At 68.8% G+C, this 57,366-nt stretch carries 53 protein-coding genes and 2 pseudogenes (2 of these 55 running past the window's edge); 40 read left to right on the top strand and 15 right to left on the bottom strand.

Annotated features, from left to right (window positions below; all coding sequences use genetic code 11):
* Nucleotides 1–404 carry the 3' end of a 3-dehydroquinate synthase gene (aroB, locus tag K9U37_RS15095; RefSeq protein WP_243072373.1) on the top strand. 685 nt of this gene lie to the left of the window's left edge, so 404 of the gene's 1,089 nt are visible here — the last part of the coding sequence; its start codon lies beyond the left edge, outside the window; it ends in the stop codon at nt 402–404.
* Nucleotides 401–850 carry a type II 3-dehydroquinate dehydratase gene (aroQ, locus tag K9U37_RS15090; RefSeq protein WP_243072372.1) on the top strand — a complete coding sequence of 150 codons (450 nt, stop codon included), beginning with the start codon at nt 401–403 and terminating at the stop codon, nt 848–850. The genes aroB and aroQ overlap by 4 nt, the downstream gene beginning before the upstream one ends.
* Nucleotides 851–896: 46 nt before the next feature.
* Here aroQ and K9U37_RS15085 read toward each other — a convergent pair whose 3' ends face one another.
* The gene (locus tag K9U37_RS15085) at nt 897–1,466 is read right to left on the bottom strand and encodes a B-4DMT family transporter (RefSeq protein ID WP_243072371.1); all 570 of its coding nucleotides are present in this window, start codon (nt 1,464–1,466) and stop codon (nt 897–899) included.
* 33 nt (nt 1,467–1,499) lie between these two features.
* Here K9U37_RS15085 and K9U37_RS15080 point away from each other — a divergent pair, with 33 nt between their 5' ends.
* Genes K9U37_RS15080 through nusB form a run of 3 tightly spaced genes read left to right on the top strand, consistent with a single transcriptional unit; the run spans nt 1,500 to nt 3,645 of the window.
* Nucleotides 1,500–2,588, top strand: a complete 1,089-nt coding sequence (locus K9U37_RS15080; RefSeq protein WP_243072370.1) for a M24 family metallopeptidase — start codon at nt 1,500–1,502, stop codon at nt 2,586–2,588.
* Nucleotides 2,589–2,609: 21 nt separating this feature from the next.
* On the top strand, nt 2,610–3,173 hold the full coding sequence (gene efp / locus K9U37_RS15075; RefSeq protein ID WP_243072369.1) for an elongation factor P: 564 nt from the start codon (nt 2,610–2,612) through the stop codon (nt 3,171–3,173).
* Between the two features lies 1 nt (nt 3,174).
* On the top strand, nt 3,175–3,645 hold the full coding sequence (nusB, locus tag K9U37_RS15070; protein WP_243072368.1) for a transcription antitermination factor NusB: 471 nt from the start codon (nt 3,175–3,177) through the stop codon (nt 3,643–3,645).
* A 1-nt stretch (nt 3,646) separates the two neighbouring features.
* Here nusB and K9U37_RS15065 read toward each other — a convergent pair whose 3' ends face one another.
* Both K9U37_RS15065 and K9U37_RS15060 read right to left on the bottom strand, forming a co-directional pair.
* On the bottom strand, nt 3,647–4,609 hold the full coding sequence (locus K9U37_RS15065) for an ERCC4 domain-containing protein (protein WP_243072367.1): 963 nt from the start codon (nt 4,607–4,609) through the stop codon (nt 3,647–3,649).
* 108 nt (nt 4,610–4,717) lie between these two features.
* Nucleotides 4,718–5,926 (bottom strand): serine hydrolase domain-containing protein, encoded by a 1,209-nt coding sequence (locus K9U37_RS15060; protein WP_243072366.1) that lies wholly within the window; start codon nt 5,924–5,926, stop codon nt 4,718–4,720.
* A 233-nt stretch (nt 5,927–6,159) separates the two neighbouring features.
* Here K9U37_RS15060 and pyrR point away from each other — a divergent pair, with 233 nt between their 5' ends.
* The 7 genes from pyrR to pyrF are packed head-to-tail and all read left to right on the top strand — an operon-like array spanning nt 6,160 to nt 14,807.
* Nucleotides 6,160–6,732: a bifunctional pyr operon transcriptional regulator/uracil phosphoribosyltransferase PyrR gene (gene pyrR / locus K9U37_RS15055; RefSeq protein WP_308197387.1), complete on the top strand. Its 573-nt coding sequence runs from the start codon at nt 6,160–6,162 to the stop codon at nt 6,730–6,732.
* Complete coding sequence (locus tag K9U37_RS15050; RefSeq protein ID WP_243072365.1) at nt 6,729–7,682, top strand: aspartate carbamoyltransferase catalytic subunit; 954 nt, start codon at nt 6,729–6,731, stop codon at nt 7,680–7,682. Before pyrR ends, K9U37_RS15050 begins: the two co-directional genes overlap by 4 nt.
* Nucleotides 7,679–8,977 carry a dihydroorotase gene (locus K9U37_RS15045; RefSeq protein ID WP_243072364.1) on the top strand — a complete coding sequence of 433 codons (1,299 nt, stop codon included), beginning with the start codon at nt 7,679–7,681 and terminating at the stop codon, nt 8,975–8,977. Before K9U37_RS15050 ends, K9U37_RS15045 begins: the two co-directional genes overlap by 4 nt.
* Before the next feature lie 31 nt (nt 8,978–9,008).
* Nucleotides 9,009–9,527, top strand: coding sequence for a PH-like domain-containing protein (locus K9U37_RS15040; RefSeq protein ID WP_243072363.1), 519 nt, complete (start codon nt 9,009–9,011; stop codon nt 9,525–9,527).
* Nucleotides 9,524–10,648, top strand: coding sequence for a glutamine-hydrolyzing carbamoyl-phosphate synthase small subunit (gene carA, locus K9U37_RS15035; RefSeq protein WP_243072362.1), 1,125 nt, complete (start codon nt 9,524–9,526; stop codon nt 10,646–10,648). The genes K9U37_RS15040 and carA overlap by 4 nt, the downstream gene beginning before the upstream one ends.
* On the top strand, nt 10,649–13,990 hold the full coding sequence (gene carB / locus K9U37_RS15030) for a carbamoyl-phosphate synthase large subunit (protein ID WP_243072361.1): 3,342 nt from the start codon (nt 10,649–10,651) through the stop codon (nt 13,988–13,990).
* Complete coding sequence (gene pyrF, locus K9U37_RS15025; protein WP_243072360.1) at nt 13,983–14,807, top strand: orotidine-5'-phosphate decarboxylase; 825 nt, start codon at nt 13,983–13,985, stop codon at nt 14,805–14,807. Before carB ends, pyrF begins: the two co-directional genes overlap by 8 nt.
* A gap of 7 nt (nt 14,808–14,814) precedes the next feature.
* Here the strand turns inward: pyrF and ctaD are convergent, their stop codons facing one another.
* Nucleotides 14,815–16,551, bottom strand: a complete 1,737-nt coding sequence (ctaD, locus tag K9U37_RS15020) for an aa3-type cytochrome oxidase subunit I (RefSeq protein WP_252394009.1) — start codon at nt 16,549–16,551, stop codon at nt 14,815–14,817.
* Nucleotides 16,552–17,050: 499 nt separating this feature from the next.
* On the opposite strand from ctaD, the gene mihF reads away from it, so the two are divergent.
* The 5 genes from mihF to metK all read left to right on the top strand — a co-directional run bounded on the left by mihF (nt 17,051) and on the right by metK (nt 20,974).
* Complete coding sequence (gene mihF, locus K9U37_RS15015) at nt 17,051–17,368, top strand: integration host factor, actinobacterial type (RefSeq protein WP_003932123.1); 318 nt, start codon at nt 17,051–17,053, stop codon at nt 17,366–17,368.
* An 8-nt stretch (nt 17,369–17,376) separates the two neighbouring features.
* Entirely contained in the window at nt 17,377–18,003 is a 627-nt protein-coding gene (gmk, locus tag K9U37_RS15010; RefSeq protein ID WP_243072358.1) for a guanylate kinase, read from the top strand.
* Nucleotides 18,004–18,070: 67 nt separating this feature from the next.
* On the top strand, nt 18,071–18,373 hold the full coding sequence (gene rpoZ / locus K9U37_RS15005; protein ID WP_059019942.1) for a DNA-directed RNA polymerase subunit omega: 303 nt from the start codon (nt 18,071–18,073) through the stop codon (nt 18,371–18,373).
* A gap of 23 nt (nt 18,374–18,396) precedes the next feature.
* Nucleotides 18,397–19,644, top strand: coding sequence for a bifunctional phosphopantothenoylcysteine decarboxylase/phosphopantothenate--cysteine ligase CoaBC (gene coaBC / locus K9U37_RS15000; RefSeq protein WP_243072357.1), 1,248 nt, complete (start codon nt 18,397–18,399; stop codon nt 19,642–19,644).
* Nucleotides 19,645–19,762: 118 nt separating this feature from the next.
* On the top strand, nt 19,763–20,974 hold the full coding sequence (gene metK, locus K9U37_RS14995) for a methionine adenosyltransferase (RefSeq protein ID WP_243072356.1): 1,212 nt from the start codon (nt 19,763–19,765) through the stop codon (nt 20,972–20,974).
* A 179-nt stretch (nt 20,975–21,153) separates the two neighbouring features.
* Here the strand turns inward: metK and K9U37_RS14990 are convergent, their stop codons facing one another.
* Both K9U37_RS14990 and K9U37_RS14985 read right to left on the bottom strand, forming a co-directional pair.
* A complete protein-coding gene (locus K9U37_RS14990; protein ID WP_243072355.1) occupies nt 21,154–21,549 on the bottom strand; it encodes a hemophore-related protein in 396 nt (131 codons plus the stop codon).
* 74 nt (nt 21,550–21,623) lie between these two features.
* Nucleotides 21,624–21,773: pseudogene (locus K9U37_RS14985) on the bottom strand (alpha/beta hydrolase); the annotation flags it as partial.
* Here K9U37_RS14985 and K9U37_RS14980 point away from each other — a divergent pair.
* The 9 genes and pseudogenes from K9U37_RS14980 to ribD all read left to right on the top strand — a co-directional run.
* Nucleotides 21,771–22,004: pseudogene (locus tag K9U37_RS14980) on the top strand (lysoplasmalogenase family protein); the annotation flags it as partial. The pseudogenes K9U37_RS14985 and K9U37_RS14980 overlap by 3 nt on opposite strands.
* A 57-nt stretch (nt 22,005–22,061) precedes the next feature.
* Complete coding sequence (locus K9U37_RS14975) at nt 22,062–22,709, top strand: vWA domain-containing protein (protein ID WP_243072354.1); 648 nt, start codon at nt 22,062–22,064, stop codon at nt 22,707–22,709.
* Between the two features lie 75 nt (nt 22,710–22,784).
* A complete protein-coding gene (locus K9U37_RS14970) occupies nt 22,785–24,731 on the top strand; it encodes a primosomal protein N' (RefSeq protein WP_243073395.1) in 1,947 nt (648 codons plus the stop codon).
* 28 nt (nt 24,732–24,759) lie between these two features.
* Nucleotides 24,760–26,565 carry a DUF2207 domain-containing protein gene (locus tag K9U37_RS14965; protein ID WP_243072353.1) on the top strand — a complete coding sequence of 602 codons (1,806 nt, stop codon included), beginning with the start codon at nt 24,760–24,762 and terminating at the stop codon, nt 26,563–26,565.
* Nucleotides 26,559–27,095 (top strand): LemA family protein, encoded by a 537-nt coding sequence (locus K9U37_RS14960; RefSeq protein ID WP_243072352.1) that lies wholly within the window; start codon nt 26,559–26,561, stop codon nt 27,093–27,095. Before K9U37_RS14965 ends, K9U37_RS14960 begins: the two co-directional genes overlap by 7 nt.
* A gap of 2 nt (nt 27,096–27,097) precedes the next feature.
* Nucleotides 27,098–28,027, top strand: coding sequence for a methionyl-tRNA formyltransferase (gene fmt, locus K9U37_RS14955; RefSeq protein ID WP_243072351.1), 930 nt, complete (start codon nt 27,098–27,100; stop codon nt 28,025–28,027).
* Complete coding sequence (locus tag K9U37_RS14950) at nt 28,024–29,499, top strand: RsmB/NOP family class I SAM-dependent RNA methyltransferase (protein ID WP_243072350.1); 1,476 nt, start codon at nt 28,024–28,026, stop codon at nt 29,497–29,499. Before fmt ends, K9U37_RS14950 begins: the two co-directional genes overlap by 4 nt.
* 183 nt (nt 29,500–29,682) lie before the next feature.
* Nucleotides 29,683–30,369 (top strand): ribulose-phosphate 3-epimerase, encoded by a 687-nt coding sequence (rpe, locus tag K9U37_RS14945; protein ID WP_243072349.1) that lies wholly within the window; start codon nt 29,683–29,685, stop codon nt 30,367–30,369.
* Entirely contained in the window at nt 30,366–31,379 is a 1,014-nt protein-coding gene (gene ribD / locus K9U37_RS14940; RefSeq protein ID WP_243072348.1) for a bifunctional diaminohydroxyphosphoribosylaminopyrimidine deaminase/5-amino-6-(5-phosphoribosylamino)uracil reductase RibD, read from the top strand. Before rpe ends, ribD begins: the two co-directional genes overlap by 4 nt.
* On the opposite strand, the gene K9U37_RS14935 is transcribed toward ribD, so the two are convergent.
* Nucleotides 31,376–33,007 carry an MFS transporter gene (locus K9U37_RS14935; protein ID WP_243072347.1) on the bottom strand — a complete coding sequence of 544 codons (1,632 nt, stop codon included), beginning with the start codon at nt 33,005–33,007 and terminating at the stop codon, nt 31,376–31,378. The two genes, ribD and K9U37_RS14935, sit on opposite strands and share 4 nt — an antisense overlap.
* A gap of 16 nt (nt 33,008–33,023) precedes the next feature.
* Nucleotides 33,024–33,722, bottom strand: a complete 699-nt coding sequence (locus K9U37_RS14930; RefSeq protein ID WP_243072346.1) for an LppX_LprAFG lipoprotein — start codon at nt 33,720–33,722, stop codon at nt 33,024–33,026.
* 269 nt (nt 33,723–33,991) lie between these two features.
* Between K9U37_RS14930 and K9U37_RS14925 the strand changes: the two genes are divergently transcribed.
* Genes K9U37_RS14925 through K9U37_RS14910 form a run of 4 tightly spaced genes read left to right on the top strand, consistent with a single transcriptional unit; the run spans nt 33,992 to nt 36,901 of the window.
* Entirely contained in the window at nt 33,992–34,591 is a 600-nt protein-coding gene (locus K9U37_RS14925; protein WP_243073394.1) for a riboflavin synthase, read from the top strand.
* A gap of 60 nt (nt 34,592–34,651) precedes the next feature.
* Nucleotides 34,652–35,929, top strand: a complete 1,278-nt coding sequence (locus K9U37_RS14920; protein WP_243072345.1) for a bifunctional 3,4-dihydroxy-2-butanone-4-phosphate synthase/GTP cyclohydrolase II — start codon at nt 34,652–34,654, stop codon at nt 35,927–35,929.
* A 34-nt stretch (nt 35,930–35,963) separates the two neighbouring features.
* Complete coding sequence (gene ribH, locus K9U37_RS14915; RefSeq protein WP_243072344.1) at nt 35,964–36,440, top strand: 6,7-dimethyl-8-ribityllumazine synthase; 477 nt, start codon at nt 35,964–35,966, stop codon at nt 36,438–36,440.
* Nucleotides 36,437–36,901, top strand: a complete 465-nt coding sequence (locus tag K9U37_RS14910; protein WP_243072343.1) for a PH domain-containing protein — start codon at nt 36,437–36,439, stop codon at nt 36,899–36,901. The genes ribH and K9U37_RS14910 overlap by 4 nt, the downstream gene beginning before the upstream one ends.
* On the opposite strand, the gene K9U37_RS14905 is transcribed toward K9U37_RS14910, so the two are convergent.
* Nucleotides 36,888–37,430, bottom strand: coding sequence for a GNAT family N-acetyltransferase (locus K9U37_RS14905; protein WP_243072342.1), 543 nt, complete (start codon nt 37,428–37,430; stop codon nt 36,888–36,890). The genes K9U37_RS14910 and K9U37_RS14905 overlap by 14 nt on opposite strands.
* Nucleotides 37,431–37,489: 59 nt before the next feature.
* On the opposite strand from K9U37_RS14905, the gene uvrC reads away from it, so the two are divergent.
* The 8 genes from uvrC to secG all read left to right on the top strand — a co-directional run bounded on the left by uvrC (nt 37,490) and on the right by secG (nt 46,033).
* Entirely contained in the window at nt 37,490–39,487 is a 1,998-nt protein-coding gene (gene uvrC / locus K9U37_RS14900) for an excinuclease ABC subunit UvrC (RefSeq protein ID WP_243072341.1), read from the top strand.
* Complete coding sequence (rapZ, locus tag K9U37_RS14895; protein WP_243072340.1) at nt 39,484–40,404, top strand: RNase adapter RapZ; 921 nt, start codon at nt 39,484–39,486, stop codon at nt 40,402–40,404. The genes uvrC and rapZ overlap by 4 nt, the downstream gene beginning before the upstream one ends.
* A 14-nt stretch (nt 40,405–40,418) precedes the next feature.
* Nucleotides 40,419–41,477 (top strand): uridine diphosphate-N-acetylglucosamine-binding protein YvcK, encoded by a 1,059-nt coding sequence (yvcK, locus tag K9U37_RS14890; protein ID WP_243073393.1) that lies wholly within the window; start codon nt 40,419–40,421, stop codon nt 41,475–41,477.
* Nucleotides 41,474–42,451, top strand: coding sequence for a DNA-binding protein WhiA (whiA, locus tag K9U37_RS14885; protein WP_243073392.1), 978 nt, complete (start codon nt 41,474–41,476; stop codon nt 42,449–42,451). Before yvcK ends, whiA begins: the two co-directional genes overlap by 4 nt.
* 282 nt (nt 42,452–42,733) lie before the next feature.
* Nucleotides 42,734–43,756 (top strand): type I glyceraldehyde-3-phosphate dehydrogenase, encoded by a 1,023-nt coding sequence (gap, locus tag K9U37_RS14880; protein ID WP_243072339.1) that lies wholly within the window; start codon nt 42,734–42,736, stop codon nt 43,754–43,756.
* A gap of 5 nt (nt 43,757–43,761) precedes the next feature.
* Complete coding sequence (locus tag K9U37_RS14875; protein WP_243072338.1) at nt 43,762–44,976, top strand: phosphoglycerate kinase; 1,215 nt, start codon at nt 43,762–43,764, stop codon at nt 44,974–44,976.
* Nucleotides 44,977–44,983: 7 nt separating this feature from the next.
* Nucleotides 44,984–45,769, top strand: a complete 786-nt coding sequence (gene tpiA, locus K9U37_RS14870) for a triose-phosphate isomerase (protein ID WP_243072337.1) — start codon at nt 44,984–44,986, stop codon at nt 45,767–45,769.
* Between the two features lie 30 nt (nt 45,770–45,799).
* Nucleotides 45,800–46,033 (top strand): preprotein translocase subunit SecG, encoded by a 234-nt coding sequence (gene secG / locus K9U37_RS14865; protein WP_243072336.1) that lies wholly within the window; start codon nt 45,800–45,802, stop codon nt 46,031–46,033.
* Between the two features lie 81 nt (nt 46,034–46,114).
* On the opposite strand, the gene K9U37_RS14860 is transcribed toward secG, so the two are convergent.
* Nucleotides 46,115–47,497, bottom strand: a complete 1,383-nt coding sequence (locus tag K9U37_RS14860; protein WP_243072335.1) for an HNH endonuclease signature motif containing protein — start codon at nt 47,495–47,497, stop codon at nt 46,115–46,117.
* Between the two features lie 304 nt (nt 47,498–47,801).
* On the opposite strand from K9U37_RS14860, the gene ppc reads away from it, so the two are divergent.
* Together ppc and K9U37_RS20080 are read left to right on the top strand one after the other, a co-directional pair.
* Nucleotides 47,802–50,597 carry a phosphoenolpyruvate carboxylase gene (gene ppc, locus K9U37_RS14855; RefSeq protein WP_243072334.1) on the top strand — a complete coding sequence of 932 codons (2,796 nt, stop codon included), beginning with the start codon at nt 47,802–47,804 and terminating at the stop codon, nt 50,595–50,597.
* A 37-nt stretch (nt 50,598–50,634) separates the two neighbouring features.
* Nucleotides 50,635–50,760: a hypothetical protein gene (locus tag K9U37_RS20080; protein ID WP_272888046.1), complete on the top strand. Its 126-nt coding sequence runs from the start codon at nt 50,635–50,637 to the stop codon at nt 50,758–50,760.
* 85 nt (nt 50,761–50,845) lie between these two features.
* Here K9U37_RS20080 and pgl read toward each other — a convergent pair whose 3' ends face one another.
* The 5 genes from pgl to tkt form a co-directional block, all read right to left on the bottom strand.
* On the bottom strand, nt 50,846–51,589 hold the full coding sequence (gene pgl, locus K9U37_RS14850) for a 6-phosphogluconolactonase (protein WP_243072333.1): 744 nt from the start codon (nt 51,587–51,589) through the stop codon (nt 50,846–50,848).
* A gap of 19 nt (nt 51,590–51,608) precedes the next feature.
* On the bottom strand, nt 51,609–52,520 hold the full coding sequence (opcA, locus tag K9U37_RS14845; protein ID WP_243072332.1) for a glucose-6-phosphate dehydrogenase assembly protein OpcA: 912 nt from the start codon (nt 52,518–52,520) through the stop codon (nt 51,609–51,611).
* Between the two features lie 214 nt (nt 52,521–52,734).
* The gene (gene zwf / locus K9U37_RS14840; protein ID WP_243072331.1) at nt 52,735–54,306 is read right to left on the bottom strand and encodes a glucose-6-phosphate dehydrogenase; all 1,572 of its coding nucleotides are present in this window, start codon (nt 54,304–54,306) and stop codon (nt 52,735–52,737) included.
* Nucleotides 54,294–55,421, bottom strand: a complete 1,128-nt coding sequence (gene tal / locus K9U37_RS14835) for a transaldolase (RefSeq protein ID WP_243072330.1) — start codon at nt 55,419–55,421, stop codon at nt 54,294–54,296. The genes zwf and tal overlap by 13 nt, the downstream gene beginning before the upstream one ends.
* Before the next feature lie 19 nt (nt 55,422–55,440).
* Nucleotides 55,441–57,366, bottom strand: partial view of a transketolase gene (gene tkt / locus K9U37_RS14830; RefSeq protein ID WP_243072329.1) — the 3' portion only. Its footprint extends 168 nt past the window's final position; only the last 1,926 of its 2,094 coding nucleotides appear in the window; its start codon lies beyond the right edge, outside the window — the gene reads right to left on this strand; its stop codon occupies nt 55,441–55,443.

Genomic DNA, 57,366 nt, shown 5'->3' with positions numbered 1-57,366 from the left:
AGGTCGTCGCCGCCGACGAGAAGGAGTCGGCGCTGCGCGAAATCCTCAACTACGGACACACCCTGGCGCACGCCATCGAACGCCGCGAGCAGTACCGCTGGCGGCACGGCGCGGCGGTGTCGGTGGGGCTGGTGTTCGCCGCGGAACTCGGCCGGCTGGCCGGCCGGCTCGACGACGCCACCGCCGACCGGCACCGCTCGGTGCTGACCGCACTGGGGTTGCCGGTCAGCTATGATGCCGACGCGCTGCCGCAGCTCGTCGAGATCATGGCCGGTGACAAGAAGACCCGGTCGGGCGTGCTGCGCTTCGTGGTGCTCGACGGCCTGGCCAAGCCCGGCCGGCTGGAGGGTCCGGACCCGTCGCTGCTGGCGGCGGCCTACGCGGAGGTGGCGAACAACCGATGACCACAGTCCTGGTCCTCAACGGGCCCAACCTGGATCGGCTCGGACGTCGTGAGCCCGAGGTGTACGGCAGCACCACCTACGACGACCTGGTCGCCATGATCGAGGCCGAAGCCGTCGAGCTCGGCTTGAATGCCGTTGTGCGGCAAAGCAACAGCGAGGCCCAACTGCTGGACTGGCTGCACGCCGCCGCCGACGCCGGCGACCCGGTGATCATCAACGCCGGTGCGCTCACCCACACCTCGATCGCGCTGCGCGACGCCTGCGTCGAACTGCGCGCGCCACTCATCGAGGTGCACATCTCCAATGTTCATGCGCGCGAAGAGTTTCGGCACCACTCGTATCTGAGTGCGGTGGCGACCGGGGTGATCGTCGGCCTGGGTGTGCAGGGCTACCTGCTGGCCCTGCGGTACCTGGCCAAGGCCACGCCGCCCGTCGCCGCGGAGTGACCCCGTCACGACGTGGTGCTGGCCACCGAGTTGCAGATCGCCGTCGTCACGACGCCCGGGGGGCGATGGCCGACGTCTGCTCCTCGGGATCGGCACCACCGGCACCCAGCCCGCTGATCGGGCCGGTCCGGTCGTCCTCCTGCGCGGCGTCGAACACGTCGCGCGCTTCACCGAAGCGGCGGCGCGGCTCGTCAGGCCGGCCGCGGTCGACCATCCAGCGGCCGATGGCCACCGCGGCGATTGCCGGGGTGAAGACCACCAGCGCGGTGAAGGCCGCGAACGTGGTCACCTCGCTGATCAGCCCCTCGACGTAGACGTTCTGGTAGAACAGCGAGATCGCCCACGCGACGGCGCCGGCCACCACACCGGCGACCAGACCCGCCAGCAACCATCTCATCGCCAGGTCGCGGCGACGGTCCGGGTCGGGGTTGGCGTTGGCGTCGGCGCGGCCGTCGAGCAGACCCCACACGAAGGCCGCGATGCCGAACAGCACCACCAGGACGAGACTGATCATTCCGGCCTTGGTCGGGTACTGGTTGATCAGCGTTCCCTGCACCAGTCGGACGATGACCATCCCGGCCGCGAACGCCAGTCCGCGCAACAACCGGGTGCTCATGGGGTATCAGCGTAGCGAGTACCGTCGGCGACCGTGACGCATTCCCAACGCCGGGACCGGCTCGCGGCCCGGCTGGCCGCCGACGGTGTGGACGCCATGCTCGTCAGTGACCTGGTCAACGTCCGATACCTGTCCGGCTTCACCGGGTCGAACGCGGCGCTGCTGGTGTTCGCCGGCGACACGCCGGCGGTGCTGGCCACCGATTCCCGCTACCGCACCCAGGCCGCCCGCCAGGCACCCGATCTGCAGACGGTGATCGAGCGCGCTTGCGGGCGGCATCTGGTGGCGCGCGCGGTGGCCGACGGCGCGCGGCGCATCGGATTCGAAAGTCATGTGGTCAGCGTCGACGGGTTCGACGCGCTGGCCAAGGAACTCGGTGAGGCACCCGCCGAACTGGTGCGGGCCGCCGGTGTGATCGAGGCGCTGCGCGAGGTCAAGGACGCCGGTGAGGTCGCGCTGCTGCGGCTAGCCTGCGAGGCCGCCGACGCCGCCCTGGCGCAGCTGGTGGCCGAGGGCGGGCTGCGTCCGGGGCGCACCGAACGCGCGGTGGGCCGCGACCTCGAGGCGCTGATGCTCGAGCACGGCGCCGATGGACCCTCCTTCGAGACCATCGTGGCCTCAGGGGCCAACTCGGCGGTACCGCATCATCGGCCCACCGATGCGGTGCTGGCGGAGGGCGATTTCATCACGATCGACTTCGGCGCGCTGGTTGGCGGCTACCACTCCGACGTGACCCGGACGTTCGTGCTGGGCAAGGCGGCGGCCTGGCAGCGCGAGATCTACCAGCTGGTGTCCGACGCCCAGCGCGCCGGCCGCGAGGCACTCGAGGTCGGCGCCAGCCTCAGCGATGTCGACGGGGCCGCCCGGACGGTCATCGCCGACGCTGGTTACGCCGAGCAGTTCGGGCATGGGCTGGGCCACGGCGTCGGACTGCAGATCCACGAAGCGCCGGCAATCAACTCCGCAGCCGCCGGTACACTGCTTGCTGGCTCCGTGGTGACCGTGGAACCGGGTGTCTACCTGCCTGACCGTGGTGGTGTACGCATCGAGGACACCCTGGTCGTGGGCGAACGGGGCCCAGAGCTGCTCACCCGGTTCCCCAAGGAACTGGCCATCATTTAGAAGCTAGGAGAACGACCGACCGTGGCAACCACTGCCGATTTCAAAAACGGCCTCGTGCTGAACATCGACGGCCAGCTCTGGCAGATCACCGAGTTCCAGCACGTCAAGCCCGGTAAAGGACCGGCGTTCGTGCGGACCAAGCTCAAGAACGTGCTGTCGGGCAAGGTCGTCGACAAGACCTACAACGCCGGGGTGAAGGTGGAAACCGCCACTGTCGACCGCCGCGACGCCACCTATCTGTACCGCGACGGCTCGGACTTCGTGTTCATGGACGCCGAGGACTACGAGCAGCACCCGCTGCCGGAGGCTCTGGTCGGCCGCGCCGCGGGCTTCCTGCTCGAGGGCATGCCGGTGCAGATCGCCTTCCATGACGGCGCGCCGCTGTACCTGGAGCTGCCGGTGACGGTCGAGCTCGAGGTCAGCCACACCGAGCCGGGCCTGCAGGGTGATCGCTCCAGCGCGGGCACCAAGCCCGCGACGCTGGAGACCGGCGCCGAGATCCAGGTGCCGCTGTTCATCAACCCCGGCGACAAGCTCAAGGTCGATTCCCGCGACGGCAGCTATCTGGGGCGCGTGAACACCTGATATGGCCGACCGCAAGGCCGACAAGGGTCGGCATCAGGCGCGCAAGCGCGCGGTCGACTTGCTCTTCGAAGCCGAGGCACGGGGACTGACACCGGCCGAGGTGGCCGAGAGCCGCACCGCGCTGGCCGAGGCCAACCCGGACGTGTCGGTGCTCAACCCGTACACGGTGACGGTGGCGCGCGGGGTCAGCGAGAACTCCGCCCACATCGACGAGCTGATCACCTCGCACCTGCAGGGCTGGACGCTGGAGCGGCTGCCCGCCGTCGACCGCGCGATCCTGCGGGTGGCGGTGTGGGAACTGCTGCACGCCGAGGACGTTCCCGAGCCGGTCGCCGTCGACGAGGCCGTCGAGCTGGCCAAGGAGCTGTCCACCGACGAGTCGCCCGGCTTCGTCAACGGCGTGCTGGGCCAGGTCATGCTGGTCACCCCGCAGATCCGGGCCGCGGCCGCCGCCGTTCGCGACACCAGGTAGCTCAGCGGTGCGCCTCGTGCCAGGCCGCGAGAATCGCGGGTTTGAGCCGTCCGCGGTCGGAGACTGGCAAGCCGACGTCCAAGGCCCAGGCGCGCACCTCTGCGGTCGAGGGTTGCGGCGAGGGCGGCGCGACGCCCGTCTCGGCGGTGACGCCGAACGCGCCCGCTGAAATATCGGCGTCGGCAGCCCACTGCCGTGCTGCGGCCAGGTAGCGGTAGGTGTACTCCTGCGCCAGCTTACGGGTCTGGCAGAACACGATCGGCACCGACGGAAACATCACCTGCGTCTCGGCGAGGCTGTCGGCAACGACGGCCGGGCGCACATGGGTGAGTGCGAAGACCTCGGAGAACCGATCCTCCACGACGACGGCCGCGCGCGGCAGCGAGGCCAGTTCGGCGAGTTGATATTTCAGCCTGCCACCGAGCAGGCTGCTGGTCAGATCAGCGAGCGCCTTGCGTTCCACCGCGGCGACCAGCTTGTCGCCGACTACCAGCCCGTAATCACCGCACGGCAGTGCACGTCGGGTGACGACGACAGGCTTGCCGGCGAAGTCGTAGGCGTAGCGCTCATGTGAGTCGACGATGACGCTCAGGTTCTCGATGCCCGAGGCTCGGGCGGTTGGTGTGCTGACGCCGGGTCGGGATTGTTTGACGGTGCGCGGGCTCTGCCAGAACACCACGTCGCGGCCGCGCGCGGTGGTGAAGACAAGCTGTGAGCGACCCTCCCGGGAGCGCTCGGCAACGATGTCGATGGCCGCGCCGCGGCGGTTGCAGGCCCGCAGACCGATGCGTTCGAGCGGTTCGGCGTCCGCGGGCCACGCGTCGGCGTCCATGGGATGGCAGTACAGCGCCTTCGTCCGCGGCCAGGTGTCCGATGTCGCGAACACAAGCCCGTCCAGCGGTAGCCGGATCAGGTACCGCAATCGGGAAGCGGTGTTCGGGTTAGCGGCGATCAGCAGCTCCACGGGTTGTGAGCGTAATGTCCGACACCATGGCACCGGAGCGGCACCTCGCGGACCCTGGGGTTCTACATCCTGCGCGCGATGCCGATCTCGCCGATCGCGATGGTCTGACTACTCCTCCAGTGCGGCGTAGGTGCGCCGCACGAACCGCGGTTGCACCGACTGCAGCTCGGCCAGCGAGGTGTTGCCCGCCACCGCCACCGCCGCCGCGGCCGCCGTGAGGTTCGGATAGTTCTGGATGAGGTAGATCAGGATGGACTCGTTCGATGGGTCGGCCTGCCACCACGTCCCGTAAGCGCCTGGCCAGCTGAACGTGCCAAGGCTGCCGGGTCCGAACAGCTGCGTGGACTTGGGCGCATCGGTGACCACCGAGAGGTTCAGCCCGAATCCGCGGCCGATCCAGTACGGCATGCCCAGGAACCGGTGACGCTTCTGCCCCTCGGTCAACTGGTCGCTGCGCATCAGTTGCACCGACTTGTCGGACAACACGCGGACGCCGTCGATTTCGCCGCCGCCCAACAACATTCGCACGAATCGCAGATAGTCGTCGGCGGTGGAGAGCAGCCCGGCCCCGCCCTGGCAGAACCTCGGTTCGGTGACCGGGATGGGACCCATGGCGTCGTGCTGAAGGCCCTTCAGTTCGTCGAGCCGGTACATCGTCGCCGTGCGCCCCCGCTTGTCCGGTGAGATGAAGAACCCGGTGTCAGTCATACCGAGGGGCTCGAAGATCCGCTCGGAGAGCACCCTGTGCAACGGCTTGCCCTCGATGCGGGACAGAGCGATGCCCAGGACCTCGGTGGCGTGACTGTAGGTGAGCCGGTCACCGGGTTGGTGCACCAGGGGCAGCGTGGCGACCTCGGCCAGCCAGTGGTCCTGATCCTGGCGCAGCGAAACCCCGCCGTAGGCGCGGCTCAGCGGGCCCAGTACGGAGAACATGTAGGCCAGCCCGCTGCGATGGGTCATCAGGTCGTCGATGGTGATCGGCCGCTGCGCCGGTACGGTGCGCTCCAGCGGGCCCATCGGGTCGACCAGCACTCGCATGTGGGCCAGCTCCGGCAGCCACCGGCTCACCGGGTCGGACAGTGCCAGCCTGCCCTCGTCGACGAGCGTCATCGCGGCAGCCACCGTCACCGGCTTGGTCATCGAGGCGATCCGGAAGATCGTGTCGCGCCGCATCGGCAGCTTGGCCTCGACGTCACGGTAGCCGACTTCACTGACCTGCAACACTTTTCCGCGCTGCCAGACCAGGGTGACGGCACCGGCGAGCAGGCCGGCGTCCACCGCCTGAACGATCGAGGTGCGGTTGTCCGCGAGACTCACCGGGCCGAGTCTACTGTTGCGCGATCGGCGACCACGAGCCAGAAGGCCATCTCGACCTCGCCGCTCTCACCGGGGCTCTCGCCCCGGTAGAAGGCGTCGAAATCCCAGCGGTGGGGTGGTGGCGTGGTCACTGCATCCAGGCGGGCGCGGCCGCAAAGGGTGCTAAGCTGCCCCAGTTCGACATCCTTTAACGAGCCGTCCGGAGAGGCGGAGAAGGAGGTCAGGGTCGCCTCGTGGGCACTTCAGACACCGACCGGGAATTGATGACCGCAGCGGACGTCGGCCGGACCATCTCCCGTATCGCCCATCAGATCATCGAGAAGACCGCACTCGACGGTTCCGACGCCCCCCGTGTCGTCCTGCTTGGCATCCCGACCAGGGGTGTCACGCTGGCCGACCGGCTGGCCGCCAAGATTCACGAGTTCTCCGGAGTCACGGTCGCGCGCGGTGGCCTCGACATCACGCTGTACCGCGACGACCTGGACTTCAAGCCGCCGCGCGCGCTGGAGGAGACGTCGATCCCGGCCGGGGGGATCGACGACGCCCTGGTGATCCTCGTCGACGACGTGCTCTACACCGGGCGCTCGGTGCGCTCGGCGCTGGACGCCCTGCGCGACATCGGCAGGCCGAAGGCGGTGCAGCTGGCGGTTCTCGTCGACCGCGGCCACCGCGAACTGCCGCTGCGGGCCGACTACGTCGGCAAGAACGTCCCGACGTCGCGCAGCGAGAACGTCAAGGTGCGGCTCGCGGAGGACGACGATGTCGAAGGCATCTGGATCGCACCGCACGGAGGGCCCGCGAGATGACGATCAGGCATCTGCTGTCGGCCGGGGATCTCACCCGGGACGAGGCCACCGCGATCCTCGACGACGCCGACCGGTTCCGGCAGACCCTGCAGGGCCGTGAGGTCAAGAAGCTGCCCACCCTGCGCGGGCGGACCATCATCACGATGTTCTACGAGAACTCCACCCGCACCCGGGTGTCGTTCGAGGTGGCCGGCAAGTGGATGAGCGCCGACGTGATCAACGTCAGTTCGTCGGGGTCCTCGGTGTCCAAGGGCGAGTCGCTGCGCGACACCGCGCTGACCCTGCGCGCGGCAGGTGCCGACGCGCTGATAATCCGGCATCCCGCCTCCGGTGCAGCCCAGCAGCTGGCCGAGTGGACGCTGGAGCCCGACGGCACGGGTCCCAGCGTCATCAACGCCGGCGACGGAACCCACGAACACCCCACCCAGGCGCTGCTGGACGCGCTGACGTTGCGCCAGCGCCTCGGCGACATCGAGGGCCGGCGGGTGGTGATCGTGGGGGACATCCTGCACAGCCGGGTGGCCCGGTCGAATGTGACGCTGCTCGACACGCTGGGCGCCGAGGTGGTACTGGTCGCCCCGCCGACGCTGCTGCCGGTCGGTGTCTCGGACTGGCCGGTGACGGTGTCGCATGATCTCGATGCCGAGCTGCCGGCCGCCGACGCGGTGCTGATGCTGCGGGTACAGGCCGAACGGATGAACGGCGGGTTCTTCCCGTCCACCCGCGAGTACTCGGTGCTCTACGGGCTGTCGGAGAAGAGGCAGGCGATGCTGCCCGGGCACGCGATTGTGATGCACCCCGGCCCGATGCTGCGCGGCATGGAGATCTCGTTCTCGGTGGCGGACTCGTCGCAATCCGCTGTGCTGCAACAGGTTTCCAACGGTGTGCACGTGCGGATGGCGGTGTTGTTCCATCTGCTGGTCGGCACGGACGAGGCGGTGACGGTATGAGTGGAGTCCTGATTCGTGGGGTCCGCCTGTACGGTGAGGGCGGCCAGGTCGACCTGCTGGTGGCCGACGGCCAGATCGCCCAGATCGGCCCGGAACTCGTCGTCCCCGACGATGCCGACGTGATCGACGCCGCCGGCCAGGTGCTGCTGCCCGGATTCGTCGACCTGCACACCCACCTGCGCGAGCCCGGCCGCGAGTACGCCGAGGACATCGAAACCGGTTCGGCCGCAGCGGCTCTCGGGGGCTATACCGCGGTGTTCGCGATGGCCAACACCGACCCGGTCGCCGACAGCCCGGTGGTGACCGACCACGTGTGGCGCCGCGGCCAGCAGGTCGGGCTGGTCGACGTGCATCCGGTGGGCGCGGTGACGGTGGGACTGGAAGGCAAGCAGCTCACCGAAATGGGCCTGATGGCAGGTGGTCTGGCGCAGGTGAAGCTGTTCTCCGACGACGGCATCTGCGTGCACGACCCGTTGGTGATGCGTCGTGCGCTGGAGTACGCCAAGGGGCTGGGAGTGCTGATCGCCCAGCACGCCGAGGAACCGCGGCTGACGGTCGGCGCCGTCGCCCACGAGGGACCCAACGCCGCGGTGTTGGGCCTGGCGGGCTGGCCGCGGGCTGCCGAGGAGTCGATCGTGGCGCGCGACGCCCTGCTGGCCCGCGACGCCGACTCGCGGGTGCATATCTGCCACGCCTCCACAGCGGGCACGGTGGAGATCATCAAATGGGCCAAGCAGCAGGGCATCTCGGTCACTGCCGAGGTGACACCGCACCATCTGCTGCTCGACGACGGCCGGCTGGCCACCTACGACGGGGTCAACCGGGTGAACCCGCCGCTGCGCGAGGCCGCCGACGCCCGGGCGCTGCGCCAGGCACTTGCCGACGGGGTGATCGACTGCGTGGCCACCGACCACGCACCGCACGCCCAGCACGAGAAGTGCTGCGAGTTCTCCGTCGCCCGCCCAGGCATGCTGGGGCTGCAGACGGCGCTGTCGGTGGTGGTCGAGACGATGGTGGCGCCTGGGCTGCTGGACTGGCGCGGGGTCGCGCGGGTGATGAGCGAGAACCCGGCCCGCATCGTCGGCCTCGACGACCAGGGCCGGCCGCTGGAGGTGGGCGAACCGGCCAACCTCGTCGTGGTCGACCCCGACGCCACCTGGATCGTCGACGGAGCCGAGTTGGCCAGCCGCTCGTCGAACACCCCGTACGCGTCGATGACGTTGCCGGCCAAGGTCACCGCAACCCTGCTGCGGGGCACGGTGACCGCGCGGGACGGGAAGAGCCCGGCGCAGTGAATACCCAGCGAGAAGCGCAGACGGATCGCCCATGAATACCGGCACCGCGGTCGCGACGTTCGTCTTCGCGTTGTTCATCGTCGTGATCATCGGTGCGGTGATCCGCCGGATGATGCGCGGCTGGCGCAACCGCGCGCTGCGGCAGAGTGAACTGCTCGGCCAGTTTCCGCCGCTGCCGGACATGTTGGGCCCGGCCACCGTCGCGCCCACCCGCGGGCTGTATGTGGGCAGCACTCTCGGCGGCGACTGGCTGGATCGTATCGCCGTCGGGGACTTGGGATATCGATCGAAGGCGGTGTTGACCCGCTATCCCGAGGGCATCCTGCTGGAGCGCTCGGGGGCGACTCCGATCTGGATGCCCCAGGAGTCGATCACGGCGGTACGTACCGAACGGGCGCTGGCCGGCAAGGTGATCCCGGGCCGGGGCGAGGCCGAGTCGGCGGGGATGCTGGCGATCCGCTGGCGGCTGCTCTCGGGCACCGAGATAAACACCGGATTTCGCGGCGACGACCGCGGCGAGTACGCCAGATGGATAGGAGAGGCAGTGTGACTGGGAAAGCCCATCTCGTGCTGGAGGACGGCCGAGTCTACACCGGCACCGAATACGGCGCGGTCGGCGAGACTCTCGGCGAAGCGGTGTTCTCCACCGGGATGTCCGGCTACCAGGAGACGCTGACCGACCCGAGCTATCACCGGCAGATCGTGGTGGCCACCGCGCCGCAGATCGGCAACACCGGCTGGAACCACGAGGACGCCGAAAGCCGCGGCGACAAGATCTGGGTGGCCGGATACGTGGTGCGCGACCCGTCGCCGCGGGCCTCGAACTGGCGCGCCACCGGGACGCTCGAGGACGAACTCAAGCGGCAGCGCATCGTGGGCATCGCCGGTGCGGACACCCGCGCGGTGGTGCGGCACCTGCGCGACCGCGGGTCGATGAAGGCCGGCGTGTTCTCCGGTCCGGCGCTGGCGGACACCGACGAGTTGGTGCGTCGGGTGCGCAGCCAACCGGCCATGCTGGGCGCCGACCTCGCCGGCGAAGTGAGCACCGAGCAGAGCTACGTCGTCGAACCCGAAGGGGCGCCGCGCCTCAACGTGGCCGCACTCGACCTCGGAATCAAGACCAACACCCCGCGCAACTTCGCATTGCGCGGCATCAGGACCCACGTGCTGTCGTCCTCGGCGACGTTCGACCAGATCGCCGACCTCGAGCCCGACGGGGTTTTCTTGTCCAACGGGCCCGGCGATCCGGCCACCGCCGACCACGTCGTCGGGGTCACCCGGGAGGTCCTGGGGGCCGGAATCCCGCTGTTCGGAATCTGTTTCGGCAATCAGATCCTGGGGCGTGCCCTCGGCCGGTCCACCTACAAGATGGTGTTCGGCCACCGCGGCATCAACGTGCCGGTCATCGACCATGCGACCGGTACCGTGGCGATCACCGCGCAGAACCACGGATTCGCACTCGAGGGTGAGGCCGGTGAGCGCTTCGACACCGACTTCGGGCCCGCGATGGTCAGCCACACCTGCGCCAACGACGGAGTGGTCGAAGGGATCAAACTTGTTGACGGGAAAGCCTTCTCGGTGCAATACCACCCGGAAGGCGCGGCGGGGCCGCATGACGCCAATTATCTGTTCGATCAGTTCGTCGAGCTGATGGAAGGGGGGAATCGCTAGATGCCTCGCCGCACCGACCTCAACCACGTCCTGGTCATCGGCTCCGGACCGATCGTCATCGGCCAGGCCTGCGAGTTCGACTACTCGGGCACCCAGGCCTGCCGCGTACTGCGCTCGGAGGGTCTGACCGTCAGCCTGGTGAACTCCAACCCGGCGACGATCATGACCGACCCGGAATACGCCGACTACACCTACGTCGAGCCGATCACCGCGACCTTCGTCGAGAAGGTCATCGCCCAGCAGGCCGCCCGCGGCAACCGGATCGACGCCCTGCTGGCCACCCTCGGTGGGCAGACCGCGCTCAACACCGCGGTGGCCCTCTACGAGAACGGGGCGCTGGACCGCTACGGCGTGGAACTCATCGGCGCCGACTTCGAGGCCATCCAGCGCGGTGAGGACCGCCAGCGGTTCAAGGACATCGTCGCCAAGGTCGGCGGCGAATCCGCCCGCAGCCGAGTCTGTTTCAGCATGGCCGAGGTCCGTGAGACGGTGGCGGAGCTGGGCCTGCCGGTGGTCGTGCGGCCTTCGTTCACCATGGGTGGCCTCGGCTCCGGCATGGCGCACTCCCTGGAGGACGTCGCGCGGATAGCCGGCGACGGCCTGGCCGCCTCGCCGAGTGCGAACGTGCTCATCGAGGAATCCATCTACGGGTGGAAGGAATACGAGCTCGAGTTGATGCGCGACGGCCACGACAACGTCGTCGTGGTCTGCTCGATCGAGAACGTCGACCCGATGGGCGTGCACACCGGTGACTCGGTGACCGTCGCGCCAGCGATGACGCTGACCGACCGGGAATACCAGAAGATGCGCGACCTGGCCATCGCGATCCTGCGCGAGGTCGGCGTGGACACCGGTGGCTGCAACATCCAGTTCGCCGTCGACCCGAAGGACGGCCGGCTCATCGTCATCGAGATGAACCCCCGGGTGTCGCGTTCCAGCGCACTGGCTTCCAAGGCCACCGGCTTCCCGATTGCCAAGATCGCCGCCAAGCTGGCGATCGGATACACCCTCGACGAGATCGTCAACGACATCACCAAGGAAACCCCGGCGTGCTTCGAGCCGACGCTGGACTACGTGGTGGTCAAGGCGCCGCGCTTCGCCTTCGAGAAGTTCCCCGGCGCCGACCCGACGCTGACCACCACGATGAAGTCGGTGGGTGAGGCGATGTCGTTGGGTCGCAACTTCATCGAAGCGCTCGGCAAGGTGATGCGCTCGCTGGAGACCACCCGTGCCGGGTTTTGGACCGGGCCCGACGACGACGGCTGGGTGTCCGACGTGCTCGACCGGCTGCGCATCCCGACCGAGGGCCGGCTTTACGACATCGAGCTGGCCCTGCGGATGGGCGCCAGTGTCGAGGAGGTGGCCGAGGCTTCCGGGGTGGACCCGTGGTTCGTCGAGCAGATCAACGGTCTGGTCGCGCTGCGCCACGAGGTGATCGAGGCCGCGGTGCTCGACGAGGACCTGCTGCGCCGGGCCAAGCACAACGGCCTGTCGGACCGCCAGATCGCCGCGCTGCGACCAGAGCTCGCCGGCGAGACCGGGGTGCGGTCGCTGCGGCAGCGGCTGGGCATCCACCCGGTGTTCAAAACCGTCGACACGTGTGCCGCCGAGTTCGAGGCCAAGACGCCGTACCACTACTCGAGTTACGAGCTCGATCCGGCGGCCGAGACCGAAGTCGCCCCGCAGACCGAGAAGCCCAAGGTGCTGATCCTGGGCTCCGGGCCGAACCGGATCGGTCAGGGCATCGAATTCGACTACAGCTGTGTGCATGCCGCCACCACGCTCAGCGAGGCCGGCTTCGAGACCGTGATGGTCAACTGCAACCCCGAGACGGTGTCCACCGATTACGACACCGCCGACCGGCTGTACTTCGAGCCGCTGACCTTCGAGGACGTCCTGGAGGTCTATCACGCCGAATTCCAGTCCGGGCAGGGCGGTCCGGGCGTGGTCGGAGTGATCGTCCAGCTTGGCGGGCAGACCCCGCTCGGCCTGGCGCATCGGCTGGCCGATGCCGGTGTGCCGATCGTCGGCACCCGGCCCGAGGCCATCGACCTGGCCGAGGACCGCGGCCGGTTCGGTCAGGTGCTGGCACACGCCGGCCTGCCCGCGCCGAAGTTCGGCCTCGCGACCAGCTTCGAGCAGGCCCGCGAGATCGCCGCCGGCATCGGCTATCCGGTGCTGGTGCGGCCGTCCTACGTCCTTGGTGGGCGCGGCATGGAGATCGTCTACGACGAGAAGACGCTGCACGGCTACATCACCCGCGCCACCCAGCTCTCGCCCGAGCATCCGGTGCTGGTCGACCGTTTCCTCGAGGACGCCATCGAGATCGACGTCGACGCGCTCTGTGACGGCACCGAGGTCTACATCGGCGGCGTCATGGAGCACATCGAGGAGGCCGGTATCCACTCCGGTGACTCGGCGTGCGCGCTGCCGCCGGTCACCCTGGGCCGCAGCGACATCGAAGCGGTGCGTAGGGCCACCGAGGCCATCGCGCACGGGGTCGGTGTGATCGGCCTGCTCAACGTGCAGTACGCGCTGAAGGACGACGTGCTCTACGTCCTGGAGGCCAACCCGCGGGCCAGCCGTACCGTGCCGTTCGTGTCCAAGGCCACCGCCGTTCCACTGGCCGAGGCCTGCGCGCGGATCATGTTGGGCGCCAGTATCGCCCAGCTGCGCTCGGAGGGGCTGCTGGCACCCACCGGCGACGGCGCCAGTCCGGCCCCGAACGCCCCGATCGCGGTGAAGGAAGCGGTGCTGCCGTTCCACCGGTTCCGCCGGGCGGACGGTTCGGCGATCGACTCCTTGCTCGGCCCGGAGATGAAGTCCACCGGCGAGGTCATGGGCATCGACCACGACTTCGGCAGCGCGTTCGCCAAGAGTCAGACCGCGGCCTACGGATCGCTGCCCGTCGACGGCACGGTGTTCGTCTCGGTGGCCAACCGCGACAAGCGTTCGCTGGTCTTCCCGGTCAAGCGGTTGGCCGACCTCGGCTTCCGCGTGCTGGCTACCGAGGGCACCGCGGAAATGCTGCGCCGCAACGGTATTCGGTGTGACGTTGTGCGCAAGCACTTCGAGGGGCCAGGGGAGGGTCGGCCGGTGATGTCAGCGATCGACGCGATTCTCGCCGGGGAGGTCGACATGGTGATCAACACGCCATACGGCAACTCCGGACCGCGCATCGACGGCTACGAGATCCGCTCGGCGGCAGTGTCGATGAACATTCCGTGCGTCACCACCGTGCAGGGCGCGTCGGCGGCCGTGCAGGGCATCGAGGCCGGTATTCGCGGCGACATCGACGTGCGCTCCCTGCAGGAGTTGCACGCCGCTCTCGGCAATGACTGACATCTCGTTCGGCGCCAGGCTGGCTGCGGCGATCACCGCCCGCGGCCCGCTGTGCGTGGGCATCGACCCGCACCCGGAGTTGCTGCGCTCCTGGGACCTGCCGGTCTGTGTCGACGGGCTGGCCCGGTTCTGCGACATCTGCGTGCAGGCTTATGCCGGTTTCGCCGTCGCCAAACCGCAGGTGGCGTTCTTCGAGGCCTATGGCTCAGCAGGTTTCGCGGTGCTCGAACGCACCATGGCCGCGCTGAGGGAGGCCGGTGTGCTGGTGCTCGCCGATGCCAAGCGGGGCGACATCGGGTCTACGATGGCCGCCTACGCCCAGGCCTGGGCGGGCGACGGGCCGCTGGCGGCCGACGCGGTCACCGCGTCGCCGTATCTCGGATTCGGTTCGCTGCGGCCGCTTCTCGACCTGGCCGCGGCCAACGGGCGGGGCGTCTTCGTGCTGGCCGCGACGTCGAATCCGGAAGGCGCCAGCGTCCAGCGCGCACTCGTCGGAGGTCGCACGGTCGCGCAGTCGATCGTCGACGACGCGGCGGAGGTCAACCGATTGGCGGCTCCGCGGCCCGGCTCGGTCGGTGTCGTCATCGGCGCGACGCTGGAGCAGGTGCCCGATGTCGGCGAGCTCGGCGGTCCTGTCCTGGTGCCAGGTGTCGGCGCCCAGGGTGGCCAGCCAGAGACGCTCGGTGGTCTCGGTGGGGCCCGGCCCGGCCAGCTTCTGCCCGCGGTCTCGCGCGAAATACTGCGCGCCGGACCGGATTTCGCCGCGGTCCGGCGCGCAGGGGAGAAACTTCGTGACGAGGTCGCCTACCTCGCCTAGCGAGGGCCTAAGCCTTCGCCTTCTCGACCTCGTGGTGGTGTTCGCGACCGACGTGGGCCTCGGCCCGCATCCGGTCCACCATGTGCGGGTAATGCAACTCGAACGCGGGACGCTCCGAGCGGATCTGGGGCAGTTCGGTGAAGTTGTGCCGCGGTGGCGGGCATGAGGTGGCCCACTCCAGCGAGTTGCCGTGGCCCCACGGGTCGTCGACGGTGACGACCTCGCCGTAACGCCAGCTCTTGAAGACATTCCACGCGAACGGAATGGTGGAGACGCCCAGGATGAACGCGCCGACCGTGGAAATCATGTTCAGCGTGGTGAACCCGTCACCGGGCAGGTAGTCGGCGTAGCGGCGCGGCATACCCGCGTTACCCAGCCAGTGCTGCACCAGGAACGTGACGTTGAAGCCGATCAAGGTCAGCCAGAAGTGCAGCTTGCCCAGCCGCTCGTCGAGCAGCCGTCCGGTCATCTTCGGAAACCAGAAGTAGACACCGGCGTAGGTGGCGAACACGATCACACCGAACAGCACGTAGTGGAAGTGCGCCACCACGAAATAGGTATCGCTGACGTGGAAGTCCAGCGGCGGGCTGGCCAGCAGCACACCCGACAAACCACCGGCGAGGAACGTCACCAAAAACCCGACAGAGAACAGCATCGGGGTCTCGAACGTCAACTGCCCCCGCCACATCGTGCCCAGCCAGTTGAAGAACTTGATGCCCGTCGGCACGGCGATGAGGAAGGTCATGAACGAGAAGAACGGCAGCAGAACGGCTCCCGTGACGTACATGTGGTGCGCCCAGACCGCCACCGACAGCGCGGCGATGCTGATCGTCGCGTAGATCAGCGTGGTGTAGCCGAAGATCGGTTTGCGGCTGAACACCGGGAAGATCTCCGAGACGATGCCGAAGAACGGCAGCGCCAGCACGTAGACCTCGGGATGGCCGAAATACCAGAACAGGTGCTGGAACAACGTGATGCCGCCGTTGGCCGGGTCGTAGATGTGCGCCCCGAGTCGACGGTCGGCGGCCAGGCCGAACGCCGCCGCGGTGAGCAGCGGGAAGATCAGCAACACCAGGATCGAGGTGACGAAGATGTTCCAGGTGAAGATCGGCATCCGGAACATGGTCATGCCCGGGCAGCGCATGCACACGATCGTGGTGATCATGTTGACCGCGCCCAAGATGGTGCCCAGACCGCCGACGGCGACACCCAGGATCCACAGGTCGGCGCCGGCGCCGGGGCTGTGCACCGCGTCGGACAGCGGCACGTAGACCGTCCAGCCGAAGTCGGCCGCGCCGCCGGGGGTGATGAAGCCGCCCAGGGCGATCAGCGCGCCGAAGACGAACAGCCAAAACGACAGGGCGTTCAGCCGTGGGAACGCCACGTCGGGTGCGCCGATCTGCAGCGGCAGCACCAGGTTGGCGAACCCGAACACGATCGGCGTCCCATAGAACAACAGCATCGCGGTGCCATGCATGGTGAACAGCTGGTTGTACTGCTCGTTGGACAGGAACTGCAGCCCCGGAACCGCCAGTTCGGCACGGATGAACAGCGCCATAAGACCCGCGACCGCGAAGAAGATGAAGCAGGCAACCACGTACATAATGCCGATCAGCTTGTGATCGGTCGTCGTGATCACCTTGTAGATCAAATTACCTTTTGGCCCAATCCCCTGGGGTGTGGGCCGTTTTGCCTGCAAAAGGGCAGCCTGGGGCGCCTCAGAAACCACGATGTCTCCCAACATCTACTTTTCCTAAAGCACCCTGGGAAGCACTCTAGACGGTCGCCGGCCGTTCTACGACCGATACCCACCTGTCCGGCGAGTGTCGCAGGACACATTTTCCGGTGGTTATTGGCTAGCCGATCTAGGCAACTACCCCCTCCGGCCGAACAGGCGATCCGATACGGGCGACACGCCGCTGACGGGCCCGGCACCTGAAAATTGGCCGTGAACGACCCCGGCATCGAAGGACGCGGCGGAAACGTCGTTCACCTGTTGACAAAAACCAGCTAGACCGGGACTTTTGGGCATTGGATGCGATCACCGGAGCGATCCGCGGGCCCACATGAATCTTTGCCTGGCGACTGTCTGGCTCACTACTTTGTCGGCCATATCCTGCGGGTTTGCACCTGTAACGAGGGGGTGGGGTTAGATTTCGTCAGACAGCGTGGGTACGGTCGTCGTCGCTGGCTGAAGAACCCGGCCCAGGCATAACAATGATGGTGATGAGACGGAGGAACCCGTGGCCCTTCCCCAGTTGACCGACGAGCAGCGCGCAGCCGCGTTGGAGAAGGCTGCTGCCGCGCGTCGAGCACGAGCTGAGCTCAAGGATCGGCTCAAGCGTGGTGGCACCAACCTCAAGCAGGTGCTCAAGGACGCTGAGACCGACGAGGTCCTCGGCAAGATGAAGGTTTCCGCGCTCCTGGAGGCGTTGCCGAAGGTTGGCAAGGTCAAGGCGCAGGAGATCATGACCGAGCTGGAGATCGCCCCGACGCGTCGTCTGCGCGGCCTCGGCGATCGGCAGCGCAAGGCATTGCTGGAAAAGTTCGACTTCTCCTAGGGAGGTTGATGGACGCCGGCGGAAGGCCGGACAGCCGTGGCGGTGAGCCTGACCGCCACGCGGCCCGTGGCCGTGTGGTGGTGCTGTCCGGGCCCTCTGCGGTAGGGAAGTCGACGATCGTCCGCCGCCTGCGTGAGCAGGTGCCCGACCTGCATTTCAGCGTGTCGGCCACGACCCGGGCGCCGCGCCCTGGCGAGGTGGACGGCGTCGACTACCACTTCGTTTCCCCCGGGGAGTTCCAGCAGCTCATCGACCGCGGTGATCTCCTGGAATGGGCGGACATCCACGGTGGCCTGCACCGTTCCGGCACGCTGGCCGCTCCGGTGGCCGACGCCGCCGCCGCCGGTCACCCGGTGTTGATCGAAGTCGACCTGGCCGGCGCCAAGGCGGTCAAGAACGCGATGCCGGAGGCCGTCAGCGTGTTCCTGGCGCCCCCGAACTGGGAAGCGCTCGAGACGCGGCTGGTCGGCCGGGGCACCGAGACGCCGGAAGTGATGGCCCGCCGACTGGCGACCGCGCGCGCCGAATTGGCCGCACAGGGTGAGTTCGACGTGGTCGTCGTGAACTGCCAATTGGAGTCGGCATGCGCCGAATTGGTATCCTTGCTGGTGGGTAACGCGCCGGAGTCGGCGTGAGCGGTCGGAAGCGACCGCTGCACAGCCCGCCAGACTCAGCTTTCAACCCCGCAGGGAGATTTTCTACGTGACGCAAGCCAGCACGGATCACTACGATCCGGCCCCGGGTGCCGCTACCGCCTATGACACGCCGCTGGGCATCACCAACCCGCCCATCGACGAGCTGCTCGACCGGGTGTCGAGCAAGTACGCGCTGGTGATCTACGCCGCCAAGCGGGCGCGGCAGATCAACGACTATTACAACCAGCTCGGTGACGGCATCCTCGAGTACGTCGGGCCGCTCGTCGAGCCGGGCCTGCAGGAGAAGCCGCTGTCGATCGCGCTGCGCGAGATCCACGCCGACCTGCTCGAGCACACCGAAGGCGAGTAGCCGTACCGGGCCCGGGCTTCGAGATGAACCCGAAGCGGATCATCGTCGGCGTCGCAGGTGGCATCGCCGCGTACAAGGCGTGCTCGCTGGTCCGCCAGCTCAGGGAGGCCGGCCACGACGTGCGCGTCGTTCCCACCGAGTCGGCGCTGCGGTTCGTCGGCTCCGCCACCTTCGAGGCGCTGTCCGGCCACCCGGTCCGCACGGGGGTCTTCCAGGACGTCGACGAGGTCCCGCATGTCCGGCTGGGCCAGGAGGCCGATCTGGTCGTCGTGGCTCCCGCCACCGCCGATGTGCTGGCGCGCGCCGTCGTCGGACGCGCCGACGACCTGTTGACCGCCACTCTGCTGACGGCGCGCTGTCCGGTTCTGTTCGCACCGGCTATGCACACCGAGATGTGGCAGCATCCCGCCACCGTCGACAACGTCGAGACGTTGCGCCGACGCGGCGCAGTCGTCCTCGAGCCCGCCTCCGGACGGCTGACAGGCGCCGACAGCGGCGCGGGACGCCTGCCCGAGCCCGAAGAGATCGCCACGTTCGCCGAGCTGCTGCTGGCCCGCCGCGACGCGCTGCCCCACGACCTGAGCGGGACGAAGGTGCTGGTGACCGCCGGGGGCACCCGGGAGGCCATCGATCCGGTCCGGTTCATCGGCAATCGCAGCTCCGGCAAGCAGGGCTACGCCGTGGCCCGGGTCGCCGCCCAGCGCGGCGCCGAGGTCACGCTCATCGCGGGCAACACCGGCGGGCTGGCCGATCCGGCCGGTGTCGACGTCCTGCACATCACCTCGGCGGCTCAGCTTCACGAAGCGGTCACCAAGCACGCTCCAGGCGCTAATGTGCTCGTGATGGCGGCTGCGGTCGCGGACTTCCGGCCAGCTGCGGTGGCCGCAAACAAGATCAAGAAGCAGCCCGGCGTCCAGGAGGGGCCGACGATCGAACTCGTCCGGACCGATGACGTGCTGGCCGGCGCGGTCCACCAGCGGACCGACGGGCAGTTGCCGAACATGCGTGCCATCGTCGGATTCGCCGCCGAGACCGGCGACGCCAACGGCGACGTGTTGTTCCATGCGCGAGCCAAGCTCGCGCGCAAGGGCTGCGATCTGCTCGTCGTGAACGCGGTCGGGGAAGGCCGCGCCTTCGAGGTGGACAGCAACGACGGATGGCTGCTGGGGGCGGACGGCACCGAGGTCGCGCTGGAGCACGGGTCGAAGACTCTCCTGGCAAGTCGTATTGTGGACGCGATCGCGACGTTCACGCGCGGAAGCGGTGCGTAGCGGTCGGGGGATCACACCCGGGTGCGCAGAAGACTTGCGCGGGACGGACTGTCCCGGTTTGGTCTAACGGGGCAACGCATATGATTTGCTTGGCTAAGTATTCCGAAGGGATGAGACCGTGAGCGATAAGGGTCGGCTGTTCACCAGTGAGTCGGTCACCGAGGGGCACCCCGACAAGATCTGTGACGCCATCAGCGACTCGGTGCTCGACGCACTCCTGGCGCAGGATCCCGATTCGCGTGTCGCGGTGGAGACGCTGGTCACCACCGGTCAGGTGCACGTCGTCGGCGAGGTGACCACCAACGCCAAGGAAGCCTTCGCCGACATCGCCGACACCGTGCGGGAGCGGATCCTCGAGATCGGCTACGACTCGTCGACCAAGGGCTTCGATGGCGCCACCTGCGGGGTGAACATCGGCATCGGCAAGCAGTCGCCCGATATCGCCCGGGGCGTCGACACCGCGCACGAAGCGCGGGTCGAGGGCGCCGCCGATCCGCTGGACTCCCAGGGTGCCGGCGATCAGGGTCTGATGTTCGGCTACGCGATCCGCGACACCCCCGAGTTGATGCCGCTGCCGATCGCGCTGGCCCACCGGCTGTCGCGGCGGCTGACCGAGGTGCGCAAGAACGGCGTGCTTCCCTACCTGCGGCCCGACGGCAAGACCCAAGTGACCATCCAGTACCAGGGCACCACCCCGGTGCGACTGGACACCGTCGTGCTGTCCACCCAGCACGCCGCGGACATCGACCTGGACAAGATGCTGACCCCCGACATCCGGGAGAAGGTCGTCAACACCGTCCTGGACGATCTCGGCCACGAGACCCTGGACGCCTCGGACTTCCGGCTGCTGGTCAACCCGACCGGCAAGTTCGTTCTGGGTGGCCCGATGGGCGACGCCGGTCTGACCGGCCGCAAGATCATCGTCGACACCTATGGTGGGTGGGCCCGCCACGGCGGCGGCGCGTTCTCCGGCAAGGATCCCTCCAAGGTGGACCGGTCGGCGGCGTACGCGATGCGCTGGGTGGCCAAGAACGTCGTCGCAGCAGGGCTGGCCGAGCGGGTGGAGGTCCAGGTGGCCTACGCCATCGGCAAGGCGGCCCCGGTGGGCCTGTTCGTCGAGACCTTCGGCACCGAGATCGTCGATCCGGCCCGCATCGAGAAGGCCATCACCGCTGTCTTCGACCTGCGGCCCGGCGCGATCATCCGCGACTTGGATCTCAAGCGCCCGATCTACGCGCAGACCGCCGCCTACGGCCACTTCGGCCGTACGGACATCGACCTGCCGTGGGAGCGGCTCGACAAGGTCGACGACCTGAAGAGCTCGGTCTAAGGGGCACCTTCCCGGTCGACCTCCTCCGCCGAGCAGTCGCACAATCGCACGGTTTCTGTCCGAGTAGTGCGATTCTCTGGCTGCTCGCGGTGGAGCGGCCTCAGGTGCTGAAGGGGTAGTCCGCGACCAGGGTGGCCTCATCGGCCACACGATGGCAAGACGTCAGAGCGGACTCGGGGTCAGCCGATGAACGCGTCGAACGCCCACTGGTACTGAGGCGGCACGACCTGGACACCGCACTGCTGCTGGATCGTGCCCAGCGGGGAGAGGAGCTGCTTGAACTCCGCATACTCCTGCGGGTTGGCCGTGGCGTAGTTGCGCAGGGTCTGTTCGGCCTGCGGGCGCGGCTGCAGCGATGCGGTGATCAGCATCTTCTTGCCGTCGGGGTGGCTGTTGACGTAGCTCTCCACCTGGCCGCTCACCGTCGACACGGTGTTGTCGACGGCGACCTTGCTGCAGTCGGGTGCGGCCAACGCCGACGGCGCAGCGATCACGCCCAGGGCCAGACCCCCGACGAGCGCGCTGAGACAGGTGCCGACTGTTCGCCGGACCCCGGCAAGCTCAGCAGTTTTCATGGGTATGAGCCCTCCGTGTTGATACCTATGGTGCCATTGTGGCCTGTCGCGACGGCCACAACAAGGTTTGCTGGTCAGCCGTGTGGCGCCGCTCGCAAGGCGGCCAGACCGCGCTGTGTGGCCTCGGTCGCAGCCGGGACCACACCGCTGTGGCCCAACTAGCCGTGCACCAGTGTGTCGGCATTGTGCAGCTCGACCGTTACACCGGCGGCCGCGAGCAGCTCGGCGCCATGGTGTGGGCGGCTCCGCTGGCCGAGCTGCCGACGCCGTGGACGGCGCTGGGCGCGGTGTGCTTCGCGATCGCCGACGGCATGATCGGCATCGGCCGCTTGGTCCTGCAGTCGCAGGCCCTCGAGGTGCCGGTCTGGTGGGTGTACGCGACATCTCAGGTTCTGATCACCGCGGGCTTCTTCGGCAGGGCTACAACCGAATTCGGCAGGGCCGGTCGCGACTGAGACTTCTTGTCGGTGGCCCTCGATAGGTTGGAGTCAACCGAATTTTGAGGAGTCACCATGACCAATTCCGCTATTTCGCTGATCGCCGCACTGCTGGACCGATCCGGCTCGATGGAGTCGATCGCCGACGACACCCGCGGCGGCTTCGACGCCTACATCGCCGGTCAGCGCGGCCAGTCCGGCACCACGTTGGTGACCTTGGCGCAGTTCGACAACGACTACGACGTCGTCTACCAGAACCGCCCCGTCGACGACGTGCCGCCGTTGGCGCTCGAACCGCGCGGTACCACCGCGCTGCTCGACGCGATCGGCCGGTTCGTCACGGAGGTGGGCGCCAGCCTTGCGGCACTGCCCGAGGAAGACCGCCCGGGTGACGTCACCGTGCTGGTGATGACCGACGGCCACGAGAACTCCAGCGTGGAGTGGCCCAAAGATGCTGTGCGAAAGCTTGTTTCGCAACAGGAGGCGGTCTACGGGTGGGACTTCGTGTTCCTGGGCGCGAACATGGACGCCATCGACGTCGGGACGGGTCTCGGATTCGCACCCGGCAAGTCGCTGACCTTTGCGGCGTCCGACGCCGGTGTGGGTGGCGCGTTTTCGGCGGTGGCCGGCTACACCTCCCGCAAACGATCCCGGGGAGATCGCTCGGTCGCCTCGGTAGTCTTCGACGATGCCGAACGCCGAGGGGCGCAGGGTCGTCGATGAGCCCGGACCGGACGGCAGCAGGTGAGCACATCCCGCCGGGCCGCTGAGCACGAACCCATCGCCCGGGTGCAGCCGATGCTCTCGGTGCCGCACCTCGACCGCGAGTTCGACTACCTGGTGTCGGCCGAACAGTCCGACGACGCCCAGCCCGGTGTGCGGGTGCGGGTGCGGTTCCACGGCAGGCTGGTGGACGCGTTCGTGCTCGACCGGCGCTCCGACACCGACCACGTCGGCCAGCTCGGGTGGCTGGATCGGGTGATCTCGGCCGAGCCGGTGCTGACTCCGGAGGTGCGGCGGTTGGTCGACGCCGTCGCCGCCCGCTACGCCGGCACCCGGCCCGACGTGCTGCGGTTGGCGATCCCGCCTCGACATGCCAGGGCGGAGAAGGACGACGGCGTCGCCCCGCTGCTGCCTGTGATCGACCCGGTCGACCCGGCGGGGTGGGCTCGCTACGCCCGCGGCGAGCAGTTCCTCGAGGCGCTGCGTGAAGGCAGGGCGGCCCGCGCGGTCTGGCAGGCCCTGCCCGGCGAACAGTGGTGCGACCGGATCGCCGAGGCGGCCGCCGCGGCGGTCAGCGGCGGCTACGGGGTGCTGGCCATCGTCCCCGACCAGCGCGACATCGACGCAGTGTGGCGGGCCGCGATCGTGCGGGTCGACCCGGCAGCCATCGTCGCCCTGTCGGCCGGGCTGGGCCCCTCGGCCCGCTACCGGCGCTGGCTGTCGGTGCTGCGGGGTCACGCGCGCCTGGTGATCGGCACCCGCAGCGCGGTGTTCGCGCCCGTGAACCGGCTCGGCCTGGTCATCGTGTGGGACGACGGCGACGACACCCTGGCCGAACCCCGGGCGCCCTACCCGCACGCGCGCGAGGTCGCGATGCTGCGGTCGCACCAGCTGCGCTGCGCCGCGCTCATCGGCGGCTACGCGCGCACCGCCGAGGCGCACGCCCTGGTCCGCAGCGGCTGGGCCCACGACCTGGTCGCCCCCCGACCGGTGGTGCGGTCGTGCGCGCCCCGGGTGGTCGCCCTCGATGACAGCGGCTACGCCGAGGAGCGCGACCCGGCTGCCCGGACCGCGCGGCTGCCCTCGGTGGCGCTGCGGGCAGCCAAGGCCGCCCTGGACCGCAACGCACCCGTGCTCGTCCAGGTGCCGCGCCGGGGCTACCTGCCGTCGGTGGCGTGCGCCCGGTGCCGCACGATCGCGCGCTGCCGGCACTGCATGGGTCCGCTTTCGGTGTCCGAACGTGACGCCTCGGGGGCGGTGTGCCGTTGGTGCGGCCGCATCGATCCGGCGTTGCGCTGCCGGCGATGCGGTTCCGACGCCATCCGCGCCGTGGTCATCGGTGCCCGGCGCACCGCCGAGGAGATGGGCCGGGCCTTCTCCGGCACGCCGGTGATCACCTCGGCCGGGGATTCCGTACACAGCGAGATCGGGCCCGGCCCGGCACTCGTGGTCGCCACCCCGGGCGCTGAGCCGCGCGCACCCGACGGATACGGCGCGGCGCTGCTGCTCGACAGCTGGGCGATGCTGGGCCGCCAGGACCTGCGCGCCGCCGAGGACACCCTTCGGCGGTGGATGGCCGCCGCAGCGCTGGTCCATGCGCGCGCCGACGGCGGGGTGGTGGCCGTCGTCGCCGAGTCGGCGATCCCCACCGTGCAGGCGCTGATCAAGTGGGATCCGGTCGGCCACGCCGAGGCGGAGCTCGAGTCCCGTGCGGAGGTCGGCCTGCCGCCGTCGGTGCACATGGCGGTCGTCGACGGCGCGTCCGACGCCGTGACCGCGCTGCTCGACCATGCCGAGTTGCCCGAGGACGCCGACCTGCTCGGCCCCGTCGACCTGCCGCCCGGGGTGCGGCGCCCGCCGGCCACCCCGGCCGACGAACGCGTGATCCGGATGCTGGTCCGGGTCCGCCGCGAGGAGGGTCTGGCGCTGGCCGCCTCGCTGCGGCAGGCCACCGCCATCGAGAGCGCCCGCCACGATCACGACGCGGTTCGGGTACAGATCGATCCTTTGCACATAGGGTGAGTCGGGACTCAACTACGACGGAGGCGCCATGAAGGGATTCGGCCGTGCCATTGCGCGGTCGATCTCGTTGCTGCTCATCGGCATTGGGCTGCTCTGGCCGGTGTTGTTCAGCTTCACGCCCAAGACCGGCGCGCCGTCCGACCCGGTCGTCATCACCAACTATCGCGCGGACTTCGTCGTCGACCGCGACGGCCGGATGGACGCGACGGAGGTCATCACCGGCGACTTTCCCGGCAGCCGGCACGGCATCTTCCGCTACTGGGACGTCGCCAACCAGAACGACTCGCATGCGCGCCAGGTCCCCCAGATCACCGAGGTCCTGATGGACGACCGGCCGGTGCCCTACGAGATGCTGTGGGAGAGCGGCGAGCGCTTCCGGGTGGCCAAGATCGGTGACCCGAGCCGGTTGCTGGACTACGGCACCCACGTTTTCCGGCTTCGCTACACCATCGACGGCGTGCTCGATCCCGGTAGCACCGGGGCCAACCGGACGTTCGCGTCGTCAACCGGTGATCAGGCGGCGCCGTCGGCGTTCTTCTGGAACGTCGTCGCGCCGGCCTGGAACAACGAGATCGACCGCGCCGACATCACCGTCACCCTGCCCGGCGGGGTACCCGGCGCGCAGTGTTCGATCGGCTACGGCGCGGGACGCGCCTGTGACGGTCTGACCGTCGACGGCGACAAGGTCACGCTGTCGGCCACCGGACTGGCGCCGCGAACGCCGGTCACGGTACGCGCCGGGGTGGACGTGCCCACCCCGGTGCGAGCCGAAGTGCCGTGGTCCTACCGGTGGGACCGGGTGCTGGGCCGGTCGCTGCCGACCACGCTGTGGCTGCTCGGGCTGACTGCCACCGCGGGTCTGGGCGCCTTCCTGTGGTGGCGTACCACCGTCGAGCCCTCGCCGGGCTTCCCGTTGCAATACGCACCGCCCAAGGGTCTGGGGCCGGTGCAGTGCGAATACATCCGCACCGAGAAGGTCCCGACGGACGGCCTGACCGCCACGCTGTTCTACCTCGGCGAGCGCAAACTGGTGTCGCTCGACCAGGTCAGCCCAAAGAAGTGGGCCATTCTGGGCACGGGCGCCGGACCGGCGTGGGCCGACGTCGACCCGGTCAGTATCGACGTGGCCTCGGCGCTGGGCATCATGCGCAACGGACACACATTCGACGCCAACGGCACCGTCAGCGCCGGGAAAAAGCTCACCGCGGCCAAGGAGGTCATGGCGACCTCGGTCAAGAAATGGGCGTTCGTCGAGGGTCTGATGGTCAAGCGCCGCAACGAGTTGTGGCTGCGGTTCGCCAACGTCGTCGCGCTGGCGCTGGCCGTCTGCGGGTTCGTCGGCTGGTTCTTTCCGATCACGTTGTGGGGCCTGCCGTTCGCGGTGTTCTTCCTGCTGTCGGCGGGTGCCTGGAGCAGCGGCGTGGGCAGCCGGCGCTCGGCGGCCGGTCGCCAGCTATGGTCGCAGGTCGGCGGCTTCTACCGCATGCTGTCCACAGACTCCGCCGAGTCGCGGTTCGACTTCGCCGCCCGCAAGGACCTTTACACCGCCTACATCCCGTTCGCCGTGGCGGGCGGGGTGGCCGCACTGTGGGCGCGCAAGTACCAGACCGCCACCGGTCAGGTGCCGCCGGATCCGGAGTGGTATCACTCCTCATCGGGCACCAGCTGGCATTCGGCATCCGGTGGCGGGGGTGCTAGCTTCGACAGCTTCGAGTCGGCATTGTCGTCGTCCATCGGCGCCTACGCCGCGTCGCAGTCCTCCTCCTCGTCGAGCAGCGGCGGCGGGTCTAGCGGCGGCGGCGGTGGCGGAGGAGGAGGCGGCGGTTCATGGTGACCTTTGTGCTCGTACTGGTGCTGCTCATCGCGGTTCTGGTGCTCGGCGGATTCGTGCTGGGATACAACAAGGTTCGCTCCGCCGATGTGCGGGTCGACGAGGCGCTCGGCGGGATCGACGTCCAGCTGACCCGGCGCGCGTCGCTGATCCCGAGCCTGGTGAGCACGGTGCAGACGTATGCCGCCCACGAGAAGGCCATCCTCGACCACGTCGCCGACGCGCAGACCGCGCTCGCGGCGGCGACCGCGGGCAAGTCGGTGGCGCAGCGCGGTTCAGCGGAGAAGGAATTCGACACCGCCGTCGGTCAGGTGCTTGCGCTCGGGCAGACCTATCCGCAGCTGAACTCGTCCAACAACTTCCTGAACCTCCAGCAGAACCTCGCCGACACCGAGGACAAGCTGGCTTTCGCCCGTCAGTACTACAACGACGCCGCGGCAACGGTGAACCGGCTGATCACCGCGATCCCGTGGATGTTCGTCGCCGGGACGGCCGGGGTGACGCAGCGCGAGTTCTACCAGGTCCCGAAATAGGCATGCGACTCGTTTTCGCCGGGACGCCGGAACCGGCCCTGCCGTCGTTGCAGCGGTTGATCGACTCGCCGCGCCACGAGGTCATGGCGGTGTTAACCCGCCCGGACGCCGCGGCCGGGCGGCGCGGCAAGCCCGCACCCTCGCCCGTTGCCCGGCTGGCCCTGGATGCGGGCATCCCGGTGATGCGTCCGGATCGGCCGAACTCCGCCGAGTTCATCGCCGAGTTGACCGAACTGCGGCCGGACTGCTGTGCGGTGGTGGCCTACGGGGCGCTCCTGAGCGCGGACCTGCTGGCGGTGCCGGCGCACGGTTGGGTCAATCTGCACTTCTCGATCCTGCCGGCCTGGCGCGGCGCCGCACCCGTGCAGGCCGCCATCGCCGCCGGTGACAGTGTCACGGGCGCAACGACTTTCCTCATCGAACCGAGTCTGGATTCCGGGCCGGTGTACGGCGTGGTGACCGAGACGGTCCGCCCAACGGACACCGCCGGCGACCTACTGGGCCGCCTGGCGGTCTCTGGGTCCGGATTGCTCGAGACGACCATGGACGGTATCGAGGACGGGGCGTTGACCCCGGTGCCGCAGCCGGCCGAGGGAATCAGCCTGGCGCCCAAGATCACCGTCGAGCAGGCACGGGTCCGGTGGGACCTGCCCGCGCATGTCATCGAACGGCGCATCCGCGCGGTGACACCCAATCCCGGCGCCTGGACGATGATCGGCGATATGCGGGTGAAGATCGGCCCGGTCACCGTCGACGAGACCGCAGAGCCGTTGGCCTCCGGTCAGATTCGCGCGCAACGTGCGACAGTGTCAGTGGGCACCGGTTCGCACCCGGTGCTGCTCGGCCAGGTGCAGCCGCCGGGCAAGAAGGCGATGAACGCCGCCGACTGGGCCCGCGGCGCCCGGCTCGACGAGACGGTGCGTGCGTCATGAGTGAGCAATACCGTGGAAAAGGCAAGGACGGCAAGCCATTCGGCGGTCGCGATCGCGGGGGAAAGCCCGGCGGCCCGCCGCGGCGCGACCCGGGCCAGCAGCGCCCGCCGCGGCGTCCGCGCCGCACTCCGCTGGATCCGGCCCGGCAGGCCGCGTTCGACGTGTTGCGCGCGGTCTCCGAGCGCGACGCCTACGCCAACCTGGTGTTGCCGGCAATGCTCGCCGAGCGCGGCATCGGCGGGCGTGATGCCGCATTCGCCACCGAACTGGCCTACGGCACCTGCCGAACCAGGGGGCTGCTCGACGCGGTGATAGTAGCCGCGGCCGGACGTCCCGCCGACCAGATCGACCCGGTTCTGCTGGATCTGCTGCGACTGGGCGCCTACCAGCTGCTGCGCACCAACGTGGCCCAGCATGCCGCCGTCGCCACCACCGTCGAGCAGGCCGGAGTCGAATTCGACAGCGCCCGAGCTGGTTTCGTCAACGGTGTGTTGCGCGCCATCTCCGTGCGGGACGAGGCGTCCTGGGTGGCCGAATTGGCGCCTTCACGCACCGAGGACCCGGTCGGATACCTGGCCTTCGTCCACGCCCACCCCCGGTGGATCGCCCAGGCATTCACCGACGCACTGGGACCCGACGCCGGCGAGCTCGACGCCGCGCTGGCCGCCGACGACGCCCGCCCCGGCGTCCACCTTGCCGCCCGCCCCGGGGTGCTGACCGCCGAGCAACTGGCCGAGGAGGTGGACGGAACCGTCGGGCGGTACTCGCCCTACGCGGCATACCTCGGCAGCGGTGATCCCGGCAAGCTGGCGCCGGTGCGCGAGGCCAGAGCCCTGGTCCAGGACGAGGGCAGCCAGCTGGTGGCCCGGGCCATGGCCCTGGCGCCGCTGATCGGCGCGGACGGCGGACGGTGGCTGGACCTGTGCTCGGGGCCGGGTGGCAAGACCGCGCTCATCGCCGCCATCGCCGCCCAGCAGGGTGGCAACGTCACCGCGATCGAACCGGCGCCGCGCCGCGCCGACCTGGTGGAGCAGAACACCCGCGGACTACCCGTGCAGGTGCTGCGGGTGGACGGCCGGGAAGCCGGGCTGGAGCCGGGCAGCTTCGACCGGGTGCTCGTCGACGCGCCCTGCACCGGACTCGGCGCGCTGCGCCGCCGCCCGGAGGCCCGCTGGCGGCGCACGCCGGCGGACGTCCCGGTGCTGGCCAAGCTGCAGCGCGAACTGCTGGCCGCCGCGATCGCACTGACCCGACCCGGCGGCGTGGTCCTCTACGCCACCTGCTCACCGCATCTGGCCGAGACCGTCGGCGTGGTGTCCGACGCGCTGCGCCGGCACCCCGTCACCGCGCTGGATGCCCGCCCGCTGTTCGCACCGGCTGAGAACCTCGGCCCCGGGCCGTACGTGCAGTTGTGGCCGCACCGGCACGGCACCGACGCCATGTTCGCCGCCGCCCTGCAGAAGAACCTCTGACGCCGGGCTCAGGCCCGCTTGCCCGGCTCCTCCTCGGGACAGGTCCCGCATCGTCGCCGGGCTCAGGCCCGCTTGCCCGGCTCCTCCTCGGGACAGGTCCCGCATCGTCGCCGGGCTCAGGCCCGCTTGCCCGGCTCCTCCTCGGGACAGGTCCCGCATCGTCGCCGGGCTAGGCTTACCGCCATGGCGACACCGTATAGACCACTGATCGCGCCGTCGATCCTGTCCGCCGATTTCGCCCGTCTGGCCGACGAGGCCGCGGCGGTCGAGGGCGCCGACTGGCTGCATGTAGACGTGATGGACGCGCACTTCGTGCCGAACCTCACTCTCGGGCTGCCCGTGGTCGAGAGCCTGCTCAAAGCGACCGGCATCCCGATGGACTGCCACCTGATGATCGAGGACCCGGACCGCTGGGCCCCGGGATACGCCGAAGCCGGCGCGCACAACGTGACCTTCCACGCCGAGGCGACCGAAAACCCGGTGGCGGTGGCCCGCGACATTCGCGCCGCCGGCGCCAGGGCCGGCCTGGCGGTCAAGCCCGGTACGCCGCTGGAGCCCTACCTGGAGATCCTCCGGGACTTCGACACCCTGCTGGTGATGTCGGTCGAGCCCGGCTACGGCGGCCAGAGCTTCATCCCGGAGGTGCTCGCCAAGGTCCAGACCGCGCGGCGGCTGGTCGATTCCGGCGAGCTGACGATCCTGGTGGAGATCGACGGCGGAGTCAACGCCGATACCATCGAACTGGCCGCCGCAGCCGGGGTGGACTGTTTCGTGGCCGGTTCTGCGGTCTATGGTGCGCAAGTTCCGGCGGCCGCCGTCGAGGCGCTACGTCGCCGGGCCGCGGCCGCCTCGCCGCATCTGACGGTATGACCGCCCCGGGGGCCGTCGAGGCCGCGATGCGGCTGGCTATCGCCCAGGCTCAGCGGGTGAAGGGCACGACATATCCGAATCCTCCTGTGGGCGCGGTCATCCTGAGTCCCGAGGGTGAGGTGGCGGGGGTCGGTGCCACCGAGCCGACCGGCGGACCGCATGCCGAGGTGGTGGCACTACGGGACGCAGGGGAGCGGGCCGCGGGCGGCACCGCCGTCGTCACACTCGAGCCGTGCAATCACCACGGCCGCACCCCGCCGTGCGTCGGCGCGCTGATCGAGGCGGGGGTGGCCGCCGTGGTCTACGCGGTCGCCGACCCGAATCCCGTTGCCGCCGGCGGAGCCGGCCGGCTGCACGAGGCGGGTATCGCCGTCACCGACGGGGTCGGCGCCGAGGCCGTGGCGAGCGGCCCGCTGCGAGAGTGGCTGCACAAGCAGCGCACCGGAAGACCGCACGTCACATGGAAATTCGCCACCAGCGTCGACGGGCGCAGCGCGGCCGCCGACGGTTCGTCGCAATGGATCACCAGTGATGCGGCGCGCGCCGATGTGCACCGGCGCCGGGCGGCCGCCGACGCGATAGTGGTCGGCACCGGGACCGTGTTCGCCGACAACCCCACCCTGACCGCTCGGCTGCCGGACGGCGCGCTGGCCGAGCGACAGCCGCTAAGGGTCGTCGTCGGAAAACGGGAGATCTCTTCGGAAGCCAGTGTCCTCAACGATGATTCGCGCACCATGGTCATTCGCACCCACGACCCGCATGAGGTCATCCGGGCGCTGTCTGATCGCACCGACGTCGTCGTCGAGGGCGGCCCGACACTGGCCGGAGCATTCCTGCGGGCCGGTGTGATCGACCGCATCCTCGCCTACGTCGCGCCGATTCTGCTGGGCGGTCCGATCACCGCCGTCGACGACGTCGGGGTGCCCAGCATCGCCCGCGCGCTGCGGTGGCGTTACGACAGTGTGGAACCACTCGGCCCGGACGTTCTGCTCAGCCTGATTCCGGGCTAGTGCTCCCGCCGCCCAGCGGCCGGTGCTCGACGATCTCGCGGGAACCCGTGGCCCCCAGCTTCTCCCGGAACGCCTGCACGGTGTACCCGATCACGGGCGTGGACCTGGCGGCCGCCGATGAACAATGCCAGCGCGGCGCCCACCAGACACACGATGACCGTGATGAAGAAGATCGAGCCGTACTGCATGGCGAAGGCGGTGCGAGCGTTGTCGGCAACCTTTGCGGCGATCTCGAACACGTTGCGCCCGGTGGGTTTGGGCAGCGTCGCGATGATCTGGTTGAACCGGTACAGACCCCACGCGGTGAGCGCCGCGACCCCGATCAGCATGCCCGTCATCCGGGCCACCACGACCAGTGACGATGCGATTCCGTGCTGTCCCGAGGGGACCACGCGAAGCGCGGCCGACGTCAGCGGACCGATCACGAGGCCCAGTCCGACACCGGCCAGCGCCAGGTCGGTGTCGAACACCGGCAGCGACACCGGGCCCAGATGGTGGCGGGTTGTCAGCACATCGACACCCCACTGCGACACCAGCCAATAGGCGCCTGCGGCGATCAGCATGCCCACGACGGCGACCGCCCGGTCGCCCACCTTGGTGGCGATCCAGCCGCCGAGAAGGGCGCCGATCGGAAGCGCGATCAGGAAGTGCAACAACAGGAATGCGGCCTCGGTCTGGTCTTTGCCCAGCACGCCCTGCCCGAACAGCTCGACGTTGACCAGAGTCACCATCAGTGCCGCGCCTGCGCACATCGAGGTGCCCAGCGCGGACAGGAACGGGACGAACCGCACCCCGGCGGGTTCGATGAGCCGGGTGCGCGCGAAGCGCTCCCACACCGCGAATGCGATCGCGGCCACGATCGCCCCGCCCACCAGTGGCAGGCCGTAGCTCGGCAGCACCTGCTTGCCGTCCGGGGCGGGGTTGTACAGGCCGATCACGGCCAGGCCCAGCGCGATCGCCAGCAGCACGCCGCCGACCACGTCGACCCGTTGCGGGTGGGCACTGCGGTCATGGGCGGGCAGGCTGAAGTGGATCAGCACCATCGCGATCACCGTGAGCGGCACGTTGATCCAGAACACGTTCTGCCACTTCGAGAGCAGCACCACCACGCCGATGCCGTACAGCGGACCGAGCACGCTGCCCAGTTCCTGGGCGGCGCCGATCCCGCCGAGCACCGCAGCGCGGCTGCTGGCCGCCCACAGGTCGGCGGCCAGCGCCAGCGTCACCGGCAGCAGCGCGCCGCTGGCCACGCCCTGGATGAGACGGCCGATCACCAGCATCGTCAGATCGGTCGACAGCGCCGTCACCACCGAGCCGATCGCGAACGTGGCGAGGCTGAGCTGAAGGATCAGCTTGCGGCCGAAGCGGTCGGACAGCCGGCCTAGAAGCGGCATGGCCGCGATGTAGCCGAGCAGGTAGCACGTGATAATCGGGGTGACCCGCTGGATCTGGTTGATCGGGATACCGACCGTTTGCATTATGTCGGTCATGATCGTCACGACGACATAGGTGTCGAGCGCGCCCAGCAGTACGGCCAGGCTGCCGGCTCCGATCGCGATCGTGCGGCTGCGGCCGGTGGTCTCCGCCCGGTCGGCGGCGGCTTCGGCGGTGTCTTGTGCCTCGGACATCAGATTCCGGCGGCGATCAGACCGCGGGCTTGGTGACGGTCACCGGCTTGTCCCAGTCCGACAGGGTCAGCTGGACGCTGCTGCCCTCGCTCGGGTCGACCTTGGCCTGGACCAGCTGGTGTGGATCGTCCTTGCCGATCCACACCGTCGCGGGAATCGGGCCGGTGGCCTTGATCTGCGGGATCAGCTTGTTGACCGCATCCGCGGTGACCTTGCCGGCGATCCGGACCGTGTTGACGCCGTTGATCGTCTCGCTGGCCTGCGACTTGGCGTCGCTGATGCTGTTCAGCATGTTGGCCAGACCGGTATCGGGGTTCAGGATCACCGACGGGTCGTAGATGTCGGCGGCCGGTCCCATGTCGAGCCAGTTGTTGGGGGTCAGCGCGGCGAACAGCGTGCCCTCCAGCACGACCAGCTGGATGTCGACGTCGGAGCCGCCCATCGAGATCGTGGAGTTGCCCGAGATGGCGACGCTGGGCACATTGGTCAGGTCACCGGAGAGCTTCTTGACGGGCAGCCCGTCGATCTTGCCATTGACGGTGATCTCCAGGTGGGCGCTCTTGAGGGCCTTGGTGGCCTGGATGGACTGCTGAAGCGGCCCTGGGGCGTCCGGGAGGTTTTCGGCGGGCTTCGAGGCGGAGCAACCCGACACGAACAGGGCGGCGCTCGCGAGGAGGGCGGCAAGGACGGCGAACATTCGGCGGCACGTCGGCATAAGGAGCATCGTAGTGGGTCGAGCTGACGTGACCCGATTGCGTGAGCCCGGGGTTGCCCGGTCGTGACCAGGCCGGTATGAGTGTCAGCATGGGCGGTGACCTGCAGTTCCGGCATGTTCCGGTGAGCGACGGCGACGGTGCCGCGCCGGTGGCGGCGACGGTGGCCGAGATGCGCGAAACCGGCAGGTGCCGAATTTCAACGGCAACCCGGTGGCCGCGTTCTTCGGCGAGAAACGGCTGGTTCCGCCCGGGGGATAGATTGGGGCCCGTGTTCACCGGAATCGTCGAGGAGCTGGGCGAAATAGTCGGCAAGGACGACCTGGGCGACTCGGCCCGCTTCGTCATCCGCGGGCCCGTCGTCACCGCAGACGCCGGCCGCGGCGACTCGATCGCCGTCAACGGCGTGTGCCTGACTGTCGTCGAGGTAATGGCCGACGGGCGGTTCAGCGCCGACGTGATGGCCGAGACGCTGCGGCGCTCGAGCCTGGCCGCTGTCGATGTCGGCAGCGCGGTGAACCTGGAGCGGGCTGCTGCCGTCAACAGCCGGCTGGGCGGCCACATCGTGCAGGGGCACGTCGACGGTACGGGCCGAGTGATTTCGCGCGCGCCGTCCGAGCACTGGGAAGTGGTGCGTATCGCACTGCCCCCCGAGCTGTCGCGCTACGTCGTGGAAAAGGGCTCGATCACCGTCGACGGCATCTCGCTGACGGTGTCTGCGCTGGGACAGGACTGGTTCGAGGTGTCACTGATCCCCACCACGCTGGCCCTGACGACGCTGGGCCGGGCGCCGGTCGGCGCGGAGGTGAACCTCGAGGTCGATGTCATCGCGAAGTACGTCGAACGGCTGCTGGGTGAACGTGGGCAATAACCTGCCCGCCGACGTGGTTCATACTGTGTGCAGCGGCATCACTTGGGACAGGCGGCAACGATGACGAGGCTGGACACCGTCGAAAGGGCGGTCGCCGATATCGCGGCGGGCAAGGCCGTCGTCGTCATCGATGACGAGGACCGCGAGAACGAGGGCGACCTGATCTTCGCCGCCGAGAAGGCGACGCCGGAGTTGGTCGCGTTCATGGTGCGCTACACCTCGGGTTACCTGTGCGTGCCACTGGACGGCGAGATCTGCGACCGGCTGGGCCTGCTGCCGATGTATGCGGTGAACCAGGACAAGCACGGCACCGCATACACCGTCACCGTCGACGCGAAAAATGGTGTCGGAACCGGCATTTCGGCATCCGACCGAGCGACGACGATGCGTCTGCTTGCCGATCCGTCCAGTGCCGCCGAGGATTTCACCAAGCCCGGGCACGTGGTCCCGCTGCGCGCGAAGGATGGTGGCGTGCTGCGCCGCCCCGGCCACACCGAGGCCGCCGTCGACCTGGCCAGGATGGCCGGCCTGCAGCCGGCCGGCGCCATCTGCGAGATCGTCAGCCAGAAGGACGAGGGCGCGATGGCCCAGACCGACGAGCTGCGGGTGTTCGCCGACGAGCACGACCTGGCGCTGATCTCCATCGCCGACCTCATCGAGTGGCGCCGCAAGCACGAGAAGCACATCGAGCGCATCGCCGAGGCCCGCATCCCGACTCGGTACGGCGAGTTCCGTGCGGTCGGCTACAGCAGCATCTACGAAGAGGTCGAGCACGTTGCCCTGGTGCGCGGCGACATCGCCGGCCCCGAGAACGACGGCCACGATGTGTTGGTACGCGTGCACTCCGAATGCCTGACCGGCGATGTATTCGGCTCGCGGCGCTGCGACTGCGGCCCGCAGCTCGACACCGCGCTGGCGATGGTGGCCCGCGAAGGCCGCGGCATCGTGCTCTACATGCGCGGACACGAGGGCCGCGGCATCGGCCTGATGCACAAGTTGCAGGCCTACCAGTTGCAGGACGCGGGTGCCGATACCGTGGACGCGAACCTGGAGCTGGGGCTGCCCGCAGACGCCCGCGACTACGGCATCGGCGCGCAGATCCTGGTCGATCTCGGCGTGCGGTCGATGCGTCTGCTGACCAACAACCCGGCCAAGCGCGTCGGGCTGGACGGCTACGGACTGCACATCATCGAGCGGGTGCCGCTGCCCGTGCGCGCCAACGCCGAGAACATCCGCTACCTGACGACCAAGCGGGACCGGATGGGCCACGACCTGACCGGGCTCGATGACTACAACGAGGCGGTGCGACTCCCCGGAGATCTCGGCGGGGCCCTGTGAGTGCAGCCGGCCGCGACGCTCGCGGAGCGGGCGCATGAGCGGGGGTGACGGCGTCCCGGAACTTCCGGAGATGGACGCCTCGGAGCTGTCGCTGGCGATCGTGGCCAGCACCTGGCACGCCAAGATCTGCAACGCCCTTCTCGACGGCGCCCGCCGGGTGGCCGAGGACTCCGGGATCGCCAGTCCGACCGTGGTCAGGGTGCTCGGCGCCATCGAAATCCCGGTAGTCGCACAGGAACTCGCCCGTACACACGACGCCGTCGTTGCGCTCGGTGTGGTGATCCGCGGCCAGACACCGCATTTCGACTACGTGTGCGACGCCGTCACCCAGGGCCTGACCCGAGTCTCGCTGGACGCCTCGACACCGGTGGCCAACGGGGTGCTGACCACCAACACCGAGGAGCAGGCGCTCGACCGGGCCGGGCTGCCCGGCTCGGCCGAGGACAAGGGCGCACAGGCTGCGGCCGCCGCGCTATCGACCGCACTGACGCTGCGCCATCTCAGGGCATGAGCGGACCCAAAGGGGACTGGGACGTCGTGCTGCGGCCCCGGCTGACCCCGATCTTCGCCTGCGTCTCCGCGTTCGTCCTCGCCACGGCGGGGATCGTCGTCGGATTCCTGCTCAACCTCAGGTACACCGGGGCGATCATCCAGCCCGCCGACCAGGTGGCGGTCGCGACCCTGGGCGTCATCATCGCTGCGGCCATCCTGCTGCTGGCGCTGCCGCGCGTCCGGGTGGGCCCGGCCGGTATCGCGGTACGCAACGTGGTTCTCGAACGCCTGGTCCCGTGGAACGAGGTCGTCGACGTCTCGTTCCCAGAGGGCTCCCGGTGGGCGCGGGTGGACATCGCCGACCACGAGTACATTCCGGTGCTGGCCATCCAGTCGGTGGACGGTGAGCGCGCCATCGAGGCAATGGACACGCTGCGCTCTTTGATGGCCAAGTATCGGCCCGACCTCAGCCGAGGCTGAGCCGCATCGGCACCTCTGCCGTGCCGGGCCCGGGTACCTCGACGAACCCGAAACCTTCGTAGAGCGACCGGGCGATGCGGTTGTCCGGTGCCATCCGCAACGTCACCGTGCGAACGCCGCCGCGGCGTGCCCAGTCCAGGGCGGCGCCGACGAGTCGGCGGGCCAGGCCACGGCCGCGAACCCGCGGATCGATCCACAGCGAGTACAGGTAGACGTTATCGGGACTCTCCCGATGGGCGGCCACCAGTCCGGCCGGCCAGGCGGCTCCGGTGTCCGACGTCGCCGGCCAGGCGGCTCCGGTGTCCGACGTCGCCGGCCAGGCGGCTCCGGTGACGAACAGCGCGAACTGCGCGTGATCGCGCAGTCGCTGTTGCCAGCTGGTCGCCGAGAACCGGGATTCGGTCAGGTATTGCTCGTCGGCGGTGCCGAACGCGTCGGACAGCGCCCGTAACCGGAGGTGAGCGAACTGCTCCCAATCCGACTCGGTGAGGCGGGTCACGCGCGCCTGCGGGCTGCCGGTGCTGGGCACGTCGTCACGGTAGCGGCTGCCGGGCCGGAGCGTCCGACCCCGGTATTAACCTGAAGATCGTGCCCGATCCCGCGACGTACCGCCCGGCGCCCGGATCGATTCCCGTCGAGCCGGGCGTCTACCGATTCCGGGATCCACACGGCCGGGTCATCTACGTCGGCAAGGCCAAGAGCCTGCGCAGCCGGCTGACGTCCTACTTCGCCGACCTGTCCAACCTGCACCCGCGCACCCGCCAGATGGTCACCACCGCCGCGAAGGTGGAATGGACGGTGGTCAACACCGAGGTCGAGGCGCTGCAGCTGGAATACAACTGGATCAAGGAGTTCGATCCGCGGTTCAACGTCCGCTACCGCGACGACAAGTCCTACCCGGTGCTGGCGGTCACCCTCAACGAGGAGTATCCGCGGCTGTTCGTCTACCGCGGCCCGCGGCGCAAGGGGGTCCGCTATTTCGGCCCGTACTCGCACGCCTGGGCCATCCGCGAAACCCTCGACCTGCTCACTCGGGTGTTCCCGGCCCGCACCTGTTCGGCCGGAGTGTTCAAGCGGCACAGCCAGATCGGACGGCCGTGCCTGCTGGGCTACATCGACAAGTGTTCGGCGCCGTGCGTCGCGCGGGTCAGCGCCGAAGAGCACCGCAAGATCGTCGGAGACTTCTGCGACTTCCTGTCCGGGAAGACCGACCGGTTCGCCCGCGAGCTCGAACACCAGATGAACGCCGCGGCAGCCGAACTCGACTTCGAGCGTGCCGCGCGGCTGCGCGACGACATCGGTGCGCTCAAGCGCGCACTGGAGAAGCAGGCCGTGGTGCTCGGCGACGGCACCGATGCCGACGTCGTGGCCTTCGCCGACGACGAGCTCGAAGCCGCCGTCCAGGTCTTCCACGTCCGCGGCGGCCGGGTCCGCGGACAACGCGGCTGGGTGGTCGAGAAGCCTGGCGACCCTGGTGAATCTGCCGAAGCGCAGCTCGTCGAGCAGTTCCTCACCCAGTTCTACGGTGATCAGGCCGAATTAGGTTCGGCTGCAGATGAATCCACCAATCCGGTACCGCGGGAGGTGCTCGTGCCGTGCCTGCCGGCCAACTCCGAGGAGCTGGCCAGCTGGCTGTCCGGGCTGCGCGGATCCCGGGTGGCGCTACGGGTGCCGCAGCGCGGGGACAAGAAGGCGTTGGCCGAGACCGTGCACCGCAACGCACAAGAGGCGCTGCAGCAGCACAAGCTCAAGCGCGCCGGTGACTTCACCGCGAGATCGGCTGCGCTGCAGAACATTCAGGAGTCCCTCGGCCTGGCCGAGGCGCCGCTGCGCATCGAATGCGTCGACATCAGTCACGTGCAGGGCACCGATGTGGTGGCCTCGCTGGTGGTGTTCGAGGACGGGCTGCCGCGCAAGTCCGACTACCGGCACTTCGCCATCCGGGAGGCCGCCGGTGAAGGTCGTTCCGACGACGTCGCCTCCATCGCCGAGGTGACCCGCCGGCGCTTCCTGCGCCACGTGCACGACCAGCAGGACCCGGACCAGATGACCGCGGAAGGCAAGTCGCGCAAGTTCGCCTACCCGCCCAACCTCTACGTCGTCGACGGCGGCGCCCCCCAGGTCAACGCCGCCCAGGCCGTACTCGACGAACTGGGTGTCGACGACGTCGCGGTGATCGGGCTGGCCAAGAGGCTGGAGGAGGTATGGGTGCCCGCCGAGCCGGATCCGCTGATCCTGCCCCGCAACAGTGAGGGTCTGTACCTGCTGCAGCGGGTGCGTGACGAGGCGCACCGGTTCGCGATCTCCTACCACCGCAGCAAACGCTCCAAACGGATGACGGCCTCGGCGCTGGACTCGGTGCGGGGCCTGGGGGAGGCCCGGCGCAAGGCGCTGGTCACCCACTTCGGGTCGCTGGCCCGGCTGCGGCAGGCCGGCGTCGAGGAGATCACCCAGGTGCCCGGGATCGGGGTAGCGACGGCCGCCGCGGTGCTGGAAGCGCTAGGGGGGTCGGCGGATTCGGTGGGATCGGCTGCGCAGGGCGACGCGGTCGGCGATGATCAGAGTGCTCAGCAGGTATCCCGATGACCGATCACACCACAGGCGAAGACGTGCAGACCCAGACGGTGGGCGAACCCGAATCGGGTATCGACGTGGTGTTGGTGACCGGGCTGTCCGGAGCCGGCCGCGGCACCGCGGCCAAGGTGCTCGAGGACCTCGGCTGGTATGTGGCGGACAACCTGCCGCCGGAGCTCATTGCCCGGATGGTCGACCTGGGGCTGGCGGCGGGCTCGCGCATCACCCGGCTGGCCGTCGTGATGGATGTGCGCTCCCGCGGTTTCACCGGCGACCTGGATTGGGTACGCAACGAACTCGCGACCCGCAACATCCACCCGCGGGTGCTGTTCATGGAGGCCTCCGACGACATCCTGGTGCGCCGCTACGAGAACAACCGACGCAGTCATCCGTTGCAGGGCAACCAAACACTGGCCGAGGGCATCGCGGCAGAGCGGGCGATGCTCGCCCCCGTGCGGGCGTCGGCCGACCTCGTCATCGACACCTCTACGCTGTCGGTGCGCGCCCTGCGGGAGAGCATCGAGCGCGCGTTCGGCGGCGAGACGGTGGCCCAGACCAGCGTCACTGTCGAATCGTTCGGTTTCAAGTACGGCCTGCCGATGGACGCCGACATGGTGATGGATGTGCGGTTCCTGCCCAACCCGCACTGGGTCGACGAGCTGCGCCCGCATACCGGGCAGCATCCGGCCGTCCGTGACTACGTGCTGAGCCAACCCGGGGCCGGCGAGTTCCTGCAGACCTACCATCAGCTGCTGAAGCTCGTCGTCGACGGGTACAGCCGGGAGGGGAAGCGTTACATGACCGTGGCCATCGGCTGCACCGGCGGCAAGCACCGCAGTGTTGCGCTGGCCGAGGCGCTGGCCGCGCTGCTCGACGGCAACAAGCAACTCTCGGTGCGGGTGCTGCATCGGGATCTGGGCCGCGAATGACGGCGACCGGGGAGATCAGCCCACGGATCGTCGCGCTCGGCGGCGGCCACGGCCTGTACGCGACGCTATCCGCGGCCCGCCGGCTGACCCCGCATGTCACCGCGGTGGTCACCGTCGCCGACGACGGCGGCTCCTCGGGGCGGCTGCGCAGCGAGCTCGACGTCGTGCCGCCCGGTGACCTGCGAATGGCGTTGGCGGCCTTGGCATCCGACAGTCCACACGGCCGGCTCTGGGCGACCATCATCCAGCACCGGTTCGGCGGCAGCGGCGCGCTGGCGGGTCATCCGATCGGCAACTTGATCCTGGCCGGCCTCAATGAGGTACTCGCAGATCCGGTCGCCGCACTCGACGAACTGGGCCGCGTCCTCGGCGTCAAGGGCAGGGTTCTGCCGATGTGCCCGATCGCCCTGCAGATCGAGGCCGACGTGGCCGGGCTGGAGAGCGATCCGCGGATGAGCCGGGTGATCAGCGGCCAGGTGGCGGTCGCGACCACTCCGGGCAAGGTTCGCCGGGTGCGGCTGCTGCCCGGCGATCCGCCGGCCACCCGGCAGGCCGTCGACGTCATCATGTCCGCGGACCTGGTCGTCCTCGGGCCGGGCTCGTGGTTCACCAGCGTCATCCCGCACGTTCTGGTGCCGGGCCTGGCGGCCGCGCTGAAGGCGACCACCGCGCGGCGGGCCCTGGTGCTGAATCTGGCCGCCGAGCCGGGCGAGACGGCCGGGTTCTCGGCGGAGCGTCACCTGCACGTCCTAGCCCAGCATGCGCCCGATTTCTCGGTGCACGAGATCGTCGTGGACGCCGCTCGGGTGCCGTCGGATCGGGAGCGTGATCAACTTCGTCGTACGGCCAGCCTGTTGGAAGCGTCAGTGCAGTTTGCCGACGTGTCCAGACCTGGTACACCTTTACATGACCCGACGAAGTTGGCCGCAGCGCTCGACGGTGTGCGCACACGGGGAGCGGTTCATCCGCCACCTGCCGCTCCGACCGCTGCCTCGATGGAGGCAGGTGCAATGCGACGGGGGGACGGGGTGGAGGGACCGAGAGGACCGAGAGGTGACGACCCGTGGCGATGACTGCCGAGGTGAAGGACGAACTGAGCCGGCTGGTGGTCAACTCCGCGAGTGCGCGCCGGGCGGAGGTGGCATCGCTCCTGCGGTTCGCCGGAGGTCTGCATATCGTGTCCGGCCGTGTAATTGTCGAAGCCGAGGTGGATCTGGGCATCATCGCCCGTCGGCTTCGCCAGGACATCTACGACCTCTATGGCTACAACGCCGTGGTGCACGTGCTGTCGGCCAGCGGGATCCGCAAGAGCACCCGCTATCTGGTCCGGGTCGCCAAGGACGGTGAGGCGCTGGCGCGCCAGACCGGCCTGCTCGACCTGCGTGGCCGCCCGGTGCGCGGCCTGCCCGCTCAGGTGGTCGGCGGGAGCGTCGGCGATGCCGAGGCCGCCTGGCGCGGAGCGTTTCTGGCGCATGGTTCGCTGTCCGAGCCGGGCCGCTCGTCGGCGCTCGAAATCAGTTGTCCCGGACCGGAAGCGGCGCTGGCTCTGGTCGGAGCCGCCCGCCGGCTGGGCGTGAGTGCCAAGGCGCGTGAGGTGCGCAGCACCGACCGGGTGGTGGTACGCGACGGCGAGGCCATCGGCGCGTTGCTGACCCGGATGGGTGCCCAGGACACCCGGCTGGCCTGGGAGGAGCGGCGGATGCGCCGCGAAGTGCGGGCCACCGCAAACCGGCTGGCGAACTTCGACGACGCCAACCTGCGCCGGTCGGCGCGTGCTGCGGTGGCTGCCGCCGCCCGGGTCGAGCGCGCCCTGGAGATCATGGCCGACACGGTGCCCGAGCACCTGGCCGCAGCGGGCAGGTTGCGCGTCGAGCACCGGCAGGCCTCACTGGAGGAGCTCGGTCGGCTGGCTGACCCGCCGATGACGAAAGATGCTGTGGCAGGACGTATTCGGCGCCTGCTGTCGATGGCTGATCGTAAGGCCAAGCAGGACGGTATCCCGGACACCGAGTCCGCTGTCACGCCGGACCTGCTCGATGACGCCTAGGCGTTGCTCGACCCGTCACCTGGTCGAGTCGTCCTGCGCGGCATCACCACGGAGAAGATCGCGATCGCGGTGCCCCGCCACCGATCCCGCACTGCTGGCCCGCATCAAGGTCGCACCGGCTCACTCGAGCAGAACGGAACTTTGCCGACGATCCATCCGGCGGCGCCCGGACGGGATCGCCCCGGCTCAACCACAGCGAGATCTGACGCGACCGGTCGCGCACGCCGATCGCGTCGCCACTAGGCTGACGCCGAGTACCCGAAGCAACTCAAGGAGACAGACGTGACGATCCGGGTTGGCGTTAACGGCTTCGGCCGCATCGGACGCAACTTCTACCGGGCCCTGGCCATCCAGCAGGCCGAGGGCAAGGCCAACGACATCGAGATCGTGGCGGTCAACGACCTCACCGACAACGCCACTCTCGCGCACCTGCTGAAGTTCGACTCGATCCTCGGCCGCCTGCCCGAGGACGTCACGCTCGAGGGCGAGGACACCATCGTCATCGGCAGCACCAAGATCAAGGCGCTCGAGGTGAAAGAGGGGCCCGCGGCTCTTCCCTGGGGCGACCTGGGCGTCGACGTGGTCGTCGAGTCCACCGGCATCTTCACCGCCGCCGGCAAGGCCAAGGGCCACCTGGACGCAGGCGCGAAGAAGGTCATCATCTCCGCGCCGGCCACCGACGAGGACATCACGATCGTGATGGGCGTCAACGACGACAAGTACGACGGCAGCCAGAACATCATCTCCAACGCCTCGTGCACCACGAACTGCCTCGGCCCGTTCGCCAAGGTGCTCAACGACGAGTTCGGCATCGTCACGGGTCTGATGACCACCGTGCACGCCTACACCCAGGACCAGAATCTGCAGGACGGCCCGCACAAGGACCTGCGTCGCGCCCGTGCCGCCGCGCTCAACATCGTGCCCACATCGACCGGAGCCGCCAAGGCCATCGGCCTGGTGCTCCCCGAATTGAAGGGCAAGCTCGACGGTTTCGCGCTGCGCGTGCCGATCCCCACCGGCTCGTGCACCGACCTGACCGTGGAGCTGAGCAAAGAGGCCAGCGCCGCCGACATCAACGCCGCGATGAAGGCGGCCGCTGAGGGCAAGCTCAAGGGCATCTTGAAGTACTACGACGCCCCGATCGTGTCCACCGACATCGTCACCGACCCGCACAGCTCGATCTTCGACGCCGGCCTGACCAAGGTCATCGGCAATCAGGCCAAGGCCGTGTCGTGGTACGACAACGAGTGGGGCTACTCCAACCGGCTCGTCGACCTGGTCGGCCTGGTCGGCAAGTCGCTGTAACGGCGATGGCGGTCAAGTCTCTCGCCGACCTGCTGGATGAGGGTGTGGAAGGTCGGGGTGTCCTGGTGCGCTCCGACCTCAACGTCCCGCTCGACGACGGCGCCATCACCGACCCGGGTCGCATCATCGCCTCGGTGCCGACGCTCAAGGCGCTCGCCGACGCCGGCGCCAAGGTCGTGGTGACCGCGCACCTGGGCCGGCCCAAGGGCGGCCCAGACCCGAAGTTCTCGCTGGCGCCGGTCGCGGCCGCCCTGGGCGAGAAGCTGGGCCGGCACGTGCAGCTGGCCAGTGATGTAGTCGGCACCGACGCACTGGCGCGGGCCGAGGGTCTGACCGACGGTGACGTCCTGTTGCTGGAGAACATCCGTTTCGACCCGCGGGAGACCAGTAAGGACGACGGCGAGCGGCTGGCCTTGGCGAAGGCTCTGGTCGAGTTGGTCGGCGACGACGGGGCATTCGTCTCCGACGGCTTCGGCGTGGTGCACCGCAAGCAGGCCTCGGTGTACGACGTGGCCACGCTGCTGCCGCACTACGCAGGCACGCTGGTGGCCACCGAGGTCAAGGTGCTCGAGCAGTTGACCAACGCCGGCGAGCGGCCGTATGCGGTGGTGCTCGGCGGGTCGAAGGTGTCCGACAAGCTGGCCGTCATCGAGAACCTGGCGGCCAAGGCGGACAGCCTGATCATCGGCGGCGGCATGTGCTTTACCTTCCTTGCCGCGCAAGGACTTTCGGTGGGCACCTCGCTGCTGCAGGAGGAGATGATCGACACCTGCCGCCAGCTGCTGGAGACCTACGGCGACGTGATCCACCTGCCGGTCGACGTCGTGGTGGCGGAGAAGTTCGCCGCGGACTCGGCGCCGGAGACGGTGGCCGCCGACCAGATCCCGGCCGACAAGATGGGCCTGGACATCGGGCCGGAGTCGGTCAAGCGATTCACCACGCTGCTGTCCAATGCGCGCACGATCTTCTGGAACGGACCGATGGGCGTCTTCGAGTTCCCGGCGTTCGCGGCGGGAACCAAGGGTGTTGCCGAGGCCATCGTCGGCGCCACCGCCAAGGGTGCGTTCAGCGTGGTCGGCGGCGGTGACTCGGCGGCCGCGGTGCGGACGCTGGGTCTGCCCGAGGACGGTTTCTCGCACATCTCCACCGGCGGCGGCGCATCGCTGGAATACCTCGAGGGCAAAGTCCTGCCCGGTATAGAAATCCTCAGTCGTACTTAGGAGTCGTGTGTCCCGCAAACCGCTGATCGCGGGCAACTGGAAGATGAACCTCAACCACTTCGAGGCCATCGCCCTTGTCCAGAAGATCGCGTTCTCGCTGCCCGACAAGTATTTCGACAAGGTCGACGTCACCGTCATCCCGCCGTTCACCGACCTGCGCAGCGTGCAGACCCTGGTGGACGGCGACAAGCTCCGGCTGACCTACGGCGCGCAGGACCTCTCCCCGCACGACTCCGGCGCCTACACCGGTGACATCAGCGGTGCGTTCCTGGCCAAGCTGGGCTGCACGTTTGCCGTGGTGGGGCACTCGGAGCGCAGGACCTACCACCACGAGGACGACGCCCTGGTCGCGGCCAAGGCCGGCGCGGCCTTCCGGCACGGTCTGATCCCGATCGTCTGCATCGGCGAGCACCTCGACCTCCGCGAGGCCGGCAACCACGTGGAGCACAACGTCACCCAGCTGCGCGGCTCGCTGGCCGGCCTGACCAAAGAGCAGCTGACCGACGTGGTCATCGCCTACGAGCCCGTGTGGGCCATCGGCACCGGCCGGGTGGCCGGCGCCGCCGACGCCCAGGAGGTGTGTGGCGCGCTCCGCGCGGAGCTGGCCAGTCTGGCGTCTCCGCAGATCGCGGCCGGCATCCGGGTGCTGTACGGCGGTTCGGTCAACGCCAAGAACGTCGGCGAGATCGTCGCCCAGGAGGATGTCGACGGCGCCCTGGTCGGCGGTGCGTCGCTGGATGGCGAGCAGTTCGCCATCCTCTCGGCGATCGCCGCAGGCGGGCCGCTGCCGTAACCAGGCCGCGGACCCGGTATTCTGGCTGTCATGGTTTTGACCCTGCAGATCATCCTGGTGGTCACCAGCGTCCTGGTGGTCCTGTTGGTGCTGCTGCACCGCGCCAAGGGTGGCGGCCTGTCGACCCTGTTCGGCGGCGGCGTGCAGTCCAGCCTGTCCGGGTCGACCGTGGTGGAGAAGAACCTCGACCGCCTGACGCTGTTCGTCGCCGGCATCTGGGTGGTGTCCATCATCGGCATGGCACTGCAGATCAAGTTTTCCTGACCACCGGAAGCCAGCGCCCTTCGTAGACCGGTGCCCAGCACCGCTGCTCGGGGCCCGCGGCCCTGCCGATCCTGCCCCACCTCACCCGCCGTCGTCCTCGTCGTCGAGTAATCGCTTGGGATGATGGACCTCGTTGACCCGTGGCGGTCCGGCGCCGTCCGACCAGGCGATCCGCCCGTCTTCGGTGACGGTCGTCGTGTAGGTGCCGTCGGAAGCGGCGGCGTGGTCGCAGCCGCAGGCGAAATACAGGTTGTCGGCGTCGGTGGGGCCGCCGGCACTCCAGTCCCGGGCATGGTGGACTTCGCAGTCGTAGCCCCGGACAAAGCAGTTCGGTTTGGTGCAGCCGCCGTCGCGGGTGTGGCAGATGATCCGGTGGTCAGCGGTCGCGAGGCGCTTGCTGCGGCCGAGGTACAGCGGTCGCTCGGAATGGTCCTCGAAGACCGCGAGGTAATGGACGGCCTCACTGGCCATCCGGATCAGATCGCGCATTGGCAGGCGGCCCGTGCCACCGGTGCGGGCCGGCGGCGGCATCGGCACGGCTGGGTCACCGAGCGCCCGAGCGGCCTGTTCCAGTTCGGCCAGTGTCGTCGTCACAACCACCGTCACGGGTGCGCCGCGGTGCTGGCCGAGCCCACCGGAGGCGATCGCGGTCTTGCACGCGATTGTGAGCGCGTCGTGGCAGCGCTGCTCGGGGCTTCGGGCGTCGCGCTGGTCGCCGTCGGGTTGATGGCGACCGGGGCGTACCGCGGCGGTGACCGCCTCCAAACAGGAGCGGGCTTCCGGGTCCAGCCAGCCGGACAGGCGGCTCATGCCGTCGGGTCCCTGCCGTCCCAGCATCAACCCGCGCCGCCGGGCCCGGTCCTCGTCGCTGAAGTTGCCGTCGGGATTCAGACAGTCGGCAAGGACCCCGCCGACGGCGGCGACGAACTGCGAATCCTGTTCTCGGGCATGGCGAACCAATGTCCGTTCGGCCTTCTGCTTGTCGGCGGCGCAGACCGCGGCCGGCAGCGCGTCGAGCGCGCGGCAGACCGCGGCGATGTGGTCCTCGCCGACCTCGCCGGCCGCCACCGCGCCGGCGAGGTCGGGAAGTTCGGGCGCAACCGGCGGCCCGGTCAGCGATCGTCGCGGGCGGATTCGCGCCGCCACCCGGAACCGTCGCCTGACCTCCCCGGCGGTCAGCCGCAGCCGGGACGCCAGCACGTCGCGCACCTTGATGCCCGCGGGCAGCCGCGGATCGTCCGGCCCGTCGACCGGGGCGGCGATCTCACCGAACATTCGGTAGGACAGTCCGCGGTTGGTCCGCTGCTGCTTCTCCAGCCGGTCGGCGATCTCGATGCGAAAAGCGTTGCCCACCAGATCGGTACACGTCGAGCGCAGGCGGTCGTACGCGGTATCGATCGCATCGAGCTCCGCCCGAACCACGGCGTGTGCCGCCTCGGCGGTCAGCGGCTCGGTGAAGGTCATGAGCCCACGCTATCGAACAAACATTCGACAGGCTATGGTCGAGAACCGCCCTGTGGATGAACGGCGATCTGTGGATAGCGGCCGAACTCAGACAGCCGCGGTGGCGCGCTCCAGATCGAGGAGCTGCTCACCACGTCCACAGCTCCCAGCGGTTGACGCCGCGGTCGGCGGGCATGGATCGGCTCCCTTGGTCGATGTCGGGCCGGACTCGAAGGACTGTGGATGCCTCAGGGCGCCGCAGGGAAACCCGCGGGTACGCCATCCTCGTCGTGCGGGCTGCCCGATACCCACCGATACTGGAGACATGGCTGAGCTCTCCGACGTGACGCTGGCACCGTTCGGCGCCGTCCGCCGCACCCAGGTGGGGCGCGAGGCCACCGAGCCGATGCGGGAGGACATCAGGCTGCTGGGCACGATCCTTGGCGACACGGTGCGCGAGCAGAACGGCGAGCAGGTCTTCGACCTCGTCGAACGGGCCCGGGTCGAGTCGTTCCGGGTCCGGCGCTCGGAGATCGACCGCGCCGAGATGGCCCGGATGTTCGACGGCATCGACATCCATCAGGCGATCCCGGTGATCCGCGCCTTCACCCACTTCGCGCTGCTGGCCAACGTCGCCGAGGACATCCACCGTGAGCGCAGGCGCGCTGCCCATGTCGCCGCGGGTGAACCGCCGCAGGACAGCACACTGGCCGCCACCTACCACAAGCTGGACGCCGCGGAGATCGACGCCGATACCGTGGCCGACGCCCTGCGCGGTGCCCTGGTGTCGCCGGTGATCACCGCCCATCCCACCGAGACCCGCCGCCGCACGGTGTTCGACACCCAGCACCGCATCACGCAGCTCATGCGGCTGCGCCTGCACGGGCAGAACGAAACCGAGGACGGCCGTTCGGTCGAGACCGAGCTGCGCCGGCAGATCCTGACGCTGTGGCAGACGGCGCTGATCAGGTTGTCCCGCTTGAAGATTCAAGACGAGATCGAAGTGGGTCTGCGCTACTACCCGGCGGCCTTCTTCGAGGTGATCCCGAAGGTCAACGCCGAGGTGCGCGACGCACTGCGGTCCCGCTGGCCCGGGACCGACGTGCTGGCGGAGCCGATCCTGCGGCCGGGATCGTGGATCGGCGGTGACCGCGACGGCAACCCGAACGTCACCGCCGACGTGGTCCGACTGGCCACCGGGAGCGCCGCATACACCGCGCTGGCGCACTACTTCGCCGCGCTGACCAAGCTCGAGCGGGAGCTCTCGATGTCGGCCCGGTTGGTCAGGACCACACCTGAGCTGATCGACCTGGCAGATCCGTGCGACGAGCCGGCCCGCGCCGACGAGCCGTATCGCCGGGCGCTGCGGGTGGTGCACGGCAGGCTGACCGCCACCGCGGCTGAGATTTTGGACCGCAGGCCCGAACACGTCCTCGAGATCGGTATGGCGCCGTACGCTGCCCCCGACGAACTGCTGGCCGACCTCGACGTCATCGACACATCGTTGCGTGCCAACGGCAGCGCGCTGCTCGCCGACGACCGGCTGGCCCGGCTGCGCGACGCCGTGGACGTGTTCGGCTTCCACCTGAGCGGGCTGGACATGCGGCAGAACTCCGACGTGCACGAGGAGGTGGTCGCCGAACTGCTGGCCTGGGCCGGTGTGCATCCGGACTACGCGGGGCTGCCGGAGCCCGAGCGAGTGGAGGTCCTGGTGGCCGAACTGTCCACCCGCCGGCCGCTGATCCGCGACGACGCCGAACTCTCGGAGCTCGCCCGCAAGGAACTCGACATCGTGTTCGCGGCAGCGCGGGCAGTCCGGGTGTTCGGGCCGCAGGCGGTGCCCAACTACATCATCTCGATGTGCCAGTCGGTGTCGGACCTGCTTGAAGCCGCGATCCTGCTGAAAGAAGCTGGGCTGCTAGATGTTTCGGGTGGCGACGGGTACGCACCGATCGGTATCGTGCCGTTGTTCGAGACGATCGACGACCTACAGCGCGGCTCGTCGATCCTGGAGTCCGTCTTGGACCTGCCGGTCTACCGGGCGATGGTGCACGCCCGCGGGGAGAGCCAGGAAGTCATGCTCGGCTACTCCGACTCCAACAAGGACGGCGGGTACCTGGCCGCCAATTGGGCTCTGTACCGAGCCGAGCTCGACCTGGTGGAGTCAGCCCGCAAGACCGGTATCCGGCTGCGCCTTTTCCACGGCCGCGGCGGGACGGTCGGCCGCGGCGGCGGCCCCAGTTACGACGCGATCCTGGCCCAGCCACCCGGTGCGGTGAACGGATCACTGCGGCTGACCGAACAGGGCGAGGTGATCGCGGCCAAGTACGCCGAGCCGCGGATCGCCCACCGAAACCTCGAAACCCTGTTGGCGGCGACGCTGGAGTCCACCCTGCTCGACGTCGAGGGTCTCGGTGATGCGGCAGGACCGGCCTACGAGGTGCTCGATGACCTCGCCGCCCGCGCCCAGCGCGCCTACGCCGAATTGGTCCACGAGACACCGGGTTTCGTGGACTACTTCACGGCCTCCACTCCGGTCAGCGAGATCGGCTCGCTGAACATCGGCAGCCGGCCCGCCTCCCGCAAGCCCACCACCTCGATCTCGGACCTGCGTGCGATCCCGTGGGTGCTGGCCTGGAGCCAGTCGCGGGTGATGCTGCCCGGCTGGTACGGCACCGGCACCGCCTTCGAGGAGTGGATCAGAGAGGGGGACGGCCGACTCGAGGTGCTGCAGGACCTATACGTCAGATGGCCGTTCTTCGCCACGGTGCTGTCCAACATGGCGCAGGTGCTGTCCAAGTCCGACATGGGACTGGCGGCCCGCTACGCCGAGCTGGTCGCCGATTCCGAACTGCGCCATCGGGTGTTCGACAAGATCGTCGCCGAGCACGACCGCACCATCCGCATGCACAAACTCATCACGGGTCACGACGACCTGCTGGCTGACAACCCTGCTCTGGCCCGCTCGGTGTTCAACCGCTTCCCGTACCTCGAGCCACTGAACCACCTTCAGGTCGAACTGTTGCGCCGGTACCGGTCCGGGGACACCGACGAGTCGGTGCAGCGCGGCATCCTGCTCACCATGAGCGGGCTGGCCTCCGCGCTGCGAAACAGCGGTTGAGTGGAACTGCCACCGACGCGGCGGCGTCCTAACGGATATGACGCAACCCGAACACCAGGTATCTATGGCCAACACCGCCGAACTCATCGGGCCGCTGCCGCCCGTGGCGCCGCCCGTCCTGGGTGACTGGTCGATCGCCGACCCGGCTGAGCCCTGGTGGTAGGTTTTGCTGGACGCCGCGATCGCTGCGCCGCGGTGATGGCTGACGGGGGACACTAGCAGCGGCGGTGTCGTGTCCACGATGGACGTCAGTCGGTCAGCTTGCCGGCCGCGGCGGCGTCGAGAAGCCACACCGTGGCTTCGCGTCCCACACCGCCGGCCGCGGGGACATCGGCGGGGCTGGCCCCGCCGATGGCGGCCGCCACGGCATCGGCCTTGGCGTCCCCGGAGACCACCAGCCACACTTCGCGGGAGCGCTGGACGGCGGGCAGTGTCAGTGTGATCCGCCGCGGCGGAGGCTTGGGGGAGTCCGCTACGCCGACGACCAGCCGCTCGGTCTCCAGCGTGGCGGGGGAGTGCGGAAACAGCGAGTTGACGTGTCCCTCGCCGCCCATCCCGAGCAGGTGGACGTCGAAAGTCGGTGCATCTGCGCCGGATTCGGCACAATCGGCCAGCACCTTGGCATAGTCGGCGGCGGCGGCGTCGAGATCGTCGCCGAACTCACCGTCGCTGGGGGCCATCGGGTGCACGTTGTCGGCCGGGATCGCGATGTGGTCGATGAGGGCCTCGCGGGCCTGCTTCTCGTTGCGCTCGTCATCGGCGGCCGGCACGAAACGCTCGTCGCCCCACAACAAGTGCACCTTGGACCAGTCCACTCCGGCGTCGTGGGTACGGACGTGCTCGAGCAGGCCGATGCCGGTGCCGCCGCCGGTCAGGACGATCAGCGCCCTGCCGCGGGCTGCGATGGCACCGGTGATCGCCTCGACCAGGCGGTCCCCGGCGGCGGCGACCAGTGCGGAGGTGTCCGGATAGGTTTCGACCACAACGCTCACGTCCGCCCCTTCTTGTCCGTCACACGTACTGCACCTCGTCGATACCCGCCAATGCCTCGCGATAAATCTCGTCTGCGTCGAGCCGGCGCAGATCCTCGGCCAGGCACTCGCGGGTTTCCCGGCGGGGCAGTGGCAGCAGGGCGTCGGGCCGGGCGGTACGGCTCAGGGTGGCGGTGACCCCGTCTTGCGGACGGCTCAACGTCACGGTCTCGGAGGGACGCACCAGTTCGACCTTGAGTGCTCCCGTGGTCCGCCGGACCTGTCCGTCGATCCGGCTGGCCAGCCAGCCCGCCAGAATGTCGAGCGCCGGTTCGTTCTTCAGACCCGACACCAGCGCCGAGGTCACCGGCTCATACGGTGGCTGATCCAGCGCGGAGGCCAGCAGTGCCCGCCAGTAGGTGATCCGGCTCCAGGCCAGGTCGGTGTCGCCGGCGGTGTACCCGTTGAGCCGGTCCTTGATCGAGGCCAGCGGATCCGCTGCACCGGTGGCATCGGTGATCCGTCGAAGTGCCAAGCGGCCCAACGGATCCTGTGCCGGAACCGCCGGGGGCACGCCGGGCCACCAGGCCACCACGGGGGTGTCGGGCAGCAGGAACGGCAGCACCACGCTGCTGGCGTGCGCCGACAGTGGCCCGGAGATCTTCAGGACCACCACCTCGCCGGCCCCGGCGTCGCCGCCGACCCGCAACTGGCCGTCCAGCCGAGGGTCGGTGGCCAGCCGGTCGTCGGGCACCACGACGATGATGCGGCAGGGGTGTTCACGGCTGGCCGATGTGGCGGCGTCGATAGCGTCCTCGACGAGGTCCAAGCTGTCCGGCGCGATCACCAACGTCAGAACCCGGCCCAGTGTGATCGCACCGCCTTCCTCGCGCACTGCGGTGATCTTCTTGTTCAGCTGGTTGGTCGTGGTGTCCGGCAAATCGACAATCACTTCTGCCGTCGCCGTTCTTCGCTGACGCTCATCACGGGAAGCCGTCGCCGTTCTTCGCTGACGCTCATCACGGGAAGCCGTCTCCGTTCTTCGCTGACGCTCATCACGGGAAGCCGTCGCCGTTCTTCGCTGACGCTCATCACGGGAAGCCGTCGCCGTTCTTCGCTGACGCTCATCACGGGCTGCCGTCTCCGTTCTTCGCTGACGCTCATCGCTAGGGACGCCTCCATTCACGTCCCGAGCGCCGCAACATCTCGAACGCCGACTCCGGACCCCAGGTGCCCGACTCGTACGGGTCCGGCTTGCCGCCCTCGGCCCAGTAATCCAGGACGGGATCCAATATCTCCCAGGACATTTCGACCTCGGCGTTGCTGGGGAACAGTGAGGGCTCACCCAGCAGGACGTCGAGGATGAGCCGCTCGTAGGCCTCCGGCGAGTCTTCGGCGAAAGCCGAACCGTACGAGAAGTCCATGTTGACGTCGCGGACCTCCATCGCACTGCCGGGCACCTTCGAGCCGAAGCGCAGCGTGATGCCCTCGTCCGGCTGGACGCGGATCACCAGCGCGTTGGTCCCGAGGTCCTCGGTCATCGTCGCGTCGAACGGCAAATGCGGAGCACGCTTGAACACCAACGCGATCTCGGTGACCCTGCGGCCCAATCGTTTTCCGGTCCGCAGATAGAACGGCACCCCGGCCCACCGTCGGGTGTCGACCTCGAGTTCGATCGCGGCGAACGTCTCGGTGGTCGAGTCCTTGGAGAACCCCTCCTCGTCGAGCAGCCCGACGACCTTCTCACCGCCCTGCCAACCCGTGGTGTACTGCCCACGCGAGGTGGTCAGGTCCAGCGGCAGCGCCAGTGCGGTGGCCGAGAGCACCTTGATCTTCTCGGCTCGGACTTCGCGCGGGTGGAAGCTGACCGGCTCCTCCATCGCGGTCAGCGCCAGCAGCTGCAACAGGTGATTCTGGACGACGTCGCGGGCCGCCCCGATGCCGTCGTAGTAACCGGCCCGCCCGCCCAGACCGATGTCCTCGGCCATGGTGATCTGGACGCTGTCGACGTAGTGGCTGTTCCAGATCGGTTCGTAGAGCTCATTGGCGAACCGCAGCGCCAAGATGTTCTGCACCGTCTCCTTGCCGAGGTAGTGGTCGATGCGGAACACCGACTCCTCCGGGAAGACGCTGTTGACGACCTTGTTCAGCTCGATCGCGCTCTCCAAGTCGTGGCCGAACGGCTTTTCGATCACCACCCGGCTCCAGCGGCCCTCCTGCCGGCGGGCCAGCCCGGACTTTTTGAGCTGTTCGCAGACCACCGGGAACGCCTTCGGCGGGACCGACAGATAGAAGGCGTGATTGCCGCCCGTACCGCGGTCCACATCCAGCTTCTCCAGCGTCTCGGCCAGCCGGGTGAAGGAGGCGTCGTCGTCGAATGTGCCGCAGACGAACCGGACGCCCTCGGCGAGGCGGTCCCACACCTCCTGGCGAAACGGCGTGCGGGCGTGTTGTTTAACCGCCTCGTAAACGATCTGCCCGAAATCCTCGTCGGCCCAGTCCCGCCGGGCGAACCCGACCAATGAGAACGAGGGCGGCAACAGTCCCCGGTTGGCCAGGTCGTAGATCGCAGGCATCAACTTCTTGCGGGCGAGATCTCCGGTGACGCCGAAGATCACCACGCCGCACGGGCCGGCGATCCGGGGCATCCGCTTGTCCCGCTTGTCGCGCAGCGGGTTGCGATAACTCGCCGGGGCCGGAGCCACCACCCCGGGTACGGGCTCGTCTACCGCGACCATCTGGCGGCGGCGTCGAGCTGGCCCTGAGTAGCGTCCAGCAGCTGCTGCCAGGACTTCTCGAACTTCTCCACGCCCTCGTCCTCGAGGACCAGGAAGACGTCGCGCAAGTCGATGCCGATGGCGTCGAGCTTGTCGAACACCCCTTGCGCCTCGGCGGCCGTGCCGGTGATCGTGTCCCCGGTGACCACGCCGTGGTCGGCGACCGCGTCGAGGGTCTTTTCCGGCATTGTGTTGACCGTGTTGGGCGCCACCAGTTCGGTGACGTACAGGGTGTCGGAGTAGTCGGGGTTCTTCACCCCGGTCGACGCCCACAGCGGACGCTGCACCCACGCGCCGGCCTCGGCCAGGGGTGCGAACCGCTTGCCGCCGACGAACACCTCCTCGTAGGCGGCGTAGGCGAGACGGGCGTTGGCCACCCCGGCTTTGCCGCGCAGTGCGAGCGCCTCGTCGGACCCGATGGCCTCCAGTCGCTTGTCGATCTCGGTGTCCACCCTGGAGACGAAGAACGAGGCAACCGAATGGATGGTGTTCAGGTCGTGGCCGGCCTTCTCGGCGGCTTCCAACCCGGCAAGGTAGGCATCCATCACCGCTCGGTGGCGCTCGACGGAGAAGATGAGCGTGACGTTGACCGAAATGCCTTCGGCCAGAACGGCCGTGATGGCGGGCAGGCCCGCCTCGGTGGCCGGGATCTTGATCAGCAGGTTGGGCCGGTCGACGATCTTCCACAATTCGATGGCCTGCAGGATGGTCTTGTCGGTGTCGTGGGCCAGCCGCGGATCGACCTCGATCGACACTCGACCGTCGACACCGCCGGAGGCCTCCCACTGCGGCCGCAGCACATCGCAGGCGTTGCGGACGTCGTCCGTGGTCACGGTGCGGATGGTGGCGTCGACGTCGGCTCCTCGCTCGGCGAGCTCGGCGACTTGGGCGTTATAGGCGGTGCCCGTGGACAGGGCGGCCTGGAAGATCGACGGGTTGGTGGTGACGCCGACGACGCTGCGGGTGTCGATCAGCTCCTGCAGGCTGCCCGACTGCAACCGCTCGCGGGACAGGTCGTCGAGCCAGACGGAGACGCCCGCGGCGGACAGCGCCGCGAGGTTGGGATTCTGTGCCATGTCGGTACCCTTCTGTAGGTCAGTTGTCGATTGCGCGTTCGGCAGCCGCGGCGACGGCCTCGGGAGTGAAGCCGAACTCGCGGAAGAGCGTCTTGTCGTCGGCGGACTCGCCGTAGTGCTCGATGGAGATGATCTCGCCGGTGTCGCCGACGAACTTGTACCAACTCTGGGCGATCCCGGCCTCCACCGCGACCCGGGCCGACACGTCCGGCGGCAGCACCCTGTCGCGGTACTCCTGCGGCTGAGACTCGAACCATTCCACACAGGGCATCGACACCACGTAGGCGCGGATGTCCTTGTCCGCCAACATCTTCTGCGCTTCCACCGCCAGCTGGAGCTCAGAGCCGGTGGCAATGATGATCACGTCGGCGTCATCGGCCGGACTGCCGCCACCCAGCACATAGCCCCCGCGGGCGACGCCCTCGGCGCTGGTGCCCTCCAGAACCGGGACGCCCTGGCGGGTCAGGATGAAACCGACCGGGCCGCTGCCGTTGGCGCGGGCGATGATCGAGCGCCAGGCATATGCGGTCTCGTTGGGATCGCCGGGACGCACCACCGAGAGCTTCGGGATCGCGCGCAGCGCCGCCAGGTGTTCGATCGGCTGGTGGGTGGGGCCGTCCTCGCCGAGCCCGATCGAGTCGTGCGTCCAGATGTAGATGGTGTCGATGTCCATCAGCGACGCCAGTCGCACCGCGGGCCGCATGTAATCGGCGAACTGCAGGAACGTGCCGCCGAACGCGCGGGTCGGTCCGTGCAGCACGATGCCGGACAGGATCGAGCCCATCGCGTGTTCGCGAATACCGAAGTGCAGCACCCGGCCATACCAGTCGGCGGTGAAGTCCGCCGTGGAGATCGACGGCGGCCCGAACGACTTCACACCCTTGATGGTGGTGTTGTTGCTGCCCGCGAGATCCGCTGAGCCACCCCACAATTCGGGCAGTTTCGGCGCGACGTCGTTGAGCACCTGACCGAAGGCCGCCCGGGTGGCCACCGCCTTGGAGCCCGGCTCCCAGTAGGTGATGTCGGCGTCCCACCCGTCGGGCAGCTCCCGGGCCGTCAGCCGGTCCAGCAGCGCCTTGCGTTCCGGTTCGCGCTGCGCCCAGGCGTCGAAGTCGCCCTGCCACTTCTCACGGGCCTCCCGGCCGCGGTCGACGAGCTTGCGGGTGTGCTCGATGACCTCGGGGCGCACCTCGAACGTCTTGTCCGGGTCGAAGCCGAGCACCCTCTTGGTGGCGGCCACCTCCTCCTCGCCCAGTGCCGAGCCGTGCACACCGCCGGTGTTCATCTTCGTCGGCGCCGGATAGCCGATGATCGTGCGCACCGAGATGAACGACGGTTTGTCGGTGACCTTCTTGGCTTCGGCGATCGCCTTCTCGACGCCGACGACGTTCTCACCGCCCTCGACTTCCTGGACGTGCCAGCCGTAGGCGCGGTAGCGCTCGAGGGTGTCCTCGGACAGCGCGATGTTGGTGTCGTGCTCGATGGAGATCTGATTGCGGTCGTAGAAGACGATCAGGTTGCCCAGCTGCTGAGTGCCCGCCAGCGACGAGGCCTCGCTGGTGACGCCCTCCTCGATGTCACCGTCGGAGGCGATCACATAGATGTAGTGGTCGAACGGGCTGGTGCCGGCCGGAGCGTCCGGGTCGAACAGGCCGCGCTCGTAGCGGGCGGCCATCGCCATCCCGACCGCGGAGGACAGGCCCTGTCCAAGCGGACCGGTGGTGATCTCCACGCCGAGGGTGTGCCGGAATTCCGGGTGGCCCGGCGTCTTGGAACCCCAGGTGCGCAGCGACTCGATGTCGGAGAGTTCGAGGCCGAATCCGCCGAGGTACAGCTGTAAGTACAACGTGAGGCTGCTGTGCCCGCAGGACAGGATGAAGCGGTCGCGACCCAGCCAGTGGGTGTCGCTGGGGTCGTGCCGCATCACCCGCTGGAACAGCGTGTA

It is taken from the genome of Candidatus Mycolicibacterium alkanivorans, from assembly GCF_022760805.1.
GTDB classification, from domain to species: Bacteria; Actinomycetota; Actinomycetes; order Mycobacteriales; family Mycobacteriaceae; genus Mycobacterium; species Mycobacterium alkanivorans.
This window is presented reverse-complemented; position numbering and strand designations above follow the sequence as displayed.

Coding starts and splice junctions, on each gene's coding strand:
- aroQ (WP_243072372.1), top strand. CDS start 401: ATGACCACAGTCCTGGTCCTCAACGGGCCCAACCTGGATCGGCTCGGA.
- K9U37_RS15085 (WP_243072371.1), bottom strand. CDS start 1,466: ATGAGCACCCGGTTGTTGCGCGGACTGGCGTTCGCGGCCGGGATGGTC.
- nusB (WP_243072368.1), top strand. CDS start 3,175: ATGGCCGACCGCAAGGCCGACAAGGGTCGGCATCAGGCGCGCAAGCGC.
- K9U37_RS15050 (WP_243072365.1), top strand. CDS start 6,729: ATGACGATCAGGCATCTGCTGTCGGCCGGGGATCTCACCCGGGACGAG.
- K9U37_RS15045 (WP_243072364.1), top strand. CDS start 7,679: ATGAGTGGAGTCCTGATTCGTGGGGTCCGCCTGTACGGTGAGGGCGGC.
- K9U37_RS15040 (WP_243072363.1), top strand. CDS start 9,009: ATGAATACCGGCACCGCGGTCGCGACGTTCGTCTTCGCGTTGTTCATC.
- carB (WP_243072361.1), top strand. CDS start 10,649: ATGCCTCGCCGCACCGACCTCAACCACGTCCTGGTCATCGGCTCCGGA.
- pyrF (WP_243072360.1), top strand. CDS start 13,983: ATGACTGACATCTCGTTCGGCGCCAGGCTGGCTGCGGCGATCACCGCC.
- ctaD (WP_252394009.1), bottom strand. CDS start 16,551: ATGTTGGGAGACATCGTGGTTTCTGAGGCGCCCCAGGCTGCCCTTTTG.
- gmk (WP_243072358.1), top strand. CDS start 17,377: ATGGACGCCGGCGGAAGGCCGGACAGCCGTGGCGGTGAGCCTGACCGC.
- coaBC (WP_243072357.1), top strand. CDS start 18,397: ATGAACCCGAAGCGGATCATCGTCGGCGTCGCAGGTGGCATCGCCGCG.
- K9U37_RS14990 (WP_243072355.1), bottom strand. CDS start 21,549: ATGAAAACTGCTGAGCTTGCCGGGGTCCGGCGAACAGTCGGCACCTGT.
- K9U37_RS14975 (WP_243072354.1), top strand. CDS start 22,062: ATGACCAATTCCGCTATTTCGCTGATCGCCGCACTGCTGGACCGATCC.
- K9U37_RS14970 (WP_243073395.1), top strand. CDS start 22,785: ATGCTCTCGGTGCCGCACCTCGACCGCGAGTTCGACTACCTGGTGTCG.
- K9U37_RS14965 (WP_243072353.1), top strand. CDS start 24,760: ATGAAGGGATTCGGCCGTGCCATTGCGCGGTCGATCTCGTTGCTGCTC.
- K9U37_RS14960 (WP_243072352.1), top strand. CDS start 26,559: ATGGTGACCTTTGTGCTCGTACTGGTGCTGCTCATCGCGGTTCTGGTG.
- fmt (WP_243072351.1), top strand. CDS start 27,098: ATGCGACTCGTTTTCGCCGGGACGCCGGAACCGGCCCTGCCGTCGTTG.
- K9U37_RS14950 (WP_243072350.1), top strand. CDS start 28,024: ATGAGTGAGCAATACCGTGGAAAAGGCAAGGACGGCAAGCCATTCGGC.
- rpe (WP_243072349.1), top strand. CDS start 29,683: ATGGCGACACCGTATAGACCACTGATCGCGCCGTCGATCCTGTCCGCC.
- ribD (WP_243072348.1), top strand. CDS start 30,366: ATGACCGCCCCGGGGGCCGTCGAGGCCGCGATGCGGCTGGCTATCGCC.
- K9U37_RS14935 (WP_243072347.1), bottom strand. CDS start 33,007: ATGTCCGAGGCACAAGACACCGCCGAAGCCGCCGCCGACCGGGCGGAG.
- K9U37_RS14930 (WP_243072346.1), bottom strand. CDS start 33,722: ATGCCGACGTGCCGCCGAATGTTCGCCGTCCTTGCCGCCCTCCTCGCG.
- K9U37_RS14920 (WP_243072345.1), top strand. CDS start 34,652: ATGACGAGGCTGGACACCGTCGAAAGGGCGGTCGCCGATATCGCGGCG.
- ribH (WP_243072344.1), top strand. CDS start 35,964: ATGAGCGGGGGTGACGGCGTCCCGGAACTTCCGGAGATGGACGCCTCG.
- K9U37_RS14910 (WP_243072343.1), top strand. CDS start 36,437: ATGAGCGGACCCAAAGGGGACTGGGACGTCGTGCTGCGGCCCCGGCTG.
- rapZ (WP_243072340.1), top strand. CDS start 39,484: ATGACCGATCACACCACAGGCGAAGACGTGCAGACCCAGACGGTGGGC.
- whiA (WP_243073392.1), top strand. CDS start 41,474: ATGACTGCCGAGGTGAAGGACGAACTGAGCCGGCTGGTGGTCAACTCC.
- K9U37_RS14875 (WP_243072338.1), top strand. CDS start 43,762: ATGGCGGTCAAGTCTCTCGCCGACCTGCTGGATGAGGGTGTGGAAGGT.
- secG (WP_243072336.1), top strand. CDS start 45,800: ATGGTTTTGACCCTGCAGATCATCCTGGTGGTCACCAGCGTCCTGGTG.
- K9U37_RS14860 (WP_243072335.1), bottom strand. CDS start 47,497: ATGACCTTCACCGAGCCGCTGACCGCCGAGGCGGCACACGCCGTGGTT.
- ppc (WP_243072334.1), top strand. CDS start 47,802: ATGGCTGAGCTCTCCGACGTGACGCTGGCACCGTTCGGCGCCGTCCGC.
- K9U37_RS20080 (WP_272888046.1), top strand. CDS start 50,635: ATGACGCAACCCGAACACCAGGTATCTATGGCCAACACCGCCGAACTC.
- zwf (WP_243072331.1), bottom strand. CDS start 54,306: ATGGTCGCGGTAGACGAGCCCGTACCCGGGGTGGTGGCTCCGGCCCCG.
- tal (WP_243072330.1), bottom strand. CDS start 55,421: ATGGCACAGAATCCCAACCTCGCGGCGCTGTCCGCCGCGGGCGTCTCC.